Source organism: Peribacillus sp. NPDC096622 (genome assembly GCF_044762665.1).
In the GTDB taxonomy this organism is placed as follows: Bacteria; Bacillota; Bacilli; order Bacillales; family DSM-1321; genus Peribacillus; species Peribacillus frigoritolerans_B.
In genome coordinates, this window is the sequence record NZ_JBIWES010000002.1 from 115,344 (window position 1) to 173,014 (window position 57,671).

Genomic DNA, 57,671 nt, shown 5'->3' on the forward strand with positions numbered 1-57,671 from the left:
CCATATGCCCAGTATGCATCGAGGATCCTGCGCAGCCCGATTAAAACCAATAAATCGTTCGTGGATGATAGCAAGGTTTCTGATCACCATGCAATCATCCCCACTGAGCAAACGCCGCTGCCGGGAAAACTGAGCGACAAAGAATCGAAAATCTATGATTTGGTCGTTAAAAGGTTCCTTGCTGTATTGATGCCGCCTTTTGAATACGAACAAACGACCATCACCGCAAAAATGGGACAGGAGACGTTCATGGCAAAAGGGAAGGTCGTCCTGAAGTCAGGTTGGAAGGAAGTTTATGATCACCAATTCGATGAGGAAGAAGCTAAAGATGGCCTAGCTGAGCAGCTGCTTCCGAACGTTCAAAAAGGTGACAGTTTAACCGTTTCGGCTGTGAAACAAACAGAGGGTGAAACGAAACCGCCGGAACCATTCAATGAAGGGTCGCTTCTTTCGGCAATGGAGAATCCTGCCCGTTTCATGGCAGGGGAAAGCAAAGAGCTCATCAAGACTCTTGGTGAAACTGGCGGGATTGGAACGGTTGCAACACGTGCGGATGTTATAGAAAAACTGTTCAATAGCTTCCTGATCGAGAAGAGAGGAAAGGGCCTTCATGTTACCTCGAAAGGAAAACAACTTCTTCAATTGGCACCTGAAGACTTGCGTTCTCCAGCTTTAACAGCTCAATGGGAGCAAAAGTTAACTGCGATAGCAAAAGGAAAGCTGCCAAAACAGGCTTTCATCGGTGATATGCGCTCCTACGCCAAAAATATCGTCCATGAAATCAAAAATAGTGATCAAAAATTCAAGCATGATAACGTGTCAGGAACGAAATGTCCTGATTGCGGCAAGCTGATGCTTGAAGTGAATAGTAAAAAGGGAAAAATGCTTGTCTGCCAAGATCGTGAATGCGGCCATAAAAAAAGTGTTTCACGTGTAACAAATGCCAGATGCCCGCAATGTCATAAAAAGATGGAAATGCGCGGTCAAGGTGAAGCACAGACATTCACCTGTAAATGCGGTTTTCACGAAAAACTTTCTTCTTACAATAAACGAAGAGGGCAGAATAAAAATCAAAAAGTATCCAAAAATGAAGTATCCAATTATATGAAAAAGCAAAATAAAGAAGAGCCGATCAATACTGCATTGGCAGATGCCTTGGCGAAACTGAAATTCGATAAATAAAAGAAAAGCGCCCTTCACCTTTAACTCCATGGTGAAGGGCGCTTTTTTATGGGGTTATATGCATGGAACAGGTCTGGGCAAAGTCCTTGCCGGCAGGAACGTCTTTCCTGACAATAAGGTTGCCGCTTGATGAAGTCTAACAAGGCGGCAGAAAGGGATGGAGCGAGCGCTCCATCCCTTTCCCCATATATCGATGCTTCAGTTAAATTTCATTCAGTACGGTGCCATGTAATTCATATTCAAGTGTTTTGTCAGTGTGTGTGTGTTTATCCGAATCTACTCGTATGAGCGTACTGAATGGCTTTTGATCACCCGGACTGAAAATTGCTTCATCATTCTCTTGATTCCATAGGCTGTAAATACTCATGATCGTATCCTCCTTTGGATGAGAAGACTAGTAATTCCCATATTTGATTATCATCCAACTCTTCAATTGACTCTAACGCTGATCACCGGGACTAAACACCGCTGCGTCATTCTCTTTGTTCCATTGGCTTCTGATTGTACTCATCATGCACTATCATCTCCTTTGGTGAGAATGTCTTACAGTATTTGTATACCCGGATGGGACAAGTTAAAACATATATTTTTAAAAAAGACAGGATTATATCCTGAAATCCAGTATTTTTGGTATATATCAAAAAACGTAATAATTCAAACTTCTTATTACTATAACATGCATTGTATTATTCGGATTTTTTGATAGCTACATGGCTTGATAAATCAGTGGTTACTTTGTCCATAAAATAACTTGTTCTTATATTAACAGAAAAAAACCCTGCTACAACACGGAAGAACCGCATTATAACAGGGCTTATAAACTTTAGCGTCCCAGATAGGAATCGAACCTACGACCTACAGCTTAGGAGGCTGTCGCTCTATCCTGCTGAGCTACTGGGACATATATAAAAGTCGACGACTTATTTATTATATTTCTTATAGGCAAACTTTTCAAGCTAATAGCACATACTTATGAAAAAAAAAATCCTCAAAATGTTTAGCAGGCCGCTAAGTTCCCGAGTTTCCCTTTTCTTCATTAAATGGAATGCTTTATTATCCACTAGTTTAAAATCAGGAGAATGGATGGTTGCATTGTGGGGATTTGATTTTACCTGGATGTTCAAAAGGGATTTTAGAGGGGCTAGGCACAAAGACGGCTGCACTGATTGCTGAAGATGACATTGAAGTGGCCGAAGCAGCTGTGGATGTGACCGGGCAAGATCCGAGGGCCAAATCTTACGGGAGACTGGGTAACGGGCGAGTCCCCGGTCCAGCTCCCGATATTGATGTATCACAGTATTTCTGAAGGTAATGGCCTTCGGGTTCCAAGGGAGGAATTCCGATCACAGATGGCTTGGCTTCGGGAGAATGGTTACTATACATTATCCCCTGAAGAAGCATTCCTCTTCTTAACCGGGAATCGGATACCAAGTGAGAAGTGTGTCTGGCTTACTTTTGATGATGGCTATTCAGATAACTACACGGAGGCTTTCCCGATATTAAAAGAAAATGATATGAAAGCAAATGTCTTCATGATCGGGAAGTCCGTTGATAAAGGTCATCACCTGACTGAAAATCAAATGTTGGAGATGAGCAAGGCTGGGATTTCGATCGAAAGCCATACCATCAACCATTTGGAACTGAACCGCATGACGGCAGAGCAGCAAGAAGCGGAAATGGTTCAGTCGAAGGAGTTATTCAACCATATCCCCGACCAGGACACGACAGTGCTTTCCTATCCGGTTGCCCTGTATAACGAAGAGAGTCTCAGGCTGTCAGAAGAAGCTGATACAAGATGGCAGTCACTACCGAACCTGGGGGGCTTCAAGGGACCAAGGGATGCGTGCCCTGCATCGAGTTCGGATTTCACCCGGGTTATCAGTCGAAGGGTTTGCGTCACTGATTGAAAATGCTTCAAAGCATTGAAGGTGGAAGGGTCATTTCGTATTCGTTCAGAAAAATCATATAATAATCGATTCTTACATGGTGTATAATGAAGGCAGTGAAAATTATATACATATGAACGATTTTGGTGTCTTAATGACTTAAAAGGGAAGTTGGTGAAATGCCAGCGCGGTCCCGCCACTGTATATGGGAGCTGACGGCTGTGTACCACTGTATGAGATATGGGAAGGTACCGTTGACGATGACCATGAGCCAGGAGACCTGCCAGAATTCGTACACCTGTAACCTACGCGGATGGGAAGGTGTGTGGCAGACCCTAAGAAAGAGTCCGTATTGATTATTGTTGCCATGCAAGCATCTTCCGTTAACGGGAGGTGCTTTTCGTTTTGGGGCATCTTTCAGGATTGCGTTTTCTTTATTAGGTGGAAGAAATTAAATGAAAAGATTGTGGGGAATGAAAATGAAGAAGATTTTTGGTCTGATATTGTTGATGTTGCTTGTTGCAGGCATGGTGGTCGGCTGCAGTGGCGCTGCTGATGAAGGAAAAGAAAAGCAGCAAACGAACCATGCTCAACACAAAGCTTTCCCGATTACGATTAAAGATGCAACTGGGGAAAAAGTAACGATAGAACAAAAGCCGAAGAAAATCGTTTCGTTGATACCAAGTAATACGGAAGTGGTCTTTGCACTTGGTTTGGGAAAAAAGGTCGTTGGTGTTTCCGACAATGATAACTACCCGGAAGAAACGAAAGAAATTGAAAAAGTTGGCGGAATGGAAATGAACACGGAGCTGATTGTCTCGATGAAGCCTGACCTTGTTCTTGCGCATGCATCAAGTGCCCATAATTCAAATGAGGGTTTACAGCAGCTTAAGGATGCTGGAATAGATGTTCTCGTAGTCAATGATGCACAAAGCTTTGACCAAGTCTATGAGTCTATTGAAATGATTGGACAGGCAACGGGAGAACATGATAAGGCAAATGAAATCGTTGCGGATATGAAAACGAAGCTCAAGGATATCCAGGAAAAAGCCAAATCCGTAAAGGAAGAGGATAGGAAGACCGTTTTAGTGGAAGTTTCGCCTTCACCGGAAATATACACACCTGGAAAAAATACTTTCATGAATGAGATGCTTCATATTATTTCAGCGGATAATGCTGCTGCTGATTTGGACGGTTGGGCAAAAATTGATGAAGAGTCGATGATTGCTGCAAATCCTGATGTCATCATTACAACGTATGGTTATTATACGAAAGATTCAGTAAGTGAAGTGACGGGCCGAAAAGGATGGCAAGACGTAAATGCTGTTAAAAATGGCCAAGTTTTTGATGTCCATTCTGACTTGGTGACCCGTTCCGGTCCGCGCTTAATAGAGGGAGTAGAGGAACTTGCCAAATCAGTCTATCCGAACCAATTTGACAACTAAATGGACGTTGGCTTATTTGATTGCGTTGTTCATTTTGTTATTCGCAATGACGATAGGCATTTCCTTTGGTTCGGTGTCAGTACCGATTCCCGTACTTTTACAAATAATCGGCAAGGAGATTTTCCACTTGCCGATTTCTGCCGATCCGGATGTGATGCTGACGAATATCGTGATGAACATCCGCTTGCCGCGTGTATTGCTTGCGGGTTTGGTTGGGGCATCACTTGCGATTGCGGGTGCGGCTTTTCAAGGACTGCTCCGGAACCCGCTCGCTGATCCTTACACATTAGGTATTTCATCAGGAGCATCGGTCGGCGCCGTATTGACAATATTCTTGAATATATCACTGCCATTCATCGGTTTATATACTCTTCCGGCATTGAGCATCTTATGCTCAGTGCTCACGATGCTCTGCGTATTGACTTTTGCAAAAAAAATGGATCGATCGATGAAAGTGGAAACGATCATTTTAACGGGAATCATTTTCAGCTCGTTTTTAAGTGCCTTCATTTCATTGATGATTGCGCTGACGGGTGATGAATTAAGACAAATCATCGGCTGGCTGATGGGAAGCGTTTCTATGCGCGGATGGAATTATATCGCAATCATTATGCCGTTTTTTATCATTGGTTCGTTGACCTTGATCATGAATACAAGTGAATTGAATGCGATGACTTTCGGGGAAGACCGGGCAAAACACTTAGGTGTGAATGTCAAGCGGCGGAAAATGTGGATCCTGATAGCCGGTTCGACATTGACAGGGGCAGCCGTTGCCGTTTCAGGGGCGATTGGTTTTGTAGGATTGGTCATTCCTCATTTAGTCCGAAAGATTTGGGGACCTGACCATAAACATTTGCTTCCGTTGTCATTATTGATAGGAAGCGGATTCTTAATATTGGCGGATTTTGTAGCACGAACGATCATAGCCCCATCGGAACTGCCGATCGGGGTGATCACCTCACTTATCGGGGCACCTGCATTTGCGCTGATTTTATTAAAGAGACGGAGAGAAGGGTAAAAACGGATGCTTGAAGTAAAAGGGTTAACAGGCGGATATCACAACAAAGCTGTTTTGGACTCTGTCTCTTTTGATGTACATAAAGGGGAATTATTCGGGATTCTTGGTCCTAATGGCAGCGGGAAAACGACGCTTTTAAGTATGCTTAGCGGGGTGCTCGATTATAAAGGCGGAAGCGTACGGATTAGCGGTAGGGATTTGAAGGATTATTCGTCAAAACAACTTGCACAGGTCATTGCCGTGCTCCCTCAACATTCCTCATTAGCTTTCTCCTATACAGTAAAAGAGACGGTCTCACTTGGGCGATATGCCCATCAATCAGGATGGTTCCATAGTTGGTCCGCAGAAGATGAATCGACTGTCCAGCGGGTAATGGAACAAACGGGAGTAGCTGATTTTCAGGATCTTCATTTTGATCGATTATCAGGAGGGGAAAGACAAAGGGTCCTGCTGGCACAGGCCCTTGCCCAAGAGCCGGAAATCCTTTTTTTGGATGAACCTACGAACCATTTGGATCTTTCCTATCAAAAAGATCTTCTTGATTTAATGAGGAAAATGGCAAAAGAGCAGAAGTTGACCGTTATTTCAATTTTTCATGATTTGAATTTGGCTGGATTATATTGTGATCGGCTTATGCTGCTTGAGAAAGGGCAGATTCAGGTTGTTGATGTACCGAATGAAGTGCTCCAACAGGAACGGATTCAGGGTGTATATCATACGACGATCGAAAAACATCCACATCCCGCCCTTCCGAAACCGCAGATGTTCATCGTTCCGGAAAAGCATGGCCATGATACTATCCCGTTGGAAATTGATGATTCTTATTTGACAGTCGGATCTGAGATGATTCAATTGAATTCTCCAATCCCGCTTAGAACGATGTCTTCCGGAGTGACGGGTTCGGGGACGGGCTGGCATAAATATTTTGTGAATAGGCACGTCCATCATGGCTATGATTGCGAGGATCATCATGTTGAAATGGCCGACTATTTAACAACTCATGGTTTTGAACCTCAGGAAACGGTAGGGATGATGACAGCTGTCTTTCTCGATACGGTTGCTTTCAAGCTATTAAGAACTGAAGATTTCTCGGTTTTTATCATTGTGACGGCGGGTGTAGGGAATGCCATCGACGCTTCATTAGCTGACCGGCATTCTTGGAGTTCCGCTCCAGGAACGATAAATACATGGATATTCGTAAATGGGCATTTGGCAGAAGAGGCATATATCCACAGCATAGTGACTGCGACCGAGGCAAAAGTAAAAGCGCTTCATGATTTGCATGTCATGGATAAGGTGACAAATACTTGTGCAACAGGAACATCGACAGACAGCATTTTGATTGCGGCAACCCAAAGAGGAGCAAAGCTTCAATATGCAGGCACCATCACTCCGTTAGGGAAGCTGATCAGTCGCGGTGTATATGATTGTACTGTGGAAGCATTGACGAATAATTGGAAACGGATTGAGGAATTATGATTTATCATCATCTTTTTGCAGTTACGCTGGCATTTTTCCTTGATTTATTAATTGGAGATCCGCCAAATTGGCCGCATCCAGTCAAATGGATAGGAACGATGATCAGCAAGTTGGATCTGGCATTCAATAAAGGGGCATATAAGAAACGGAAAGGACTCTCCATGTTGATCATCGTCTTATCGGCGGTGTTATTGATTACAGGTCTTACCGTTTATTTGGCTTATCTCATCCATCCGCTTGCAGGTATCCTTTGGGAAGCTGTTGTCATTTCCACTACGATAGCTCAGAAGGGCTTGAAGCAAGCCGGGATGGATGTTTGCCTTCCGCTTAATGAACGGGATTTTCCTGAAGCGAGGCTAAAGCTTTCCTATATCGTTGGCCGTGATACTGCTGATCTTGATGAATCCGAAATCGTCAGGGGCACCGTGGAAACCGTAGCGGAAAATACCAGTGATGGGATTACAGCACCATTATTTTGGGCAGCCATTGGGGGAGCGCCGCTCGCGATGGTGTACAGGGCGATTAATACCTGCGATTCCATGGTAGGGTACAAAAATGATAAATATGGGCAATTCGGCTGGGCTTCAGCCAAGCTTGATGATATCGTCAATTGGATTCCCAGCCGCCTTACCGGATTCTTGATGTTGCTGAGCTCGAAATCCGGCCATCATGGATTCGGTGCCAGATGGAAGATATTATTCAATGACGCAAAAAAACATCCAAGCCCGAATAGCGGGTGGTGTGAAGCGGGCGTTGCTGCCATTTTGGGAATACAGCTTGGAGGCCGGAATATGTACAAAGGAATTGTTTCCGACCGTGCGAGGATGGGAGTTCCGCTTGTTCGGTTGGAAGCAAAACATATACCAAAAACGATTACCATCATGCATCGGTCATCTTTTCTATTTCTACTGATGCTATGGCTAGGGGGGCTTATTCTTGACATTACCTTCTCATGGCTCTAATCCTCATTATCTTTATGAAGCGCTGGAAATCGATATGCCTGAATCGGTTCTCGACTTCAGTGCTAACATCAACCCATTGGGTCCGCCTTTAGGCATAAAGGAACAGTGGTCTGGATTTTTCGAAGGAATCCTTCAATACCCAGATCCGCATGCCATTGAACTGACAAAATCAATTGCAGAAAAAGAAGCACTTCCTGAGCAATCCGTTTTGATGGGGAACGGTGGTGCTGAAATCATCATGCTGGTAGCGAACGGATTAGCCAATCAAAGGGTGCTAATCGTTCAGCCGGCATTTGCGGAATATGCTGAAGCTTGTTTGGCAGCAGGATGTAAGGTCGATTTCCACCAGCTTGATGCTCCTGAGTGGCAATTGGACTTGGAACGATTGATTCCCCGATTACCCGAATATGATGCAATTTTCTTATGTTCGCCTAATAATCCGACGGGTGTTTCATTTAAGCGGGATGCAGTTAGGGAATTGATCATTGAATGCCAGAAAGCGGATTGCCTGGTTGTCCTGGATGAGGCTTTTTATGATTTTACGGAAGATGCCTTTAGTTATGCTTCTTTAATCAATGTTTATCCACATTTACTCATACTGAGATCAATGACTAAGATCTTTGCAATTCCAGGTTTGAGACTAGGCTATTTGCTTACGTCACCTGACATCATAAAACGGGTAAGAAATTATAAACCGCATTGGAGCGTCAACCACGTGGCACTTGAAGTAGGGAAAATCTGTCTTGCAGAAGAAGCCTATATGAGAAAAACAAGAGACTATATTGCCTGGCAAAAGCAAAAACTATTCCGGTTTTATGAGGAGCAAGGGTTGGAAGTCTCCGATAGCACAGTTAATTTTTATTTGGTGAAAGATGAATCCTTATCCCTTTTCCCCTTTTTGCTGAAAAAAGGAATCGTACCGCGACATACCCATAATTTTCCGGGATTGGATGGAAGGTGGCTTCGGTTTGCAGTGAAGAGTGAACATGATAACGAAGCACTGATGGAGGGGGTAAGGCAGTGGAGAAAGCAAAGCTCTGTTTTATAACCGGAGGTGTCCGTTCCGGAAAAAGCAGCTTCGCAGAAAGAAAAGCCCTGGAGTATGCACTCCAGGTGGATGGGAACTTGCATTACCTTGCCTGTGGCCGAGTCAGTGATGTTGAGATGGGTGAACGCATCCTTAGGCACCGGAAAGATAGGGAAAGCAGCCCGATTGCGTGGAAGACTTCCGAATACGCAACGGATATTACAAGAATAGGGGCGGATATTGATCAGGATTCCATAATTCTGCTCGATTGTCTGACAACCCTGCTTGATAACGAACTATTTGGCCCTGGCATTCCGCTTGAAGAAGAATTTTTAGATAGCATTTTTTCAAAAATAATAACCGGAATCAATGAGATAAGGAAACAATCCAATTGTTTAATAGTCGTGAGCAATGAATTGGTACAGGAACCGATTTTCCAAGATGATTTTCTACATATATACGGAAAAACACTGGGCCTGCTTCATCAAACGATCGTCGGGCTGGCCGATGAAGCCTATCTTGTAGAAGCGGGAATTCCATTGCGGAAGAAAGGGTGCATGCAGGAATGAGCACAATGATCGGATTTTTAATTAACCTGCAGTTCTTTACGGTCTTTCCAATAAAGAAACAGCTTCCGATGGAGAAGAAATATATTCACCGTGCCATTCAAACCTTTCCATTAGTAGGTCTTGCGCTAGGCTTGATATTGGGCGGTGTTTTGTATGCACTTGTGGAATGGACCCCATTGTCATCGCTTTCGATTGCCTTTTTCCTTTGGTTTTTGACCATGGCATTAACGGGAGGTTTGCATCTCGATGGATGGATCGATGCAAGTGATGCTTTTTTTTCCTATCAGGATAAAGAGCGTCGATTGGAAATCATGAAGGATTCCAGGACAGGTGCATTCGGTGTCATCTCCGTCATAGTCCTATTGGCCGCCCGGTTCATATTTATCTATGAAATTGTCGAAAGGGTAAATGAATGGACATACTTCTTGATCATAGCCCTTCCGCTCTTAAGCAAATGTGTGATGGGGTATTTACTCATCCGGATGCCGCTGGCTAAAAAAGAGGGGCTCGGTGCCTTTTTCCAAAGTGCAGTGATGAAAAGCAGTTTGCCCATTTATTGGCTGTACCTCCTTGTAAGTCTGGCGTTTGCCTGGGTCATCGATTTTAAGCTTGTCACCTTATTTTTCATCATGTGTCTGGCTGCGGTGTTTTTCCTGGTTTATATAAAACGTAAAATCTTCAGTTGGTTCGGTGGGATAACGGGGGATGTACTGGGGGCATCCGTGGAAGGGGTTGAGCTTTGGTTATGGCTGATATTGTGGCTATTACACTACTTCGCCATGGGCTGACAGTAGCAAATGAAAGAAAGGCCTATTTAGGCTGGACGGACTCTCCATTAAGTACCGAAGGAGAAAAGGAAATAATGGACCTTAGGGGCTCTTACCCGCAGTATGAAAAAATTTACAGCAGTGATTTGCCCCGCTGTGTGGAAACTGCACGTCTACTGTTTCCAAATGCAGTTCCGATAAAAAACCCTTTGTTCCGTGAGATGAACTTCGGCAGTTGGGAAGGGCGGACGTATCATGAGCTGAAGACAGATGGAGATTATCTTAATTGGCTGGAACGTCCCATGGAGGCATTGGTGCCTGGGGGTGAAAGTTATCCGGCATTTTCCGAACGTGTGAATAATGGCTGGAAACAATTGATTGCCTGTAAGGAGAACCGAATTGCCCTAATGACGCATGGAGGGGTAATACGTGATTTATTGGTCCGCTATGCCCCGAAGGGAAAGTCTTTTTTTGATTGGGGAATTTCCCATGGCAGGGGATATGAGCTGGTATGGGAAGACCGGAACAGCTTAAGGAGGGGAGAACGCTGCACTTTGTTACAGGAGGCGCCTATAATGGGAAAACGAAATGGGTAAAGCAATTGTATGGTTTGGAAAATGATGTCCTTTGGTTATCCGGTTATCGAAAAGAACAGCCGGAATTGATTGATTTTCAAGGCAGGACGGTTGTATTGCAAGGGTTGGATGCATGGATTCAACAAGATGCAGAAAAGATGGATTCAGATTCGATTCGAAAAAGATGGAAGGAAATCATGGCTGATTGGCGAATATGGGAGAAAGAAAGGGATGAACACAACTGCATTGTGATCGGTTCTGATATTTCCAAGGGAATTGTCCCGATGGAAGCAAGGGACCGCAGATGGCGCGATGCCTGCGGATGGGTCTTTCAAGATGTAGCATCCATATCAAAGCGCGTTGATATCATCTGGTATGGAATTAACCAGCGAATAAAGTAGAGGAGGTAATTGGGATGAAAATCTATACACGTACAGGGGATAAGGGACAAACAAGCGTAATCGGAGGTCGGCTTGACAAGGATGACATTCGTGTTGAATCTTATGGAACGGTGGATGAAGTGAATAGCTATATCGGTCTTGCGGTGACAGAATTGGATCCTGAGATATTCACGGATATACTGGCCGATCTAGAGAAAATCCAGCATGAGTTATTTGACTGTGGAGGAGATTTGGCAACCGTTTCCGAGAAAGCCCCACAAAAGCTGACGGATGAGGCCATTACCTATTTGGAAGAACGAATAGATGCCTTCATACTTGAAGCGCCGGAACTGGAAAAGTTTATCCTGCCTGGCGGCTCAAAAGCGGCTGCAACGATTCACATTGCCCGAACCGTGACAAGAAGGGCAGAACGATTGGTCGTTTCATTGATCAAGTCGGGTGCGGCCGTTTCACCATTATCACTTCAATATTTAAATCGTTTGTCGGATTACTTCTTTGCTGTTGCACGTGTGATCAATTTCCGTCTTGGTGTGAAAGATGTGGAATATATCCGCAGCGCAAATGTCTTCCGGGGAGGGAAAAGAAAGGAAAAAGAGTAAACATGGACGTAAGAAAAATTAGTGCAATTGCTATATTCATCGCCTTATCGGCGGTAGGGGCAATGATTAAAATCCCTTCACCGATCGGAAGCATCGCTTTGGATAGTTTTCCGGCCCTTTTGGCGGCTGTCATACTTGGCCCGGTATCGGGGGCTATTGTTGCTGGGCTTGGTCATATCATTTCAGCGTTCATCGGCGGCATGACACTTGGGCCATTCCACTTTTTGATCATGGTCGAAATGGCTGTCCTGACATGGATGTTTAGCATTTTATATATAAACGGAAAAAAAGTAGGCGCATTTTTCCTCTTCTTTATCAGTAATGCCTTCGTTTTAGCCCTGCCTTTCGCATTTCTGATCAGCCCTGGTTTTTACACGTTATTGGTTCCGGGATTAACGGTGGCGACGGCGGTAAATGTAGTATTAGCAGTCCTTTTACTGCCGCGCTTGGAGCCTGTTTTGAAAAAAATGATTTTTAAAGATGGACTCGCAGAATGAGTGATTCATTGATTTTACCATTTTCCGAATCAGATTCATTGATTGTCTCAAGTGACAATAGCGGCGGGATCGGGCTGAAGGAAAAAGATCTTGTCCATGTCCCTTATGAGGTCGTTGGATATTATTCCTTTCGGGTTGCCGTCATGGAATGCCTAGGCGTTGGCGGAAGACCCGTATCCGTCGTTCTAAATAATTTCTGCGGTGATGAAGCCTGGGAGGACTTGACCAGGGGTGTCAGGAAGGGGCTGAATGAATTGGGAATGGACGATCTTCCCATCACTGGCAGCACAGAAAGTAACATGCCGCTCCTTCAATCAGCACTTGGTATTATGGTGATCGGTAAACGAGTGAATGAACGTGTTAAAGAGCAACAGCCCTTACGGAAAATCGCTCTGATCGGCAGGCCGCTCGTTGGAGAGGAAGTAATGGAACAGCAAGATTGGGTCGCGCCATTATCTTTATATAAAAGCTTATGTGAAATGGAAGGTGTTAAAGCACTTCCAGTCGGCTCAAAAGGGATTGCATATGAATGGGAGCATCTGGTTCAAAGTGGTGAAGGTGTTTCTGTGCTTATAAGTAATGAAGTCGATATTGAAAAATCATCAGGACCATCCACCTGCTTCCTCATTGCTTATCCTGAACAATTGGAGGAAGAAATCAAGCATAGATCCGGTCCTCTTTTTATTGGTGGATGATCATTTCATGACTGAATCAGGCATCGAGTTTAGTTCATAATGAACGGGTTCGATGCTTTTTTCATTGAGATCATACCTTCATGGATTTCCTATCCTGATTTAGAGTGGATTATTGAATGTATAGGCTTGCTGCCTCGCTATCATAGCCAAAGTAAAATGGAACCCGTTTATTGCGTTACTTCTCGCTTCTGTCATTTTAGGGACCATCGCAGGTATGGATATTCGGGATGTTGCAGATGCTGTTCAGACAGGGGTAGGTTAGAAAGCACTCATTGTCGGTATTAGGTACCACGCTTGGAAAGATGATGGCCGAGTCGGGTGGCGAATCCCTTTTGATAAGTTCAGTGAACAGAAAGTCCATTGGGCGATGATGATCGTTGCCCGTAATCTTCGATGTTGGGCTCGTGCTTCCAATCGTTTATACGATTGGAAAAAGAACGGTGTAATTTCTTTTGAAAATCGGAATTGCATGTTATGGTCGCATTTTTGGCTCCTGCATAGCTAAAAGAATGGATGTACAGGCACCCGGGGGCAGTGAAACAATTTTTCAATAAACATAACCGCTGGCTCCCAGGTTTCGGCATGACCTTTTCACGATTTTATTGCCGATCTTGTCTTTTTAATGTTGATTGGAGCTTTCGGTGCTGTGTTTGGTGAAGATTCAATATTGAATGATTGGATTGATTTCATTGGAAAACCGATCATCGCCCACATGGTTTCATTCTTTACATTAGGTTGCGCTAGAGGTTTTAATAAAGTAGAGCTAAACCAATTCATGTCTGTCCTGGTGTTATATGTGCAATCGGTTCAGGCTCATTAACTCCATCACACGTGAATGGTGCAGAGTTTTTTGGATGATCAGCAGTCGCACAGACGTTAAAGTCTTGAACGGCTATGGAAATGATTATATCAGTCGTTTCACTTATCCTAATCTTACTATTGAATTCAATTGTTTAAGAGAAAGGAGCATGATGTAAATATGGAACATTCAGGTTATATGATGGGGATCGATATTGGCACGACGAGTACGAAAGTTGTTCTTTTTTCAAAAGGGGGGGAGGTTATCCAATCTTGTTCAAGGGGATATCCTCTGCACAGTCCAACTCCTTCCGTTGCGGAACAAAATCCCGAAGAAATTTATAAAGCGGTCATCATTGCCATAGGCGAGGTCATGATTGCAAGCGGAATTGAAAAGCAAGAACTGGGCTTCATATCGTTCAGTTCGGCGATGCATAGCTTGATCGCAATGGGTAAAGACGGCAGCCCGCTGACGAATAGCATTACATGGGCAGATAATCGAAGTGTTGCCTATGCGGAGAAATTGAAGGCTTCGGAACAAGGGATGCAATTGTACCACAGGACGGGAACCCCCATTCACCCAATGTCGCCAATCACGAAAGTAATGTGGTTAAGAAATGAACATTCAGGGATTTTTAACGAAACGGACAAATTTATAGGAATAAAAGAATACATCATCTATAAATTCTTCAATGAGTATGTGATGGATTATTCGCTCGCTTCTGCAACGGGCATGTTCAACTTGAATGAACTGAAGTGGGATCAAGAGGCACTCACCATTGCTGGAATTGGGGCGGACAAGCTGCCGACGCTTGTCCCTACAACACATATCCTCTCAGGCTTAAGTGAGGAATTAGCTGCAAAAATGAACATTCATGCTGGGACCCCGTTTGTGATTGGCGCGAGTGATGGCGTGCTTGCCAACTTAGGTCAAAACGCAATCAAGCCAGGCGTTCTGGCAGTGACAATCGGAACGAGCGGTGCGGTAAGAACCGTCAGTGACAGGCCGCTTACCGATCCCAAAGGCAGGACATTCTGCTATGCCCTTACCGAGAATCATTGGGTAATCGGCGGACCGGTCAACAATGGGGGAATCACCTTCCGATGGGCACGCGATCAATTGGGCCGTGTGGAAATCGAAAAAGCGAAGGCTTCGGGACAGGACTCCTATGAGATTCTGACGGATATGGCTTCTAATATTGCACCTGGTTCTGATGGGTTGATATTCCATCCGTATATGGCTGGGGAACGGGCACCATTATGGAGTGCCGATGCAAGGGGCTCCTTCTTTGGACTGGCGCTTCATCACACCCGTGACCATATGGTCCGGGCAGTGCTGGAGGGTGTGATGTATAACTTGTACAGTGTCCTTATTGCTGTAAAGGAATTGACTGGTGCTCCCGAGAAGATTCATGCAAGCGGCGGATTTGTCCGTTCGAAGCTCTGGCGCCAAATCATGGCTGATATATTCAATCAAAATGTGACAATTCCCGAAAGCTTTGAGAGTTCGAGCTTAGGTGCCGCAGTTCTTGGATTATATGCTTTAGGTGAAATCGAAAGCCTTGATGAGGTTGAGGGTATGGTTGGTGAAACGAATGAACTTGTCCCGATCGAAGAGAACGTTAAAGTGTATGAAGAATTGATGTCGATTTATTTATCCGTGAGCAGGCAATTGGAAGGCGACTACAAGAGGATAGCCGATTTCCAAAGACGTCATTTAGAATGATTTTAGGGGAAGCAAGATGAATAAGCACTGTGTTTCTGGTTGTTTAAAAGAGAGCTGATTTCTGAAAACAACTGGAACTTTTTTTCAATAAAAACTGAGGCAAACAGGCTTTTCTTCGAAATTGTCTACAGTCTTAAAGCACAGATGCATAAGCGCTGTGCTTTTCTTTTGCCTGGTAATTAAAATGGTAAGATGGTAGAAAACGATAAGGGGAATTTTCTTATGGGAGCCAGTAAAACGAATGCAATGCGAATTCTTGATAACAAACGTATAGAGTATGGCATGATAAGCTATGATGCCCGCGATGGAAAAATTGACGGGATCACTGTTGCGGACAAGATTGGAAAGGCGCCAGAAACCGTTTTTAAAACGCTTGTTACCCATAACGGACCGAAGCAACTTTACGTATTTGTCATTCCTGTAGCCACCGAACTAGACTTGAAAAAAGCAGCGAAGGCCGCAGGTGCAAAAAAAATTGAAATGCTTGCGGTTAAAGATCTGCAAAAATACACAGGGTACATTCGGGGAGGCTGTTCCCCGATCGGAATGAAAAAGCAATACCCGACCTTTATCGATGAAAGTGCAGTAAACCTGACTGAAATCATCGTAAGTGGAGGGAAAATCGGTACACAAATCGTTTTAAAACCGTCAGAATTCCTGGAAGTCACACAAGCGGAATCTACAGCCCTAATAAAATAAATTGTTTACCTTTAGGTATTCACCTATTAGGCCCTTTTTTCATACGCTGTCTTGAAGATCACATCTTTATTGTGAGGGAGAGTGTGAAAGTGACAGGAAAAGTGATGAATTATTTTGCTGGAGGCAATACGGCTAAAGGTTTTTATAGTTTATATGATTCAAATTTAAAAGGTCTGGAAAGATTATTCATATTAAAAGGCGGACCTGGTTCCGGTAAATCGACCATTATGAAAAAAATCGGCCAAGAATGGCTGGATAAAGACTATGACATCGAGTATTTACATTGTTCGTCCGATAATGATTCCATTGATGGAGTAATCATACCGGCTTTGAAAATCGGTATCGTGGATGGGACTGCGCCGCATGTGATTGAGCCGAAGGCACCAGGGGCGATTGAGGAATATGTCAATCTTGGGGCTGCCTGGGATTCCCAGCAGCTGGCTTCCGAAAGAGCGGCCATCATAAAGTTGACGAATGCGAGAAGCAAGAGTTTCGAGAAAGCATATGCCCTATTCGCTGAAGCTTTAAAGATACATGATGAATGGGAAGACATTTATAAGTCAAATATTGATTTCGTAAAATTGAATGGGTTGACCAATAAATTGATAGAAGGCTTTTATAGGGATATTGTCCTTAATAAGAAGTCGGATGTTCGTCACCGATTCTTAGGTGCAGCTACACCAACGGGTGCAGTTGATTTCATCCCCAATATTACTGAGGGAATACAAAAACGGTACTTTTTAAAGGGTCGTCCAGGTTCCGGGAAATCAACGATGCTGAAGAAGATTGCAAAGGCTGCGGAGCAAAGGGGCTTTGATGTGGAAATATATCATTGTGGTTTCGATCCGCATAGCTTGGACATGGTAATCGTCCGGGAGGTGGGGATCGCCATTTTTGACAGCACATCGCCTCATGAATATTTCCCGAGTTGTGGGGGGGACGAAATCATTGATATATATAAAACGGCCATCCTGCCAGGAACAGATGAAATATATGCCGATCAGTTAAAGGATGTTTCCACCAGGTATCGGTCGAAAATGAATGAGGCTACAGCAAATCTGGCTAAGGCAAAAGAGCTGCATGACGAACTCGAAAAGATTTATGTAAAAGCAATGGATTTTACAGCCATCGATGATATTCAAAAAGACATCAATGAACAGATTACTGAACGGGCACAAGATGTCGATAGAAAAACGATTCTACATTAAGAAAACAAGCTGCACCTACCTTAATTAGGTGCAGCTTGTTTATATACATATAAGGATTGAAACCATACCAAGAATATATACGGGTTTGTTAAACGTGTTTATCCACGCTCTTTCGGTTAAAATAGGGATTATATTGAAAGGGGCCGATTGGATTGATAAAGACGATTGCGATTGATATGGACGGAACATTGCTAAACAAAATGCAAAAGGTCAGTGAGGAAAATAAACAAGCAATCCAGAGGGCGCAAAGCGAGGGAGTGGATGTGATCATTGCTACTGGAAGATCTTATGTGGAAGCGAGGTTCGCTTTAGCTGAAGCAGGCATCGTTTGCCCTGTCATCTGTGTAAATGGTGCTGCCCTCTTTACGGAGGAAGGGAAGGTTGCCGCCTCCAATCCAATGTCAGCTGCCACTGCTAAAATGGTCGCTGAATTCCTCGAAGAACAAGAGATTTATTTCGAAATATATACGAGTCAGGGAATTTATTCTAAAGACTATGAAAACGCAATATCTGTTTTGGTTGATGTATTCGTTACAGCCAATTCGGACATTGACCCTGAGAGTATGCGAAAATATGCGGAGCAGCGTTTACAGCTTGGACAGGTAACTTCCATTTCCGATTATTCCGAGTTATTCAGCCGTTCGAATGAGGAATATTATAAAATTCTCAGCTTTTCAAAGGATTTAACTTTATTAAATCAAATTGCTTCCAAATTGGAAGGACAGGGAGTTACAGTCACTTCATCGGGACGTGAAAATGTGGAAATCATGAGTGAAACAGCTCAAAAAGGTACGGCACTTGAAACATATGTGAAAGGAAAATTCGGCTCGATGCAGGAAACGATGGCTATTGGGGATAATTATAATGATGTATCCATGTTTGAACGGGTAGGTTTGTCTGTCGCAATGGGAAATGCCCCTCTCGAAATTAAAAAGCTGTGTGATGAAGTAACAGGCAAGAATGATGAATCCGGTGTCGCGGAGGCCATTTTAAAGGTACTTAAACAGTCAGCCTATTAAACTGATGAATCGAAGGGGGAAAAGACTTTGAAAAAATTGCTCTTGTTTTTCCTTATGGCTACATTATTTTTAACTGGTTGCAACATGAATAATGACGATAGCAAAAACCAGCCGAATCCTGACAAAGAAGTGACGGGCACTTTAGGGGAAGATCCAGATGTGTTGGTAACGAACCTGCAGGCCCCGTGGTCGATTCAGAAGAATGGGGACACAATGTATGTGTCAGAGCGGACAGGAACCATCGTCGAATGGGACAAGGATAGGATGACACGGCAAAAGGTCAACCTTAAAAGGACATTGTCAGCTAAAGCGGAAGCTGGGTTGCTTGGATTTTTACTAGCGCCCGATTTCTCTAAGAGCGGGCAAGCTTTCGCTTATTATACTTATGAAGAGGGCGGGGAATCCATCAATCGCATCGTCGTTTTAGAAAAAAGTGATGATAAATGGCAGGAGATGGAGACCTTAATCGACGGAATACCAAGCGGGGACTTCCACCATGGCGGCAGGATCAAGATTGGACCGGATGATAAGCTATATGCAACGACAGGTGATGCCCGAAAGTCCGAGATCGCACAGGACATAGATTCTTTAGGCGGGAAAATTCTGCGCTTGAACCTGGATGGCACCATTCCGAAAGATAATCCTTTCGGGAATTCGTACGTCTATTCATACGGTCACCGTAATCCACAAGGTCTGGCTTGGGATGAAGCAGGACAGTTGTATGAAAGTGAGCACGGAGATTCGGCTCACGATGAATTAAATAAAATTGACCCGGGTAAGAACTATGGCTGGCCAGAGATACAGGGCGATGAGCAAAAACCTGATATGGTAAAACCATTGATTCATTCCGGTGAAAATACATGGGCTCCTTCAGGCATGGCCTATTTTGACGGAAAGCTCTATTTTGCAGCCTTAAGGGGCGAAGCGCTTAAGAGTTATGATGTAAAGAGCGGAAAACTGACTAATATCATCACGGGCTCAGGAAGGATACGTGATGTATTCGTTGATGAAGAATCCCTTTATTTCATAAGCAACAATACGGACGGCCGAGGAAATCCTGATGAAAAGGATGATAAGCTATATCGTTTGCCGCTATCTCGGTTAAATATGCCTTGATGTTATCAATGAGAAGAAAAGAAGCATATATTCGGACCTCGCTAATAGCGGGGTTTACTTTTTGTGTTTGGCCCCAAACTCACGAGTAAAAGCGCGAAACTCACGAGTAAAAGCGTGAAACTCACGAGTAAAAGCGTGAAACTCACGAGTAAAAGCGTGAAACTCACGAGTAAAAGCGCGAAATTCACGAGTAAAAGCGTGAAACTCACGAGTAACGTCCAAATTCACGAGTATTTGCTCGAAACTCACAGAAAAGCTTGAATCTCCTGAAAGGGGGATTTTTTTGTCCCGGAAGTGATGGAGAAGCTGAGGATACAGTGTGCATACGACTTTTTTCGTTATCTTGAGGGCTAGACTTTTTTAATGAGTAGGTGTATAGTTACCTAGGTAACTACTTTACAGGAGGAATATCTTTGTCCTTTCAAAATGGTTTTTTTCATCATAACTTACAATTTTCAAGGTCTTTTACGAAAAAGTTAAATGAACAATTGGCCAAGGTTGATCTTTATCATTCCCAATGGTCGATTGTATATTATCTAAGTCAGTTTGGCTGTTCTACGCTTGTTGAAATAAGCACTTATTTAGATGTGGAGAAACCGACGGTAACAAGGACGGTAAACCGGTTGGAAGAACTTGAGTTGATTGAACAAGTCCCAGGAAAAGATAAACGGGAACGGAGAATACAGTTAACGGAGTCAGGTTTAAGGACTTATCAAGAGGCCAAAAAGGTAGTTGAAGAATTTGAACTTCAATTAATGAGCGGTTTGGCTGAAGAAGACCGGGAGGCAACATTGCGAACGTTGATTTTCCTAAAGGAAAAATTAAAACAATAGTAAGGAAGAAGGATTGAAATGAATCACAAACCGAAATTGTGGACGAAAGACTTTCTGATTGTTTCGTCTGCGAACTTTTTTCTATTTTTAACTTTTTATGTCTTGATGGTGACATTGACCATTTATACGATGGATAATTTTCATGCGTCGCAAGCAGAAGCAGGGCTTGCTTCAAGTATTTTTGTTCTGGGGGCTGTGCTTGTCAGACCGATTGCAGGGAAAAAAATTGACAAGATCGGCCGCAGAAAGATGTTGCTTGGCTCGTTGGTTCTATTCCTGATTGCATCCATTGGCTATTTCTTGGTGAATAGTTTATCCCTCTTATTGATCGATCGGCTTATTCACGGTTTTGCGTTTGGCCTTGCCACTACGGCAACTGGAACGATTGCTGCAGATATCATTCCGAATGAAAGACGCGGGGAAGGTACAGGTTACTTTGCCATGAGCACAAACTTGGCAATGGCATTCGGTCCGTTCATTGGATTGCTGATAACACAGCATTTCAGTTATTCCATCATTTTCTATGCAGCCTCCTTATTTGCCGCATTTTCTTTAGTTGCATCATTATTCATGAATGTGCCTGAAGGGGAAAAGGGCGGATCTTCACCACAAAAAGGATTTAAGATCAGCGATTACTTTGAAAAAAGGGCACTGCCCATTTCCATTTTTATCGGATTTGCCGGATTTACCTATTCGAGCATCTTGTCCTATTTAACGTCTTTTGCAAAGGAAATGGATTTAATGGATGCGGCAAGCTTTTTCTTTGTCGTTTTTGCTGTTTTCCTTTTGGCATCCCGTCCGTTTACAGGTCGGATGTTTGATGTGAAGGGGGAAAATGCAGTTATTTACCCATCGCTCTTACTATTTGCCGTCGGTATGGTCATCCTGAGTCAATCCCATCATGGTATCACGCTTCTGATTGCCGGCGCCTTGATCGGAGTGGGGTACGGTACATTCCAATCAAGCTGTCAAGCGATTTCCATCAAGGAAGCCCCATCAAATCGGATGGGATTAGCTACATCCACCTTTTATACAATGTATGACTTCGGTATTGGTGTTGGCCCATTCCTATTGGGATTCCTTATTCCATTTACAGGGTTCAAAGGGTTATTCATGGGAATGTCGATCTTGGCATTTGTGCTTATTGGCATTTATTTCTTGGCACATGGAAAAAAAGCCTCGGCAAGAACGAAAATGCAGCATGAGGAACGCTTGTCTGCCTAACTTTTTTAAATATGATTGTATAAAATGAAGAATTTTGGGGATGCTTATATTATGATTGATTTTCCAAAGTATCCCCCTTTTCTCCGCCTGTAATCCACAGGCGTTTTTTTATGCCATAAACAAAGAAAACCGCCTTATTGGCGGTTTTCTTGGAATTTATAGGTCCATAATCTTTCTTTGCGGATCCAGTCTAGGAAATCTGCATCCTGATTTTCGAATTTCTCTTTCCAATCGATCACCATTGCCTGCGTTTGCGAACGGTGGGCAGTGAATGCAGCTACCTTTTTTTCTTCGACGGCAGAGATATCATGAATGATGTCAGGCTGTCCCAATTCGTCAATGCAGTTATTCGAGAAGGCGACACAATGAAGTTTAGGTCTCTCTTTCTCTTCCATTCTTTCCACGGCCCGAACTACAGCCCGTGCTGTCGCTTCATGGTCTGGATGGACACTGTATCCTGGGTAAAACGTAATGATCAATGAAGGATTCAATTCATTGATGGCATCGGTAAATAATGAAGTCAGCTTTTCATCATCTTCGAATTCAATTGTCTTATCACGCAATCCAAGCATGCGTAAATCTTGGATGCCAATCGCATTTGCTGCATCGATTAATTCCTTTTTCCGAATTTTAGGGAGCGATTCCCTTGTTGCGAATGGAGGGTTTCCTAAATTACGTCCCATTTCTCCTAAAGTTAAGCATAAATAGGTGACAGGAGTGCCCGCTTCTCTATGAAGGGCAAGCGTTCCGGAGACCGAGAAGGCTTCATCATCGGGATGTGGGAATATAACTAATACATGGCGTTCTTTTTCCAAGGTATATTTCTCCTTCCGTTCTACTTACAGTGAGTATGGTTATCGGTGAATGGGAGTTATCATCGGAATTATATGATATATATCAAGAAAGTTGTCATCATTCAAAGGGAGTGGGACTGAGCTGCATGGAGACAGCAAGCTTTCCGGAAAAATCAAGGCCTGCCAATAGCAACCTCCCCTGTTCATCCATTTCGAAATGGTTAACGCCTTCTGCATATACCCAGCCAATATTAAGCTTCAAGCCGACGCGGTAGGGTCCATCCCCAACTATCTTGCCATGTTCATACTGTATAAAAGCGTTACGAATATAAGCACCTGCCGAAAAGAAAGCTTCATCTACATGAGTGGCATAGGCACCATTTGTCGTTTCAAGGTGAAGATATACATCTTGTCCGGCGAAAGAATCAATGGCATTTTGCACCTCTGTACGGTCTATTGGTTTCATTCGATAATTTCCTCCTTAACTGGGCGGCTAGATAAGCTTTTCCTTCTTTCTATTTTACTAAATAAAAACAAAAAAAGCGAAAAAGGCCGCTCGATGAATTTGAGCGGCCTTTAAACTTGATGTTTTATTTTTGTGTTTTTTCAGCAATTCCATATTTATGGTATGCACCATGATTGACCGGACCGACATAGTCATTCATCTTCCAAGAATGGCGAACCGCCTCGGTGATGAAGTCTTTAGAAATGAGGATAGCCTCACGAGGGCTTTTCCCTTCAGCCAGCTGAGCTGCGATGGCTGCAGAAGATGAACAGCCGGCACCATGTGTATTGGTCGTTTCGATTTTTTCCGATTCAAGGATTTCAAATTCTTGTCCATCAAATAAAAGGTCTATGGCTTTATCATGATCCAGCTTATTACCGCCTTTGATCAAGACATATTTTGCACCAAGCGCATGAATCTTTTCAGCTGCAGCCCTCATATCATCAATCGTCTTGATAGGCGCAGTTCCCGCTAACTGAGCGGCCTCGAACAGGTTAGGCGTGACTACAGTTGCACGTGGAACAAGCAGTTCTCGCAGAGCTACAGCCGTTTCAGGGTGCAATACTTCATCTTCGCCTTTACATACCATAACTGGATCGATTACGACTTTGTCCAGCTTCAACTCATCTATTTTACGGGCAACAAGTTCAATGATTTCCACTGATCCAAGCATTCCCGTTTTCATGGCATCAATGCCGATTGATAGAATCGTTTCGATTTGGGCTTCCAAAACTTCGACCGGTGTAGGGAATACATTATGGGCCCAGCCATTCTTCGGATCCATCGTCACGATTGTCGTTAAAGCGGACATGCCGTAAACGCCGAATTCTTGGAATGTCTTTAAATCTGCTTGAAGTCCCGCGCCGCCGCTCGAATCAGACCCGGCAACTGTCATAGCTCTTTTCATAGTCATTATGTGACCTCCTCAGGAGAATTAGATATCGATATTATCAGCATACCAGTTAATATCCTATTTTTAGAATATACCAAAATTTCTTTTATGTAAAACTTAGTTTTCAGCCTAATATGAGTGTCTTGGAGAAGGAAGTGCAATCGCCTCGCATAAGTCATTTTTCGGACCTCGAATTAAGGGAATTGAATGGATGGGCAGCCAGCATTTTTAGCCTCGGATCCTACTTCTACCTTTTGGTAGGAAAAGCGAAGTTTGTGGAAGTGTCATTATTTTCAAAGTTGATTTAAAATATTTAGTATAGTGGAGATACATTTAGTATAGCTTTACCGTTCGATCCTGGATTAAACCCAAAAAAGGGAGGTTGATTCTTATGGAATGGACAATGTTGCTTTTAGCTGGTGGGAAATCAAGCCGTATGGGAGTGAATAAGGCACTTTTGACCATAGGCGGCGTTGTGAACATTTCAAGAGTGGCATCCGAATTGAAAAAGGTGTCAGGAAACATTATGGTCATTACGAATACATTTGAAGAATATCATTTTCTGCAACTTCCGCTAATTCAGGATTTACATAAAGATCAAGGACCTCTTGGCGGATTGCATGCAGGGTTGACCTCATCGAAAACGGAACTTCAGTTCCTTGCGGCGTGTGATATGCCGTTTGTGAGTGCAGATGCCATAAAGGATATCATTTCCCATTATGAACCTGAATTCGATGCTGTCATTCCAGAAATAAATGGAAGGCTCCAACCGCTTTTTGCTGTTTACCATAAAAGGTGTCTTCCTGTACTGACGGAGTGTTTATTAAAACATGAAGTAAAAATGAGTCTATTCTTGGAAAAGATTTCGGTGAAAATCATGAAAGAAACCGACTTTAAGTTATATCGCGAGAATCCTGAACATTTTCACTACATTTTTTTCAATATGAATACGAAGGAAGATTATCAAGAGGCAGGTTATATTGATCAAACGGAATTATATATAAAGGATGGTAGACATGAATTATAATATTTCAAAAGAACCGATTGTCATCCAGGAAGTGATTGATAAAGTAGTCAGTCGAAATGCAGGTGCCGTCACGACCTTTATTGGTACAGTGAGGGAAATGACGAAAGGAAAAAAGACTCTCTTCTTAATTTACGAAGCGTATGTACCGATGGCCATCAAGAAATTGGAGCAAATCGGATCTGAGATCAAGGAGCGTTGGCCTGATGCAGAAACGGCGATCACCCATCGTGTAGGTAAACTTGAAATCACGGATATCGCAGTGGTTATTGCCGTTAGTACGCCACATCGAAATGATGCATATGAGGCGAACAGGTATGCGATTGAAAGAATTAAAGAAATCGTCCCGATTTGGAAAAAAGAACACTGGGAAGATGGGGAGACATGGGTAGGAAACCAGTTGGAAACCGTTCCATATCCATCAGGGAAACCGGAAGAGGGGGATATTGATGATTAATGTACTTTTATTTGCCCAACTGAAAGATGAGCTAGGCAAAGAGACTCTTACTATAGAAGGAAATGGAATGAGTGTTGCCCAGCTAAAAGGAAAGATGAAGGTGGATTTTCAATTGGAGGGTCTTGAAACCGTGATGACAGCGGTCAATGAAGAATTTGCCGATGATGACACGATTTTATCTGATGGAGATACAGTTGCATTCATTCCGCCAGTAAGTGGTGGCTAAAAGCGTCCGGAAGGGAGGATTCACGGTGAAAGAGCGATATTCAAGGCAGACTTTATTCGCCCCCGTTGGTGAAGGGGGACAATTGAAGATTATGAAGAAGCATGTCTTGCTTCTTGGTGCAGGGGCTTTGGGATCTGCTAATGCCGAGGCCCTTACTCGTGCAGGAGTAGGGAAGCTTACCATTGTCGACAGGGATTATGTGGAGACCAGTAATTTACAGCGCCAGCAAATGTATACGGAACGGGATGTCGCGGAGAAACTGCCAAAAGCAGAAGCGGCAAAGCGTCATTTATTTGATATCAACCATGAAGTTGAAGTGAATGCCATCATCATGGACGCAACTGCCCAGAACCTCGAACAGCTGGTTGGTGATGTTGATTTGATATTGGATGCAACCGATAATTTTGAGACACGGATGATTATTAATGATTTATCACAAAAGCTTCATATACCGTGGATTTATGGGGCATGTGTTGGGAGCGTAGGGATGACTTTGACGATCCTTCCCGGGCAGACTCCATGTTTGCACTGTTTGCTTAAAGCGATCCCGATTCAAGGAATGACCTGTGACACAGGAGGGATCATATCACCAGCTGTAACGATGGTAGTGGCACACCAAACTGCCGAAGCTTTGAAAATCCTTGTTGAAGATTGGGAATCGGTACGGCCTGCACTTGTTTCTTTTGATCTGTGGAGAAATCAATACCAAACCGTTAAATTGACAAAAGCGAAAAAGAAAGATTGTCTCTCATGCGGAGAGCAGAGGACATACCCCTTTTTAACAATGGAAAATGCAACGAAAACGGCTGTTCTTTGCGGGAGGGATACTGTACAGGTTAGACCGCCAAAACCTTTGGAACTGCAACTCGAGAAATTAGCCAAAGATCTGGACGGCAGCGGTTATTTGGTGAAATTCAATCCATTTCTTCTTTCCTGTGAAAAAGCTGGGGAACGTATCGTCATTTTCAAGGATGGCCGGGCGTTGATTCACGGTACGAAGGACATGGTCCATGCAAAGGCTGCGTACCAAAGCATCCTGGGATAATGATTATAAAAAACGAGGCAGCCGGTTAAGGAGCCTCGTTTTTTATAATCCATATAGGGTAATGGTATCGGGTTTTAGTGTGTAACCCCGTCTTTATTATCTGGTTTGGAAGCAACGATGACTACTTTTCCTTCGTCAAGCACTTCCTCGTAACGTTCTGCCTCCATATCACTAAGGCCAAGGTTGCTCATTCGATTACGAAGTTCATCTCCGCGTGATTTAAAGAGATTTCCGACGGTATCAAGGAAACCTTGTTCCTTCATGCCTACACCTTCTGTATTTGTATTCTCGGTAAGGTGTTTAGAACGGGTTTTATCATGGGCAAATAAATATACATCGTCTTTCGTATAACCTGATGTAACTAATTCATCGATTTTTTCCTTTGCTTGTAAACCGTTTTCCACTACATGTACTTGATACATATAAACTCCTCCTTGAATTTTATTAAGATTCTCTTGAATATAGGTAAATGGAATCTTGCTTATTACAGTTATTTGTTGGCTATAGTATTATATAACCTCATTTGGGCACTGATAAACATTTATATCGAAGAATATTTAGTAAGTGGTGAAGCGGAATACCTTCTGTATGCGGTAGGTCAAGTATTTGAAGACAGGCAGTTTCTTTTGGTATTCACTGTAATCCACCGTGTATGTTCCGTTTTGATTTGTCCAGAGTCTATGGAAGTAGCTATCGACATCCTTGGAAACGTCCGCATCATTTGGAGCATGGATTTCAACATTCGCTTCAAGATTATAGTCATCTAGATTGCGTGAAGTATAATTAGCCGATCCTCCAAGAATAACGGTTTCATTAGCCCTTTGGATCATCATCAATTTTGTATGGAACTGTTCTTTATCTGTTTTGTACCAGCGGATCGAGATGTTTTCATCCCCCAGTTTTTCGAATTCGGCGGCAACCGGAAGATTGGGCAGCCCGATTTTTTCACTTCCGAATGCGTTTTGATTCGGATCCAATATCATTTCAATCTTCACACCCCGTTTAGCTGCATCCGTTAATGCCTCGACAACCTCGCGATCGGCAATGTAGAACATGGCAAGATGGATCTTGTCACCATTTTCAGCATCCTTAATTGCCGTTAGGACATGTTTATTGATTTTTCCTTCCGTTAGCAGTTGTACCGATATCGGTCCTTTATCTGCTGATGTCTCCTTGAACTCAGGAAATGGCTTTGGTCCTCCCGAGAATTTCGAAGCGGCTTCTTCGGCTTTAACAAAATCGCCGATGATATTCCCGTCCATCTGGAAAGCAATATTGGAATGGAATCCACTTGCGTCATGAGGATTGGCGGATGAGATGATGGCCGTTTTTTCAGTCGCGACCACTTTTCTGTGATTGGCTTTGATATTCATCAGTCTAAGATAGGAACGCAAGGTGACCTTTGGTGCGCTTTTAGCCATTGGATTGACAATCCAGCCTTTCCCGCTTTCACCGAACCATTGGAAAAAGGTCCGATACACACCTGAATAGAGAGGATTCGGATCCCGGAGGCGGTCTAAGTTGGTAACAATGACATCAATTCCATTTTTCTTCATCGTTTCCAATGCCTCTAAATGGTAGGCATTATAGGAAGTATTCACTTCATCAGTAATGAATATAACCTGGAGGTCAGGTTTCTTTTTCTTCTGTTCAACCAGATTATCCTTCAGTGTCTCGGTTAATTTCGGGAAGTTTATCTTTTCATCATAAAAAGCATTAAACAAAAACATATCGATTACGATATAAGAATCAGCCTCCTCTATGGCTTGATTTATGGTTTGGAAAATTCGCTGCTCATGTTGCAGATTCCCTTGTTCATCGTGATAGGAAAGGTCATAGATGAAATCGATATCCTCGACATGATGAACCTTCCCTTCATAAGAAATGCCATCGGGGAGTGGCTTGTAGCTGTTATAGGCAATGACGATTGCAAGGACGATCAAAATGCTGACAAGCAGATAAAATCGTTTTCTTTTGTACCATTTTTTCATAGGGAAGCCTCCAACATGGTTAAATTGCTTGCTAACTTTCTATTTTCCCACTTTTGGGGTATATAGAAACATAAATCGTAATCTATGGAAAAAGGCAAGGCGATGAAGTTTGATATAATATAGTAGTTTCAAAAAGTGGAAAGGGGCTGTGGCAGATGGCAAAGCAGTTTTTAACAAATGATTGGTGGCCTCTATTGAAAGAGGAATTCAATAAAGAATATTACCAGGAGCTATGGGGATTTATAAAGCAAGAGTACAGTCAGCAAGTCATTCATCCGGATCAGGACGATATTTTCAATGCACTTCACTATACCCCTTTTGAAGATGTAAAGGTCGTCATCCTTGGACAGGACCCTTACCATGGCCAGGGTCAGGCGCATGGCCTTAGTTTTTCAGTTAAGCCGGAGGTTCGCATCCCACCTTCTTTAAGAAATATCTTTAAAGAGTTACACACTGATCTTGGCTATGAGGTTCCGGATAATGGTTACCTGGTCGAGTGGGCAAAACAGGGAGTGCTTCTATTGAATACCGTCTTGACTGTCCGTGAGGGAGAGGCGCACTCACACCGCGGAAAAGGGTGGGAAATCTTTACGAATCAAGTTATTCGCCTATTGAATGACCGTCCGAAACCGGTTGTATTCATCCTGTGGGGGAAACCAGCTCAAACCAAAATGCCTTTGATTGATGAAACCCGCCATAAAATCATTAAGTCCGTACATCCGAGTCCGCTGTCGGCTTCCCGTGGTTTCTTTGGCACCAGACCTTTTTCCAAAACAAATCAATTGCTGATGGAAATGGGGGAATCCCCAATTGATTGGAAAATCCCGAACCGATAATATCGGCAAGAAAACGAAACGGGTGAATTGTAGGGCGTGCCGCCATTTCTATATAACTTGGGATCCCAGTTTTCCAAAGGGCTGCCGTGCTTTTCAATTCAAAACATCAAACCAGCCTTCTCTTGATGTTTTCCATTCTTCAGGACAGCCATGCTTGAAATTTAAAGACAAGCCAATGAAAAGGTAGGAAATATGCAAGGTGTATTCTTCTCTGATTTTTGCTATGCTAGTTATGATAGTTTTGACCTGTATATAGACGAGGTGGTAAAGTTGGATATTTCATCAAGACAAATGTTAGATAAAATCGAAGAGCTTGCTATAAAAGCGAAACAGGCTAATTCAGAGGATAAGGTGCAGGGGTATGTAATTGCCATTAAGTCCCTTTGTGAAGTGATGGTTGATGAAAAGGCTGCGAACATCAGCATACCGAAGCAAATCACATTGACCCAGCCCGTCATGTCGGCTACACCGAATGTAGAGCCGGTTAAAATGGATGAGGCCAATGGGGAGTCCTTGTTCGATTTTTAAGTTAGGGAAGGGGAGCGAAATCATTGAAACTGTTCATCATTTTAGGTGCATTGAATGGGTTTATTGCTGTGGCACTAGGTGCATTCGGTGCACACGGACTGGAAGGGAAAATTCCTGATAAATATTTGGAAACTTGGCAAACCGCTGTTCAATATCAAATGTTCCATGCGGTGGGTTTATTGGTACTCGGTTTATTGGCTGGGAAGATTTCTAGTCCGCTGATCAACTGGTCCGGCTGGCTTATGCTAATAGGAATTATCCTGTTTTCCGGAAGCCTATTCGTTCTAAGCGTTACGCAAATCAAAGTCCTTGGTGCCATCACACCGCTTGGCGGGGTTTCATTCTTGGTCGCTTGGGTCTTAATGATCATTGCTGCATATAAATACTTGTAATGGAATTAGCTGATTGTCTTAGATCAGCTGAGACTGTAGACAAATTCGAAGAAATCAAGAGTTTGTCTACAGTTTTTTTATGGCTTGTACAATATGGACGTTGATTTCCTCTACAGGCACTCGCTTTCCGCGGGCGTTCATGGAGCCTCCTAGGCTTGCGCCTGTGGGGTCTTCTCCCTAGACTCGCTTTTCTAAGCAGGAGTCTCGCGCCTTTCTCTCCAATCAACTTTGTTATAACATATAGATAGAAACCATACCTGATGAGTTGAAGGTGTTGGTTTGGGAACATCATTTGATGAAAAAATGTTTTCCGAACCTCTTTTGTCTACAAACTGAGCTGATCTTCTTAGGTCAGCCTTTTTTGGAAAAAGTCATTCCAATTTAAAAAGAGCCTCAGAATCAAATAGATTCTGAGGCTCTTCTTTAGTGGATTTTCTTCACCTTGGCGAATAGGTGGCAAGCCCAGCGCCTCCAAATGGATATTCATATTCGATTTCTTCATCAAACGTTATATAATCTAAGTATACCATCGGGATTAAGTATCGTTTTCCCGTTTGAGGGTCGCTTATGATTAAATGATCGCGTCCTGCAGCCTCAATGATTCCTTTGAAGATCTTGGCATTCCATTCCTTGTTGTTTTCAAACGTTGTATAAACAGTGACCAATTTCCCTTTATTCAAACGCAAGATGTTCTCGATGTATGATTGTTCGACCGGAAGCATGCCAGGTATCTGCGGTCCGGTAGTGGCTGGACTCACCTGCATCGGCATTTGTTGTGGCGTGCCTGCCATAGTGGGCTGTTGTGGCTGGTATGGTGGTTGTTGGAAACCTTGCTGCGGGAAACCTTGCTGCGGGAATCCTTGCTGCTGGTTAGGATTCTGCTGCCTTAGTTCAGGCTCATTATTTTCATAGGGGTAATAAGGGCTTCCTCCGTACGGGTAATTACCATAAGGATTATTTTGTGACATTGCATTCCCTCCTGAATTCAAGGTTTAGTTGATGCTGTGGAATTTGGACAATCCGAGAGTATGGACTGGGAGAAACAGTGCGATTTATAGCGACCGGTAGTATTGTATATGTTTTCTGGACAATCCCCGGGTGGCTTAAAAAACCACAATGAATGTTAAGCGATACATAACGGCTGCCGTTCATGATATAAGCCATATCCTCTTGCCGGCTAATGAATAGAAGTAACGTTCCTTCACCTCGCTGGAGTCAGGACTTGCCTTGATCGATTTTCCTGAAGCTGAATGGGACTGTGAAAAAATAAATTCATCACTATTGAAAATGTATGGGATGAGGATTGGAATTATTCCACAGCAGGGGAAAATAAAAAGGAGCGGACGCAAAAAAAGCTTCCGGAAAACCGGAAGCCCACAGCCTTATACGTATAGGAATGAAGATACATTTTCTTCAGGCAGGATATTGCCGACAAAGAAAGAACCAAATGCAGCGTAACGTGCACTCACTTCATCAAAACGCATTTCATAGATTAATTTTTTAAATTGAAGGACATCATCTGCGAACAGAGTCACGCCCCATTCATAATCGTCAAAACCGACAGAACCCGAAATGATTTGTTTTACTTTACCGGCATAACTGCGGCCAATCAAGCCGTGGGAACGCATTAAGCCTTTGCGCTCTTCCATGGAAAGCATATACCAGTTATCATCGCCATCACGACGCTTGTCCATTGGATAGAAGCATACATGTTTCGCTTTTGGTAGTATCGGATAAAGTCTGGAACGAACATGGGGGTTCTGGTAAGGGTCCTCACCATCTCCGCCAGCTAAGTAATTGCTTAATTCCACGACAGAAACGTATGAATAAGCGGGAATTGTATATTCGGCAAGCTTCGTTTTGTTGAATTCGTTTTCGATTGCATTCAATTCTTCCATGGTTGGGCGGGCAAACATAAGCATGAAGTCCGCTTTTTGACCAACGATGGAATATAGGGCATGGCTGCCTTCATTGTCGCTTTGTGTCATATTCCATTTATCCAGTAAACCTTGGAATTCTGAGATGGCCAATTGGCGTTCGTCACTTGATAACGTTTTCCAAGAAGCCCAGTCGATCAGACGGAAATCATGTAAACAATACCAGCCGTCCAGTGTTTGTGCTGCTTCACTCATTACGATCACTCCTAAGTCTTATTATAACTTTAATATAACATAGTTTCAGTATAAGGAAATTTATATCAACCCGCAAACACCACTACTGTTTTTCGGTGTTTCTGCATTTTTCAAATTTGCGGATGGCTGGAATTTACCTGGCTGCTGGAGTATTCTTAAAAGAAGACGACAATGGATTTTAACGGATGGTTAAATATAGAAAAAATGGGGGAAACGTATCTAAAAGGAGGAAGAGCCAATGAGCGATTTATTTGAAATATTGGAATCGAAAATTATGGGGCATAATTTAAAGATCGTTTTTCCAGAAGGGTTGGATGAACGGATTTTGGGAGCGGCAGGCAGGCTTGCCAAGGCTAAACTGGTGACACCGGTATTGATCGGGGATATCGGGTTGATTCAAGAGAAGGCAAAAGATCTAAAAATCTCCCTTGATGCAATCGAAATATATGATCCGAAGAATTATATCATGATGGATGAAATGGTTGATGCGTTCGTGAAGGTCCGTGATGGTAAAGCGACCGATGTACAAGCACGCGAAATCTTAATGGATGAGAACTATTTTGGAACCATGCTCGTCCATATGAAACTGGCACATGGAATGGTTAGTGGCGCAACGCATTCGACTGCCGATACGGTTCGTCCAGCCTTAAAGATCATTAAAACAAAACCAGGCGTCCAAAAAACCTCGGGAGTGTTCATCATGGTACGGGATGAAGAAAAATATGTATTCGCGGATTGTGCGATCAATATAAACCCCGATTCCCAGGACCTGGCTGAAATTGCTATAGAAAGTGCGAAGACTGCACAAATGTTCGATATCGAACCGCGTGTGGCGATGCTGAGCTTTTCGACAAAGGGATCGGCAACATCCCCCGAGACCTTAAAAGTGGTTGATGCCGTCGATTTGGCAAAAGAAATGGACCCTGAAGTCATTCTTGATGGGGAATTTCAGTTTGACGCGGCCTTCGTTCCTTCGGTAGCAAGGAAAAAAGCACCGGATTCCCTTATTCAGGGGGATGCAAATGTTTTTATTTTCCCAAGTCTCGAAGCAGGGAACATTAGCTATAAGATGGTCCAGCGCTTGGGTGGCTTCGAAGCGGTCGGCCCGATCCTTCAGGGGCTGAATCGTCCGGTGAATGACCTTTCGAGGGGATGCAGTGAAGAGGATGTATATAAACTGGCTGTCATTACAGCGGCACAGGGATTTGTGGCGCAGTATCAATAGGCAGCTTGAGGATTAAATGTAGAGGGAGATTCATATGGGTGAAACAGATTCATTATTAATGCAGCAAGAGTGGAGGATTATTGATCAATCTTCCGTTGGACCTCAGTTTCCTGCTCTGGAGTCCTTTGCGATGGATGATACATTTTGCGCCTCCGTAGGGTCAGGTAAATCAGCGGCCGTAGCCAGGGCGTGGGTACACCACCGAACCATAGTCATGGGTATACAGGATACGAAGTTGCCTTTTCTTAAAAAGGGTTTGGAACATTTGGAAGGACATGGTTTTCAGGCCATCGTGAGGAATTCCGGAGGGCTAGCAGTCGTTCTGGATGAGGGGGTCCTTAACTTTTCGCTCATTTTTCCTGAAAACGAGCAGAAAATTGAAATCAATCGTGGATATGATGCGATGTGGAAGCTTGTCCAATTGATGTTTTCCGATTTTCCAGTCAAGATGGAGGCGAGGGAAATCGTCGGTTCCTATTGTCCTGGCAGTTATGATTTAAGTATAAATGGGCAAAAGTTTGCCGGTATATCCCAACGCAGGATCCGCAATGGCGTAGCGGTGCAAATCTATTTGTGTGTCAATGGAAGCGGGGCTGAGCGTGCCAGTCTCGTGAAGGGTTTTTATGATGCAGCTAAAGGAAATGCAGAAACCAAATTCACTTATCCTGATATCGTCCCCTCGGTAATGGCTTCCCTAACCGAATTGTTGGGTGTGCAATTGAGTGTTCAAGACGTGATGCTCAGATTCCTTCAAGTATTGAAGGAACATAGCGAAAGGATATTCTCTGACACACTTTCCGTTCAGGAATGGCCGTTGTATGAGGCGTACTTGACGAGAGTGGTGGAACGCAATGATAAAGTATTCGATGCATTAAAGGATTGAAATGAAAAAAGCCGTTCCATTAAGTCAGGAACGGCTTTTTTCAGTAAATACGACTTTAGCATTCACTGAAACTGTAAAAGGACTGTATGATAGGAGATATTATTCCATGTTTCTTGAAACAATGAAAAAAAGAGCCTTGTTGGCTCCCTTTTTCGGATAAACATGGGGGAAATGGCCTCTGGCATGTGGTTGATCTATATAACAGAACCCCACATTATCTTATTACTCGGCCATTTTTTCCAAGTTGCCATTCCGGTCCATCTTGAACTTAGTGGCCGGACGTTCCTCTTCCTCTAACAAGACCAGCTTTCTTGCTCGATTCATGATATTCATCAAAGTTTCATAATCTTCCTGCATTAAGCCGCTGTTTTGTTCCAGGTGGCTGATTTTATTCTCCAAATCTTCGTTTCGTTTTTTCAGCCCTTTAATTTCAAGCTTCAATCTTTCATTTTCGGTTTTTAATACTTCAGCTTGAAGCATGCGCCCGTTCATGGATTCCAAATAGGCGATGACGGTATCAAGGCTGATGGCCGTTTCCAAAGATACTGGTGTGTGCTGTGTCTTAGGAGCGAGGGCTTCTGCCACAACGAATTCCTCTGCTGCTTCATAATTGGTAGTATCTACTTCGGATTTCAACTCTAGTTCCTCTTCTTGTACATGGGGAACCATTATGTCGGAAATCGTTGGGGACGGCGGTGTATAAAGAAGCCGTTTTTTCCCTCCTTGATCTTTTCCAAGAATCCTTTGCCGCTGCTTACGCTGTTTCTTGGCGAGTGATAGCGCTTTATCATAATTATGGCGGACAACTGCATTCCAGCGGAATCCGCATGCTGCAGAGGTGCGATTCAACTTATCCCCTACCTCTTCAAAAGCATTAAGCTGAGTGCTGCCTTCCCGCACATGGCGTAATACCGTTTCTGCCAAAAGCAAATCATCTTCTTCTGTCCAGGCATCTTGACGAACCTTCATTTCTACATACTCCCTTTCTGGTAACTTTTAAAATAAATAACTATATAAAATATCGTGTGGCAGTGATTTATGGAGTGTTCTACTAGCATTTTGGACAAAATCTGGATTTTTTATACAAAAAGGTTAAAAGGATACTAGTTTTTTGATTAATTACATCCTTTTCACATCATCCAGCCCTCTTGATATTCATAAGTAGAAACGGTAAAATACCCTTTAGTCATATAAATGGATGAAATATAGTTTGTCATGGAAAGGATGGTGACCGGAGGATGTCCAATGAATTCAGAGTGTGCGATGACTGCTTGGCGGTAAACATAAAAACATTGATCCCGCGCCTTGAAAAGCTTGATCCCGACGCGAAAATTGAAGTGGGCTGCCAATCCTATTGCGGTCCTGGCAGAAAGAAGTCTTTTGCCTTTGTCAATAACCGTCCGGTTGCTGCACCGACAGAAGATGAGTTACTAGATAAAATCAATAAAAAACTAAAGTAGGATCCATGATATATAGTTAGAGTGGATTGTTTCTTATGATATATGGAACAAGTAATCATCACCCAGGTTCGACACACTGCGGTGATTTTTTATTTCCTTATTTTCGAGACAAAACCAGACTGGAACTTCCGTTTTCTTACAAAATGACCCCTCTTTCTAGCAAGGTGGAAGTTAGGGTTTTTTGTCAAAACACGCTATAATGAGTGCATCGAGATTATGAAAAAGAGGGTAGTTCATGGAATATTCCGGCGAAAAATTACAAGAAGAAAAAGTATTCAAGGATCCGGTGCACCGATATATACATGTTCGTGACCGGGTTATATGGGATTTAATAGGGACGAAGGAATTCCAGCGGCTTCGAAGGATTAAACAGCTGGGAACGACTTATTTAACCTTTCATGGTGCGGAACATAGTCGGCTTAGCCATTCGCTTGGAGTATATGAGATTGTCCGGAGAATCGTGGATGATGTTTTCGAGGGCAGGGAGGAATGGAAACCAGAGGAACGGTTACTATCCTTGTGCGCAGCCCTCCTGCATGATTTGGGTCATGGTCCTTTCTCTCATTCTTTTGAAAAAGTGTTTGATCTGGATCATGAGCAATTCACACAGCAGATAATCGTCGGCGATACGGAAGTGAATAAGATCCTCCTTAGAGTTGGGCGTGATTTTCCAAAAAAAGTGGCAGAAGTCATTGCGAAAACCTATAAAGGGAAATTAGTAGTCAGCCTGATTTCAAGTCAGATCGATGCTGATAGAATGGACTATTTACAGCGTGATGCTTATTTCACTGGCGTGAGTTATGGTCATTTCGATATGGAAAGGCTTTTGCGTGTGATGAGGCCAAGGGAAGAACATGCCGTCATAAAGCAAAGCGGGATGCATGCGGTTGAGGATTATATCATGAGTCGCTACCAAATGTATTGGCAGGTTTATTTCCATCCAGTTACGAGAAGTGCGGAAGTCATACTTACCAAGATTCTACATAGAGCGAAACATTTATATGAATCCGGTTATGAGTTTGCTCAAGAACCGCACCATTTTTATTCATTGTTCAAGGGAGAAGTGACTTTAACGGACTATTTGAAAATGGATGAATCGGTGATGCTCTATTATTTCGAAGCATGGGAAGGGGAAAACGATTCGATTTTAAAAGATTTATGCACTCGCTTCGTTAACCGTAAACTATTTAAATATGTGGAATTCCATCCATCGAATAGTCAAATGAACAGATTGATGGAATTAAGGACGCTATTCAAGAAGGCAGGCATCGATCCGGATTATTATCTTGTCGTCGATTCCTCATCAGATCTGCCGTATGATTTTTACCGGCCAGGTGAGGAAGAGGAGAGACTTCCGATTCACTTGCTTAAAAATAATGGCGAAATTCGTGAATTATCACGTGAATCCGAAATTGTCGATGCAATTTCAGGGAAAAGAAGAACGGATCATAAGTTGTATTATCCAGCGGATTTATTGCGTGATGAATCTACGAAGAAAAATATAAAAAAACAGATTCGTAAGCTTTTGGAGCTATCGGATTGAAGTGGTACATTTTTGGTGAGGAGTGACGAGCCTTGTTTAAGGATCATGCAAACATAATCAATGCAATTTCTACTGCCGGTGAAATCTCGGGTCGGAAAAAATTACAAAAAATCGTTTATATTGCGAAGAAGCTTTCCTTCCCATTTCATGAAAAGTTTCAGTTTCATTTTTATGGACCGTACTCGGAGGAATTGACCTTACGGATTGAAGAGCTCTGCGAAATGGGCTACTTGAATGAAGTAAGGGAAAAAAAAGCAGGCTATTATCAATATTGTTATTCGATAACGGATGCCGGCCAGGATTTCCTATCCATACAGGAAGTGGAGATGCCGGCACTTGAGGCATGCTTACAGGATATGAACGAACAGAATGCCAGGTTTTTGGAACTGGTTTCAACGGTATTATACTTCGACACGCTTGAAAAAGAAGAAGTCACCGAGAAAATTTTTACGCTGAAAAGCAAACAAAAATATACGCTTGAAGAAATTGATGAGGCATATGAATATATTGAGCAGTTAAAAACAAAAGCTAAGCCGAATTGATGGCTTAGCTTTTCCCAATTATGTAAATCTTATAAATCGCTTTTACGGACACCGGCTACTGCTAAATGATTTTTTGACATTTCTTCAATGAAAATCGTCACGGCTTCAGCTGGTGCTCCAGTTGTTTCCGTCACGGCTGCAGTCACCTTTTCGACTAAAGCCTTTTTTTGTTCGTCTGTACGGCCTTCAAGCATTTTGACTGTTACATATGGCATATCTTTTCCCCCCTTCCTCTCTTATCTTGTAGTGTTTCACAATGGAAAAAGAATTGCAAGACACGGAAGTCAGAGTTTTTTCACTTCTTGAACTTTTGATGTATACTAACGGTAATAAACATTGGGGGAGAAGCTATCGATGGAATTCTTTGAACAAATAGGACGGTTTTTGGCTTATCCTTTGGAACAGCTTCCGTATGTCATTGTTTCACTGTTAATCGCATTTACGGTCCATGAATTTTCCCATGCTTATGTGGCCTATAAGTTCGGTGACCCTACTGCCAAGAATGAAGGAAGAGTCACATTAAATCCGATTTCCCATTTGGATCCGATCGGGACGTTACTGATATTAATAGCCGGATTTGGTTGGGCGAGACCTGTACCGGTCAATCGTTTTCATTTCAAGAACCCTAAATTGGCAGGAGTGCTCGTCTCTTTTGCCGGTCCGTTCAGTAATTTGATTGTTGCAATGCTAGGGTTTTTAATTTTTTACGGGTTGATTGCCGCAGGCGTTGGACCTGATTTACCGTTTTTCGTCGAGCCTTTCTTAAATATACTCATAAATTTAAATGTCCTTTTATTTGTATTTAATCTGTTACCGCTTCCGCCGCTCGATGGCTATAGGATCATTCAGGATCTTGTTTCAGCAGACTTGCGGGCAAAAATGACCCAGTATGAACAATACGGCTCGCTTATTTTTTTGATCCTGATCATCACACCGTTGAGCCAATTTACAATAAGCCCGATTTTGAATACTGGTAGAGAATTTGTAGGAGGCATCTTGAGTCAATTTTTTTCACTTTTGTTTTTTTAACCAATAATAAGGAATGACAAACAATAAAGGGGGATACGAACATGGAAGAACAACCAAAGAAAAAGGTAGGCTTCAATATTATAAAAAACGACCCAACAGAAGGTCATGGCGGATATGGAGCAGGGGTATTAACGCTCGATAATATTTCCCCGGTCATCATCGATGTGGATGCAGGTGAAGCAGAGGTCGATATCGGTGCGATGCATGCAAGAAGTGCAGTGGAAAAAGGGATCAAGTTTTTAAAGACTAAAGAGGAAGTCCCGAATGCCAAACCTTATTGGCTTGTTTGGGTGACCATTGAAGCCACTCAAAACGGTCCGCACTATGCAGGTGTGACAGCATGTGAAATGACGGTCGACAGGTCAATTAGACGCGGTTACAAATCGCTCCCGGAGCATGTTAACCGGATGGATAAATCGCTAAAACGAAAAATCATCGTTGAGGACATGGACGATAAATCAAAACGTGTGCTTGCAGATTTCCTGAGAAACCATGATGCGGGAATGTGGGAGCGTTCTTCAGATCAGCTGAAGGAGTCATTGACGGTTTGAATCTCGTTTAATGGATGAAATGTTAAGTTTAGTGAAAAATGCACTTGTAGGAAAGCGATAAAATCAGTAAACTTAAAGACAGCAGTTTAGTCACTGTGAAACTAGGACAGAAAAACCCCCGAAGCCGCTGCAGGCTTCGGGGGTTTTTCGTTATCCCCAAGGTTTTAAGACTTTCTTATACCACGGGGCCTTTTTATGTTCTTCTTCTTTTGGGGCATGTTTCGGATTCTCACCCTTAAAGTGCTCGGCACAGTATTCGACAGGTTCGGTCCCTTTAACATAATAAGTCATTCTTGAGACAGGACAATCCTTTGTGGCCAATTTTCCGCTTACGGGATTCACGTTCACCCCGATTACGTTTTCGGTTTCCTTAAACGATTTTGCCGGTTTCCCTTGCAGGCCCTTTTCCATATAGGAAGCCCAGATTTTCTTTGCATAGCCTTTTTCAGCAGGGATCTCGATCTTTTTGCCTTGATCATATCCAGTCCATACTCCTGCTACAAGCTCCGGCGTGTAACCGATCATCCAACTATCCGTCGGGGTGGAGCCTGATTTGCCCGCATATGGGCGGGTCAGCTGGGAACTGATGGTGCTGCCGGTCACTTTCGTATAGCCATTTAACGTTTCATCGAAAACACCTGTAAGCATCTGGGTCATGACAAATGCCTTGTCCTCATCCAGAATCTGTTCCGGTTTCTCATTTTCATCAAAAATCACTTCACCTTTTTGATTTTCAACTTTTTTGATAAACACGGGTTCAACCTTCTTGCCGCCGTTAGCCAGAATGCTGTAGGCGTTCACCATTTCAATCGCCCTAACACCTGACGTACCGAGTGCCAGGGAAGGGACCGCATCCATCTTTGCCGTGATTCCGAATCGACGCGCCGTATCGACCAATGACTGTTCCCCAAGGAACAAGTGCGTTTTTACGGCGAAGATATTATCGGAAAGAGCAATGGCCTGGGCCATCGTGATTTCGCCTTCCGCATATTGATGGTTGTAATTATGCGGTGTGTAAGATGAGTGACCATCATCGAAAGAAAATGTAGTTGTCTCGCTTTTTAAGGTGGTGGATGGTGTGAAACCATTCTCCAGCGCTGAATAATATAGCAATGGCTTCATGGTTGAACCAGGCTGGCGAACGGCCTGTGTAGCCCGATTGAATGGCGACTCGGAGTAATCCTTCCCTCCAACCAGTGCACGGACCTCCCCGGTATCCGGATCCATTGCCACTATCGAGGCTTGAATGCCTGAAGATTTGGGTATGGTATTGGAAAGGACCTCTTCGGCAGCATCCTGCTGGGTTTCGTCCAGTGTAGTATAGACCTTAAGCCCGCCAAGCTCGATCGTCCGGTCATCTAAATGAAGCTGGGATTTTAAAGCCTGCTTGACGGCATCCTGGAAATAGGGAGCGGTCTTCTTGGTGACCGTTCCATGTTCTCCTTTCAATGTAAGGGATGTTCGCAGCGCTTCCGCGATATCCTTTCCTGAAACGTAGTTTTTGCTTTTCATGGCTTGAAGGACGACTTTCTGCCTTGATTTCGCTTTTTCAAAGTTATCCAATGGAGAATAGTTTGACGGCCCTTTTGGTATTCCGGCCAGCATGCTCGCTTCAGGAAGAGTCAAATCCTTGGCATCCTTGCCAAAGTAATACTGACTTGCAGCTTGGGCTCCATATGCGCCATGGCCATAGTAAATCGTATTTAAATAGCCTTCTAGAATTTCCTTTTTGGAGTAGTTCATTTCTAAACGTATCGTATAAAAGGCCTCATTAAGTTTACGCGACCACGTTTTGTCATGCCCAAGAAACAGGTTCCTGGCATACTGCTGGGTAATGGTGCTTGCACCCTGGACCTTGGACATTGCCTTGATATCAGCAAGGATGGCACCGCCGATCCGCTTTATATCAAATCCATAATGCGTGTAAAATTGGCGGTCCTCGACGGCGACAGTCGCTTTGATGAGCTGTGGTGAAATCGACTCCATTCCGGCCCAATAACGTTTCTGGCCATTATCTGTTTCACCGATCACATTTCCATTATCACTATAATAGAGAGTGGACTGCGGCACGACCAAAGGTGGCGGACCTAATATTTTTGCATAAATCAGTAAAGAGAGAAGCAATACAAAGAGTATTGTCAGCCCGATTGTGGCAAGGATAATGAAGGCCCGTACATATTTAGTTGTCCTTTTAAATCGTTCGCTTGGGATCAATTCCATTGCTTTCACCTCTCTTATCAGGTAAGAATCTATTATCTATTACTATTATGGAAAAAAAAGAAAATTTTAAACATGAGAACTGCATTTAAGAAATTTATCTTGCAATTCTGCTAGATTCGTCTATAATTTTTCTAGCTAATGACTATACCGATTTTGGGGAACCTATAAGGTGACTGACAATATGAAATGGAAAAGGAGCGTTAATAAATGAGCATTTGGTTTACTGAAAAACAAACAGAGAACTTTGGTATTACGATGAAAGTGAATCGTACTTTACATACGGAGCAAACTGAGTTTCAAAAGCTTGATATGATTGAAACGGAAGAGTGGGGCAATATGCTATTGCTGGATGACATGGTAATGACTTCACAGCGCGATGAATTCGTTTACCATGAAATGGTAGCCCATGTTCCTTTATTTACCCATCCTAATCCAGAAAACGTTTTGGTTGTAGGAGGAGGGGACGGAGGAGTTATCCGTGAAATCCTTAAACACCCAAGCGTAAAAAAAGCTACATTGGTGGATATCGATGGGAAAGTTATCGAATACTCAAAGAAATACCTGCCGGAAATTGCAGGCATGCTTGAAGATCCGCGTGTAGACGTACAAGTTGGGGATGGCTTCATGCACATCGCCAAAAGTGAAAATGAATATGACGTGATCATGGTTGACTCAACTGAACCTGTAGGACCTGCAGTCAATTTATTCACAAAAGGTTTTTATGCAGGGATTTCCAAAGCTTTGAAAGAAGACGGGATTTTTGTGGCGCAATCCGACAATCCTTGGTTTAAAGCGGACTTAATTCGCGATGTACAACGTGATGTGAAAGAAATATTCCCAATCACGAGCCTGTATTTAGCGAATATCCCGACGTATCCAAGCGGCCTTTGGGCGTTCACGATCGGATCGAAGAAATATAATCCATTAGAAGTGACTGAAGACCGTTTCCATGAAATAGAAACGAAATATTATACAAAAGAACTTCATAAAGCAGCTTTCGTTCTGCCTAAATTCGTTCAAGATTTAGTGAAATAAGGGAGGCATGGACAATGAAATTCGATGAAGCCTATTCAGGAAATGTATTCATTAAAAGCCACCCTGTTTTTGAGGAATCAGAAGCTGTGCTATACGGCATGCCGATGGACTGGACGGTAAGTTTCCGTCCGGGTTCTCGCTTCGGCCCTACCCGGATCCGTGAAGTTTCGATTGGTTTGGAAGAGTACAGCCCGTATTTAGATCGTGAATTAGAGGAAGTTAAATTCTTTGATGCCGGAGATATTCCATTACCATTCGGCAATCCGCAGCGCAGTATCGATATGATTGAAAAATTCGTCGACAGCTTGTTGGATGCAGGTAAGTTCCCAATAGGTATGGGAGGGGAACACCTTGTCACATGGCCTGTCATCAAAGCCATGTTCAAAAAGTATCCCGATATGGCCATCATCCATATGGATGCCCATACAGATTTACGTGAGGATTATGAGGGAGAGCCGCTTTCCCATGCGTCCATCATCCGTAAATCCGCAGAACTTATCGGCCCGAAAAATGTATACTCTTTCGGCATTCGTTCCGGTTTGAAGGAAGAATTCCAATGGGCAAAAGAAAATGGCATGCACATCTCTAAATTTGAAGTTCTTGAACCTCTCAAAGAAGTATTGCCGCAGTTAGCTGGCCGTCCTGTATATGTGACGATCGACATCGATGTTCTTGATCCTGCGCACGCGCCGGGAACAGGCACCGTAGATTGTGGAGGCATCACTTCCAAAGAGCTTTTAGCTTCGATTCATGAGATAGCACGGTCTGAAATTAATGTGGTCGGCTGCGATTTAGTAGAAGTGGCACCGATTTATGATCCATCCGAGCAAACTGCGAACACGGCGAGCAAGCTGATTCGTGAAATGATTCTAGGCTGGGTTCAAAAAGGTTAATGATAGAAGACTTGGACTGTTCCTGTTTTTTAGCGGGAATGGTCTTTTTTTATCCATTCAGGAAAAGGATTTTACATCTAAGGACTCTTTTTGAACATTCCGCCCCAATGAGTCATTATTGCGTTAAAATCAAATGAATTGCAACAACAGGATTTCGACAGTTTATCCTCACATTTTTGGATTTACACTTTATTTTCCGCTCCAAGTTGAAACTTCCTTGAAGAATATTTATACTTATAAAGTTAAGAACGACATGATGAAGGAAGTGTAGCTTTGACTCTTCATGATATAGATAAGCATGCTATTAAAGTGACTTTACAGACAAAAATCAAGCACGGCTCAGAAACGGAAACGTATGAGCTGGTCACATTTGGTACAAAAATGTATAAAGGTGCAGATTTATATTTGCAATATAAAGAGGAAAATGAAGTCGGTCAAACACAAACTACCATCAAGCACAAACCGGATGAAACGATCCTGCTTAGGAATGGTGCCATTAAAATGAGGCAGCTTTTCCGCCTGCAGGAAGCGACAAATGGACATTATGAAAGTATATATGGCAGGTTAGGATTACGGACGACCGCGAAGAAGATACATCATCAATGGGATGAGCAGGCCAAACAAGGGAAACTAGTCCTTAAATATACGTTACATATGCAGGGAAGCGAACCCGGTCAATATGAGATGACGATTTCCTACAAGGAGGAAGCATAACGCATGAATATAGTAAAAGAGGTACAGGAAAAACTGAAAGAAGAGATTAAAGCGGCAGTCATTAAAGCTGGTTTAGCAACGGAAGGGCAGATTCCAAATGTTGTATTGGAACTTCCAAGAGATAAGTCACACGGGGATTATTCCACGAATATGGCCATGCAATTAACCAAGATTGCAAAGAAAGCGCCAAAGATGATAGCAGAGGCAATCATTGAAAACTTCGATAACTCAAAAGCATCCATCGAAAAAATTGAAATAGCAGGACCTGGTTTCATCAACTTCTACATGAATAATTCCTATTTGACAGAATTGGTTCCTGTCATTTTGAAAGTGGATGAAGCATATGGGGAAAGTGACTTTGGTAAAGGCGAAAAAATCCAAGTGGAGTTCGTTTCCGCGAACCCGACAGGTGATCTCCATCTTGGTCATGCCCGTGGTGCAGCAGTAGGTGATACGTTATGTAATATCCTCGCTAAAGCAGGATATGATGTTTCACGTGAATACTATATCAATGATGCAGGAAACCAAATCAATAATTTGGCCATCTCCATAGAAGCTCGCTATTTCCAGGCACTTGGTCTTGAAAAAGATATGCCGGAGGGCGGTTACCATGGCGAAGATATCATTGGCATCGGTAAGACGCTTGCCAGTGAATATGGGGATGAATATGTAAATGCAGATGAAAAGGAACGTTTTGAATTTTTCCGTGAGTACGGCTTGAAATATGAAATGGAAAAACTGAAAACGGACTTGGGTAATTTCCGTGTCGGATTCGATGTATGGTACTCCGAAACATCTCTTTATCAAGATGGTAAAATTGATGAGGCACTCAAAGTGTTGAGGGACAGGGGCCATGTTTACGAGGAAGATGGGGCTACATGGTTCCGCTCTACGGAATTAGGCGATGATAAAGACCGGGTGCTTATTAAGCAGGATGGGTCTTACACATATTTGACACCGGATATTGCCTATCACCGTAATAAATTGGAGCGAGGCTTTGAAACGCTGATCAATATCTGGGGTGCAGACCACCACGGCTATATACCGCGTATGAAAGCAGCGATCGAAGCATTAGGGTACAACCGCGAGCAGCTTGAAGTGGAGATCATCCAGCTTGTTCATCTGTACAAGGATGGCGAGAAAATGAAGATGAGTAAGCGTACCGGTAAAGCAGTTACGATGCGTGACCTTATTGATGAAGTGGGTCTGGATGCAACACGTTATTTCTTTGCGATGAGGAGTGCGGATACCCATATGGATTTCGATTTGGATCTTGCGGTATCACAGTCCAATGAAAACCCGGTTTATTATGCACAGTATGCCCACGCCCGTATTTCCAGCATTTTACGCCAAGGTGTTGAACAAGGGGTCAGCTATGAAGGAGTCACTGATTTCTCAGCCCTAACTACTGAAAAAGAAGTGGAGCTTTTGAAGAAATTAGGTGAATTCCCGCAGGCAATAGCGGAAGCAGCCGAAAAACGGATGCCACACCGTATGACTAATTATATATTCGACCTGGCTTCTACATTCCACAGTTTCTACAATGCAGATAAGGTTCTGGATGTTGAAGAAATGGAAAGAAGTAAGGCGCGTCTAGGACTGGTTAAATCCGTCCAAATTACCTTAAAGAATGCATTAGCCATCATCGGGGTTTCGGCACCGGAAAAAATGTAATGGAAAAAAGCGGCTGTTTCTAGCGAAACAGCCGCTTTTTTTGGTCAATTAGCACTCGACGGCTCCGCCGCTCACCCTTTTTACACCACGAATCTTAGCCATATCTTCAATCAGCTGCAACATTGCCCGATCCTTCATCTTGGCCTCGATCATGAAGTCCACGTCCTGGCCAAGATCCTTAAGCACTTTAAAAAGGGGCATGATGAAGTCCAAATCGATATAATCTGCATGCGAGCGGAATTCACCTGCCGATTTTGGGGATGAAATATGAATCTTTGGTACCGTCCCTGCTTGATTCCAAGTGGTGAACACCTCGGTGAGAAGCTCGTTAAGCGGCTCATCTGAAAGGTTTGCGAGATGATGGTGATAATCGAATACAAGCGGGATGCCTTCCCTCTTACATACGCCCAGGGTTTCAGATGCTGTATAGGTTTTATCATCATTCTCCAAAGTCATTCTTTCCTTGACGTGCAGAGGCAGCGATTTAAGGTTGTCATGAACCCTTACAAGTGCGGACTCTTTATCACCATAGGCTCCACCGACATGGATATTGATGAAAGAGGTGTCCGCAATGCCCATTGCATCAAGCATTTTATAATGAAACTCCATATCTCTCACGGCATTTTGTGTAATCTCCGGCTTAGGGCTGGTGAACAGCGTAAACTGATTGGGATGAAAGCTGATCCTCATCTTGTGTGCAGTAGCCCAATCGCCAAGCTGTTTCCACTCTTTTTTAAAAGGAGTAACGAAATCCCATTCTATTTCGGGATGTGTGGCTAAAGGAACAATGGAACTGGACATCCGGTATATTTCTATTTGGTGTGCCGTGTTATATTGAAGGACCCTTAAGGTATTTTCAATGTTCTGCCTTGTCACATCAAGGAGTTTTTCCATTCCTTTCTCTGTGCCAAGTGTGTTATATCGCTTGAAAGTAATTGTCTTAGCCGGAGAAGCTTCCCATAAACAAGTGGCATTGGATACGAATCCAAATCTTATTTTCATTTTATTTTTCTCCTTGAGCAAACGGATGTCAAAGAAAAGGAGAAAGGATGGAAGCCAGCGATTCCTTTGCTGAACGGACTACATCCATGTTGGAAAGAGCGTCCCCATTTAGCGGCTTGGATTCGGCCAGGTCCACTGCCAATTCCTTTTCTACATCTTTTATAAATGTCCGGTCATAAACGATGCAGTTCATTTCACTATTTAAAAAACAACTGCGTTTATCAAAATTAGCCGTACCGATATCACACATTATATCATCGATCAGTATCACCTTAGAATGGTAGAACCCTCTTTGAAATTGCATGATTTCAGCCCCGTCTTTTATAAGTACCCGAAAGTAGGGAAAAGAAGCTTCCTTGACAAGGGGATGGTCTGAAATTTCAGGTACGATGACCGTAACGGAAACATTGCGTGCAAGGGCTTCCCTTAATTCTTGAAATAAAGTTTCACTGGGAATGAAGTATGGAGTCCCGATAATGATTTTTTTAGTGGCTTGCCGAATCATGCGTGTCAGTGCCTGTTCAAGATCACTGCCATTCGTGACGACAAACTGATGTGCCTGCGTACCGGGAGTCAATGTCGGGAAATAGGCAGGTGTTCCTCTGTAATCCTCGTTTGTATCATGGAACCAATCCGTGAGGAAGACTTCCTGAAGGTCCTTTACACCTTCCCCGGTCATTTTTAAATGGTAATCTCTCCATGGGTTCAGCTTCTCCCCTTGGTTTATATACTCCTTACCGATATTAAAGCCGCCAAGATAGCCGATTTTTCCGTCTATCACCGTGATCTTACGGTGATTTCTTTTTTGTATGGTATAGAAAAGGAAGGGGAGTTTCGGTTTAAAGCTAAAAGAAAAATGAACGCCGCTTTTAGTCAGCTCCTGAATGGTTTCACGGGGCATTTTTTTACTTCCTATCCAATCGACTAAAAGCCGCACTTCCACACCCTCTTCCGCTTTTGACTGCAGTAATTTCAAAAAGTCCTTGCTGAATTTATCATTTTTTACAATATAAAAAAGGATATGGATGGAATCCTGAGCTTGCCTGACTTCCTTCATAAAATCTGCAAACAGGATTTTCCCTGATGTGAATACAGTCATTTCGCTGTTCCGAGGCGGATATTTAATGTTGGTTGCCTGCTTCAAATAACGCTTATGCCCTACCTTAAGATCAACCCAGCACCAAGAGAAGATCAATAAAAATATAGAGGCAATCGTAGTGATTATCTTCAAAAAAAATCCCCCCTAAATGATTATATTTAGTTTGGCTCTAATTCCCTGTCAGTAATCATTAAAAAGCGGGGAAAGGGTCCTCATTTTTTAAGAATGCAGAAGGGTAATGCATGGAATTGTCGAATTATATAATTAAGGGGAAGAAAATTTAAACAGTTTTTAAAAGAAAAAAGTTGACTGAATGCTCATTCATTATATAATGGAATTAATCAAATTTCAGAAAAATGCCAAATTTCCCAAAATGGTACCTGGCATTTTGCAATTTACTAAAGAGGGGGAAAGACTGCATGAATGGTTTACTGTGGATCAACTTAGTTGCATTCTTGATTGTAACCGCTTACGCCGCCGGTTTGTTTGTCTATTTGATAAAGACTCGTATTGCTTATATAAAACTTGGCAAAAAAGTGGAATTCGATAACCGTGTGAAAGATCGTCTTGTCAAAATAGGGGTTTATGTATTTGGACAGAAGAAGCTCTTTAAAGATAAAAAGAGCGGGATCATTCATGCCTTGTTATTTTATGGTTTCATCTTAGTGCAATTTGGCGCACTTGACTTTTTCGTTAAAGGCTTAAGGCCGGGGTGGCATTTACCGTTTGGCCCTGTTTATCCGGCCTTTACTTTCTTCCAGGAAATTGTGACGCTTACCGTTCTTGTTGCAATCCTATGGGCGGCATACCGCCGTTATGTCGAAAAGCTCGTTCGCTTGAAAAGGGATTTCAAAGCAGGTTTGGTTGTCATCTTCATTACAGGTATCATGATCACCGTATTACTGGGGAATGGAATGGGAATGATCTGGCATGGACACGATGCAACCTGGTCAGAGCCAGTCGCATCGAGCATCGCATATCTATTCAGCTGGATGGGAACAACAGCGGCAACCGTCGTTTTTTATGTAGCTTGGTGGCTGCATTTACTGATCATATTATCTTTCCTTGTTTATATCCCGCAATCTAAGCATGCTCACTTGATTGCCGGTCCGATAAATGTATTCCTTAATCGCCTGGACAATCCGGGGAAATTGAAACCGGTTGATCTGGAAGAAGAGATTCTCGACAAAGAAGGCAATCAATATTACGGTGCCAAATATATCGAGGACTTGACGCAATATCAAATGGTGGACCTCTATGCCTGTGTGGAGTGCGGTCGCTGTACGAATATGTGCCCGGCTACAGGTACCGGTAAAATGCTGTCCCCGATGGATATCATTATCAAGATGCGTGACCATTTAACAAATACGGGGGCTGCCGTTACAACGAAGCAGCCATGGGTGCCATCTTTTGTTTTTGGAAATACGAAGGGAAATAAGATTGCTTTGGCTGGTGCCGCGCAGGGGGCGCAGGAGTCAGCTGCAGCAACAGAAGCTTACAGTCCGAGCCTGATTGGCGAAGTCATTACGGAAGAAGAACTTTGGGCTTGCACCACATGCCGGAACTGTGAAGATCAATGCCCGGTAATGAATGAACATGTCGACAAAATCATCGATATGCGACGTTATCTAGTGCTGACAGAGGGCAGACTTGATCCCGATGCGCAGCGTGCCATGACGAATATTGAGCGTCAAGGGAACCCTTGGGGATTGAACCGTAAAGAGAGAGAAGATTGGCGAAGCCTTCGGGAAGATGTCAGCGTCCCAACCGTGAAGGAATTAAAAAAGGCAGACGAAGAATTCGAGTATTTATTCTGGGTAGGTTCAATGGGGTCGTACGATAACCGTAGCCAGAAGATTGCCCTTTCCTTTGCTAAATTATTGAATGAAGCGGGCGTCACATTTGCAATTCTCGGAAATAAGGAGAAAAACTCAGGGGATACTCCCCGTCGATTGGGTAATGAGTTTGTTTTTCAGGAACTTGCAATGAAAAATATAGAAGAATTCCAAAAGAATGAAATAAAGAAAATCGTGACGATCGATCCGCATGCATACAATATCTTTAAGAATGAGTATCCGGATTTCGGCTTGGAAGCGGAAGTGTATCACCATACTGAATTGTTGGCGAAGCTTGTCAGTGAAGGCAGGTTGGTGCCTCAGTATCCGGTGAATGAGACGATTACATTCCACGATTCCTGTTACTTGGGAAGGTACAATGAAGTTTACAGCCCGCCGCGTGAAATCCTGCAATCCATTGAAGGTGTGAAACTTATTGAGATGGAGCGTAACCGTGAGAAGGGTATGTGCTGTGGAGCCGGAGGCGGTTTGATGTGGATGGAAGAAGAAACAGGAAACCGCATTAATGTGGCCCGTACCGAACAAGCGCTGGCCGTCAGTCCAACAGTGATCAGTTCAGGATGTCCTTATTGCCTGACCATGCTATCTGATGGGACGAAAGCAAAAGAAGTTGAGGAAAATGTTAAAACGTATGATGTAGCTGAACTACTCGAAAAAGCGGTCATTGGTGAAAATAAATCGATTGCCTCTTAATTTTAAATGGAATTGCCTGCTTCTTCTAAATGAGATGGATCAACTGGAAGCAGGCAATATTTTCAATATTTACAAACTAAATATTTTCATTTTTGAGAAAAATGTGTAATATAATATAATATTAAGCGCTTACAACACTATTTTTTTAACTCCAAATTGAGCGAGCGTTCAATCAATGTTACTTATAGGGGGAAATAATGATGGCGAAAACAGTGATTATTAGCGGTGTGAGAACACCTTTTGGTAAATTCGGCGGTGGTCTTAGCAGTTTGACTGCATCACAACTTGGTGGAATAGCAATCAAAGAGGCACTTGTTCGGGCAGGGATTGAAGGCAGCCAAGTAGACGAGGTCATCATGGGGAATGTGCTTCAAGCAGGCCAAGGCCAAATACCGTCCCGCCAGGCAGCACGTCATGCTGGATTGCCTTGGGAAGTGAAAACGGAAACCATTAATAAAGTATGCGCATCAGGACTTCGCAGTGTCACATTGGCTGATCAGATCATTCGCTTAGGTGAAGAAGAAATCATTGTTGCCGGCGGAATGGAATCGATGAGCAATGCTCCTTATATCCTCCCGAAAGCAAGGTGGGGCCTAAGGATGGGTGATGGAGAACTGAAGGATACGATGATATCGGATGGTCTTAGCTGCAGTTTTACGGGCGTCCATATGGGGACTTACGGAAACAGTACTGCCACGGATCTTGAAATCACCCGTGAGGAACAAGATGGCTGGGCTTACGAGAGTCATCAAAAAGCGATAAAAGCAATCGATGGCGGCATTCTTGCAGAAGAAATCATTTCCGTACAGGTGCCGGTCCGAAAAGGCGAACCAATTACCATCGAACATGATGAAGCCCCAAGAAAAGATACATCTGCCGGGAAGCTGGCTAAACTAGGTCCAGCTTTCAATAATGAGGGGACCATTACGGCAGGTAATGCACCGGGTGTAAATGACGGGGCAGGTGCACTCGTATTGATGAGTGAGGAACGTGCGGAAAAAGAAGGGAAAACGCCTTTTGCCTATATTTTAGCTCATGCAGAAGTGGCAGTGGAAGCAAAGGACTTCCCTAAAACGCCAGGTCTGGTCATAAATGAACTTCTGAAGAAGACAGGTAAATCGATAGAGGAAATTGATTTGTTTGAAGTGAACGAAGCATTTGCAGCGGTTGCACTGGCCAGTGGGAAAATTGCCAACATCGAGCCGGGGAAAGTGAATGTAAACGGAGGGGCTGTAGCGTTAGGCCACCCAATCGGGGCGAGTGGTGCCCGCATCATCATTACGCTGATGCATGAACTGAAACGCCGCGGAGGGGGATTGGGCATCGCAGCGATCTGTAGTGGCGGCGGTCAGGGAGATGCCGTTTTAATAGAAGTGCCTAAACAAGGATGATAGTTTCATAGATAAATGAGGAGGGATATTCATGGGCATTCAAAAAGTGATGGTCATTGGTGCGGGACAGATGGGATCTGGCATTGCCCAGGTCTGTGCAATGAGCGGTTATGAAGTTCTTTTACACGATTTAAAAGATGAGTATGTAGAAAAGGGGTTAGGGACTATTGCGAAAAACCTATCCCGGCAGGTAGAAAAAGGGAAACTGGCATCCGAAGAGAAAGATGCAATCCTTTCCCGGTTAACTTCTTCAACGAATTTGAAAAATGCAGCTGCGGCAGATTTAGTGATTGAAGCGGCAGTGGAAAACATGGAAATAAAAACAAGAATATTCGCCGAGTTGGATGAAATCACGCCCCGGCACGTCATTCTTGCATCCAATACTTCTTCGCTTCCGATTACCGAGATAGCCGCTGCCACGAAAAGGCCGGAAAAGGTAATTGGCATGCACTTTATGAACCCAGTTCCAGTCATGAAGCTGGTTGAGATCATCCGCGGCCTTGCAACATCGGATGAAGTTTATAAAGAAGTTGAAAAGATGGCTGAATCCTTGAATAAGGTGCCGGTGGAAGTCAATGATTTTCCAGGTTTTGTAGCGAATCGGATTTTAATGCCGATGATCAATGAGGCCATCTATACACTTTATGAGGGCGTCGCTACTAAAGAGGCGATCGATGACGTAATGAAACTGGGAATGAACCATCCGATGGGCCCGCTTACGCTAGCTGACTTCATCGGGCTGGATACATGCTTGTATATAATGGAAACCCTTCACCAAGGACTGGGAGACGATAAATACCGACCGTGTCCGCTGTTAAGGAAATATGTAAAAGCTGGGTGGCTAGGCAAGAAATCAGGACGCGGCTTTTATGAATATAACTAATCATAGAAAGATGTGCATCTAGGGAGGGATGAAGGATGGAGTTCAAGTTTACCGAAGAACATGAAATGATGCGGAAAATGGTAAGCGCTTTTGCGGAGAATGAGATCACTCCTCATATCGAGGCAATGGAAACAGGCGTGTTTCCAAAAACGGTTCTGCAAAAAATGGGTGAGCTTGGTTTGATGGGAATTCCGATTTCAGAAGAATACGGTGGCGCGGGTATGGACTTCATGTCTTACATCATTGCCATCAATGAGATTTCCAAAGTCAGTCCCACTCTCGGTGTCATACTATCCGTTCATACTTCTGTTGGCACAAATCCAATCGTTTATTTTGGAACGGAAGAGCAGAAGCGAAAGTATGTGCCTAAGTTAGCCGCTGGTAAAAATCTAGGAGCCTTTTGCTTGACCGAGCAAAGCTCAGGTTCCGATGCTGCGAGTTTGAAATCGAAGGCAGTGGCAGTAAAGGAAGGCGGAGAATATCGAATAAATGGGTCCAAGGTTTTTATCACCAATGGCGGGGAAGCGGATGTGTTTATTGTTTTTGCTTCAACCGATCCTCAAAAGGGAAGTAAGGGAATCTCTGCTTTTGTTGTAGAAAAAGGGACGCCAGGCTTAATCATCGGTAAAGATGAACGTAAAATGGGCCTTCATGGCTCGAGCACCGTGCAAGTAACGTTCGAGGATATGAAAGTCCCTACAGCCAATCTCCTTGGCAAAGAAGGTGAAGGCTTTAAGATCGCCATGGCCAACTTGGATGCTGGAAGGATCGGGATTGCCGCTCAAGCGCTGGGAATTGCTGAGGGTGCCATGAAACATGCTGTCCAATATGCAAAAGGCAGGGAACAATTCGGCAAACCTATTGCAGAACAGCAAGGAATTGGTTTCAAACTGGCCGAAATGGCAACGAGCATAGAAGCTTCAAGGCTATTGGTCTATCGTGCGGCGTATTTACGCTCGCAGGGATTGAATTGCGGTAAAGAGGCTGCCATGGCTAAGCTATTCGCTTCGAGGACGGCCGTCGAGGTGGCCATAGAAGCAGTCCAAGTGTTCGGAGGCTATGGATATACAACGGAATATCCGGTCGAACGCTATTTCAGGGATGCAAAGGTAACTGAAATTTATGAGGGTACCAGCGAAATACAGAGGATGGTCATCAGTAAAAATCTTTAATTACGAGAAATTTAGGAGGCATTGCCATGCAATTTAAACTAACGGAAGAACATGAAATGATCAGGAAAATGGTGCGCGACTTTGCCCAGAATGAAGTGGCTCCGACTGCTGCCGAGAGGGATGAAGAAGAACGATTCGACCGTGAGATCTTCGATAAAATGGCTGAACTTGGATTGACTGGGATTCCGTGGCCTGAGGAATACGGCGGAATTGGAAGTGATTACTTAGCGTATTGCATAGCGATTGAAGAACTTTCCCGCGTTTGCGCTTCAACTGGGGTGACTTTATCAGCCCATACTTCGCTTGCAGGATGGCCAATATATAAGTTTGGCACTGAAGAACAAAAACAAAAATACCTTCGCCCGATGGCACAGGGTGAAAAAATCGGTGCATATGGCCTGACTGAGCCTAGCTCAGGTTCAGACGCCGGCGGTATGAGAACGACTGCAAAGCTTGTGGGTGATGAATATGTTATCAGCGGTTCAAAAATCTTCATTACGAACGGCGGGATTGCAGATACATATGTCGTCTTTGCATTAACAGATCCTGAATCGAAACAAAAAGGAACGAGTGCTTTTATCATTGAAAAGGACTTCCCAGGCTTCAGTGTTGGTAAAAAAGAGAAGAAGCTTGGAATCCGTTCATCACCGACTACGGAAATCATCTTTGATGAGTGCCGTGTTCCTAAAGAAAATCTCCTTGGAAAAGAAGGAGAAGGCTTTAAAATCGCGATGATGACGCTTGATGGCGGCCGTAATGGAATTGCTGCCCAGGCTGTAGGCATAGCCCAAGGTGCATTGGATGCTGCGGTTGATTATGCAAAAGAGCGCGTCCAATTCGGCAAGCCAATTTCTGCACAGCAAGGAATCGGTTTTAAATTGGCGGATATGGCAACGGGTGTTGAGGCTTCAAGGCTATTAACCTATCAGGCTGCCTGGTTGGAATCAGTGGGCCTTCCTTATGGGAAAGAGTCGGCCATGTCCAAACTTTTTGCTGGAGATACAGCAATGAAAGTGACGACGGAGGCAGTGCAGGTTTTCGGGGGTTATGGATATACAAAAGATTATCCAGTGGAGCGGTATATGCGCGATGCAAAAATAACCCAGATTTACGAAGGTACACAGGAAATTCAAAAGCTGGTCATCTCACGGATGGTTACTAAATAGGGTTGAAAATGTGGTTTTCCGATGAGGCACTGCCTTTACCGGAATTCCCTTTTCAATTTCTTCAGAATGTCTTTGAAAAATGATTGATGGGCTTTAAAAAGGAGTTTGAAAATGGAAAAAAGAGAGGTTCTTGCATCTGTAAAGGATGAGCGGCTGGTTGAAAAAAGGCGTACACAAATGATTAAAGGGGCGGTGACCCTTTTTAAGGAAAAGGGATTTCATCGAACGACTACCAGGGAAATTGCCAAAGCGGCAGGCTTTAGCATTGGCACGTTATACGAGTATATCCGGACCAAGGAAGATATATTATATCTCGTTTGTGACTTTATCTATGATGAAGTCCAGGAAAAGCTTCAGAAGGAAATAGAACAGAGTGATGGGACACTTGAAAGTTTGAAGCTGACGATCGCCTATTTTTATAAAGTGATGGATGATATGCAGGACGAAGTGCTTGTCATGTACCAGGAAGTGAAAGCCTTGACGAAAGATGCTTTACCATATGTTCTGAACAAAGAACTTCGGATGGTGGGCATGTTCGAAAAAGTGATAACGAAATGTGTCGAAAATGGGGAGCTATCATTAACGGAAAAACAAATAAGCCTTGTTTCACATAACATTTTCGTACAGGGACAGATGTGGAGTTTTAGAAGATGGGCTTTGCATAAACAGTATACGCTTCAAGAGTATGTTGAACTGCAGACGCAATTATTGATTCAAAATGTATCGGGTTCCAAATAGCACTGATATAAATAAGTTTCAATAAGGAGGAGCTAAATGAGTACAGTTGAGGTGTATAAACCGAAGAACCATATTAGATTCGTAACAGCTTCGAGTTTATTTGATGGACATGATGCATCCATCAATATAATGAGGAGAATCCTACAGTCCAGCGGGGCGGAAGTTATCCACCTAGGTCATAATCGTTCGGTGGAAGAAATCGTGAATGCGGCCATCCAGGAAGATGTCCAAGGCATAGCCATGTCATCTTACCAAGGCGGACATGTGGAATATTTTAAATATATGTATGACCTGCTGAAGGAAAAGGGAGCCGGGCACATTCGGATTTTTGCCGGCGGTGGCGGGGTTATCATCCCAAGGGAAATTAAAGAACTCCATGATTATGGGATTGCCCGTATCTTTTCACCTGATGAAGGGCGGGAATATGGGCTTCAAGGAATGATAAACGTTTTGATGGAGGAGTGTGATTTCTCGACAGTCAAACCATCTTTACAGGAACGTTTTGATGAATTGATTGCTGGGGGAACGAATGCCATTGCCCAATTTATTACCTTTGCCGAAAATAGACTCGATGTTTCACAGGAATCGGCGGCAGCTGTGGAGAGTCTTTTTGAGCAGATCAAGACTTCCGAAAAGAAGGTTCCTGTTCTGGGAATCACGGGGACTGGAGGCGCTGGAAAGAGTTCATTGACTGATGAATTGATACGAAGGTTCATTAACGAAATTCCGGATGAGAGAGTTGCCATTCTATCTGTAGACCCGACCAAACAGAAAACGGGCGGTGCCCTGCTTGGTGACAGGATCAGAATGAACTCGATCTTTTCGGAGCGTGTTTATATGCGGAGCCTAGCCACCCGCCATTCAAAAAGTGAGTTGTCTTTGGCGATAAAAGATGCCATTTCCGTCGTGAAGGCAGCTGGCTTCGATTTAATCATCGTTGAAACGAGCGGAATTGGTCAGGGAGATGCAGAAATTGCCGAAATATGCGATGTATCCATGTATGTAATGACGAGTGAATTCGGTGCACCTTCGCAACTTGAAAAAATCGATATGATTGATTATGCAGACTTGATAGTCATTAACAAATACGAGCGCAAAGGTTCCGAGGATGCAAAAAACCAAGTTCAAAAGCAATATCAAAGAAGCCGTACGCTTTTTGATCAAGATCCATCTGAAATGCCAGTGTACGGTACAATCGCTTCCCAATTCAATGACCCAGGCACCAATGCATTATTCGCTGCACTGATTGAAAAGCTTAATGAAAAATCAGGGACGGCTTGGAGTACGGCCTTTTCCAAAGAAGCTGATGTTTATAAGCAAAATGTCATCATTCCCACTGACCGTCGGTATTATTT

The 57,671-nt window shown here is 43.3% G+C and carries 61 protein-coding genes, 1 tRNA gene, 2 pseudogenes and 1 riboswitch (2 of these 65 cut by a window edge); of the genes and pseudogenes, 50 read left to right on the top strand and 14 right to left on the bottom strand.

Annotation, left to right across the window (positions count from 1 at the left end; genetic code table 11):
- A protein-coding gene (locus ACIQYG_RS03930) for a DNA topoisomerase III (RefSeq protein WP_402835588.1) crosses the window boundary here: on the top strand, nt 1-1,182 show its 3' portion. The gene continues 1,011 nt to the left of window position 1, outside the view; 1,182 of the gene's 2,193 nt are visible here — the last part of the coding sequence; the start codon falls outside the window, past its left edge; the stop codon is at nt 1,180-1,182.
- A 202-nt stretch (nt 1,183-1,384) separates the two neighbouring features.
- Here ACIQYG_RS03930 and ACIQYG_RS03935 read toward each other — a convergent pair whose 3' ends face one another.
- Nucleotides 1,385-1,549, bottom strand: a complete 165-nt coding sequence (locus ACIQYG_RS03935; RefSeq protein ID WP_158226120.1) for a hypothetical protein — start codon at nt 1,547-1,549, stop codon at nt 1,385-1,387.
- 460 nt (nt 1,550-2,009) lie between these two features.
- A tRNA-Arg gene (locus tag ACIQYG_RS03940) sits at nt 2,010-2,083 on the bottom strand.
- Between the two features lie 186 nt (nt 2,084-2,269).
- On the opposite strand from ACIQYG_RS03940, the gene ACIQYG_RS03945 reads away from it, so the two are divergent.
- From ACIQYG_RS03945 to ACIQYG_RS04055, 24 genes and pseudogenes are all read left to right on the top strand, one after another.
- Nucleotides 2,270-2,488, top strand: coding sequence for a hypothetical protein (locus ACIQYG_RS03945; RefSeq protein ID WP_402835591.1), 219 nt, complete (start codon nt 2,270-2,272; stop codon nt 2,486-2,488).
- Nucleotides 2,421-3,108, top strand: a pseudogene (locus ACIQYG_RS03950) (polysaccharide deacetylase family protein); the annotation flags it as partial. The gene ACIQYG_RS03945 and the pseudogene ACIQYG_RS03950, both read left to right, overlap by 68 nt.
- Before the next feature lie 87 nt (nt 3,109-3,195).
- A riboswitch (cobalamin riboswitch) is annotated at nt 3,196-3,370 on the top strand.
- Nucleotides 3,371-3,547: 177 nt separating this feature from the next.
- Nucleotides 3,548-4,513 carry an ABC transporter substrate-binding protein gene (locus tag ACIQYG_RS03955; RefSeq protein WP_483878382.1) on the top strand — a complete coding sequence of 322 codons (966 nt, stop codon included), beginning with the start codon at nt 3,548-3,550 and terminating at the stop codon, nt 4,511-4,513.
- Nucleotides 4,476-5,531 (top strand): FecCD family ABC transporter permease, encoded by a 1,056-nt coding sequence (locus ACIQYG_RS03960; protein WP_402835593.1) that lies wholly within the window; start codon nt 4,476-4,478, stop codon nt 5,529-5,531. The genes ACIQYG_RS03955 and ACIQYG_RS03960 overlap by 38 nt, the downstream gene beginning before the upstream one ends.
- A gap of 6 nt (nt 5,532-5,537) precedes the next feature.
- Nucleotides 5,538-6,287, top strand: a pseudogene (locus ACIQYG_RS26930) (heme ABC transporter ATP-binding protein); the annotation flags it as partial.
- A gap of 87 nt (nt 6,288-6,374) precedes the next feature.
- A complete protein-coding gene (locus ACIQYG_RS26935; RefSeq protein WP_483878383.1) occupies nt 6,375-7,010 on the top strand; it encodes an adenosylcobinamide amidohydrolase in 636 nt (211 codons plus the stop codon).
- Nucleotides 7,007-7,972, top strand: a complete 966-nt coding sequence (gene cbiB / locus ACIQYG_RS03970) for an adenosylcobinamide-phosphate synthase CbiB (RefSeq protein ID WP_402835597.1) — start codon at nt 7,007-7,009, stop codon at nt 7,970-7,972. The genes ACIQYG_RS26935 and cbiB overlap by 4 nt, the downstream gene beginning before the upstream one ends.
- The gene (gene cobD / locus ACIQYG_RS03975; protein ID WP_402835600.1) at nt 7,947-9,020 is read left to right on the top strand and encodes a threonine-phosphate decarboxylase CobD; all 1,074 of its coding nucleotides are present in this window, start codon (nt 7,947-7,949) and stop codon (nt 9,018-9,020) included. The genes cbiB and cobD overlap by 26 nt, the downstream gene beginning before the upstream one ends.
- Nucleotides 8,993-9,568, top strand: a complete 576-nt coding sequence (locus ACIQYG_RS03980) for a bifunctional adenosylcobinamide kinase/adenosylcobinamide-phosphate guanylyltransferase (protein WP_402835602.1) — start codon at nt 8,993-8,995, stop codon at nt 9,566-9,568. The genes cobD and ACIQYG_RS03980 overlap by 28 nt, the downstream gene beginning before the upstream one ends.
- Nucleotides 9,565-10,356, top strand: a complete 792-nt coding sequence (gene cobS, locus ACIQYG_RS03985) for an adenosylcobinamide-GDP ribazoletransferase (protein ID WP_402835603.1) — start codon at nt 9,565-9,567, stop codon at nt 10,354-10,356. The genes ACIQYG_RS03980 and cobS overlap by 4 nt, the downstream gene beginning before the upstream one ends.
- Nucleotides 10,314-10,931 carry a histidine phosphatase family protein gene (locus ACIQYG_RS03990; protein ID WP_402835605.1) on the top strand — a complete coding sequence of 206 codons (618 nt, stop codon included), beginning with the start codon at nt 10,314-10,316 and terminating at the stop codon, nt 10,929-10,931. The genes cobS and ACIQYG_RS03990 overlap by 43 nt, the downstream gene beginning before the upstream one ends.
- Nucleotides 10,932-10,936: 5 nt before the next feature.
- Nucleotides 10,937-11,311: a bifunctional adenosylcobinamide kinase/adenosylcobinamide-phosphate guanylyltransferase gene (locus ACIQYG_RS03995; protein WP_402835607.1), complete on the top strand. Its 375-nt coding sequence runs from the start codon at nt 10,937-10,939 to the stop codon at nt 11,309-11,311.
- Between the two features lie 14 nt (nt 11,312-11,325).
- Nucleotides 11,326-11,910 carry a cob(I)yrinic acid a,c-diamide adenosyltransferase gene (locus ACIQYG_RS04000; protein WP_402835609.1) on the top strand — a complete coding sequence of 195 codons (585 nt, stop codon included), beginning with the start codon at nt 11,326-11,328 and terminating at the stop codon, nt 11,908-11,910.
- A gap of 2 nt (nt 11,911-11,912) precedes the next feature.
- On the top strand, nt 11,913-12,407 hold the full coding sequence (locus ACIQYG_RS04005) for an ECF transporter S component (protein WP_402835611.1): 495 nt from the start codon (nt 11,913-11,915) through the stop codon (nt 12,405-12,407).
- The gene (locus ACIQYG_RS04010) at nt 12,404-13,102 is read left to right on the top strand and encodes an ATP-binding protein (RefSeq protein WP_402835612.1); all 699 of its coding nucleotides are present in this window, start codon (nt 12,404-12,406) and stop codon (nt 13,100-13,102) included. Before ACIQYG_RS04005 ends, ACIQYG_RS04010 begins: the two co-directional genes overlap by 4 nt.
- Nucleotides 13,103-13,244: 142 nt before the next feature.
- Nucleotides 13,245-13,364: a GntT/GntP/DsdX family permease gene (locus ACIQYG_RS04015; protein WP_402836343.1), complete on the top strand. Its 120-nt coding sequence runs from the start codon at nt 13,245-13,247 to the stop codon at nt 13,362-13,364.
- Between the two features lie 384 nt (nt 13,365-13,748).
- A complete protein-coding gene (locus ACIQYG_RS04020) occupies nt 13,749-13,922 on the top strand; it encodes a hypothetical protein (RefSeq protein ID WP_402835614.1) in 174 nt (57 codons plus the stop codon).
- Nucleotides 13,923-14,081: 159 nt separating this feature from the next.
- Nucleotides 14,082-15,626, top strand: a complete 1,545-nt coding sequence (gene gntK, locus ACIQYG_RS04025; protein ID WP_402835615.1) for a gluconokinase — start codon at nt 14,082-14,084, stop codon at nt 15,624-15,626.
- Nucleotides 15,627-15,848: 222 nt separating this feature from the next.
- Nucleotides 15,849-16,325 carry a Cys-tRNA(Pro) deacylase gene (ybaK, locus tag ACIQYG_RS04030; RefSeq protein WP_402835617.1) on the top strand — a complete coding sequence of 159 codons (477 nt, stop codon included), beginning with the start codon at nt 15,849-15,851 and terminating at the stop codon, nt 16,323-16,325.
- An 89-nt stretch (nt 16,326-16,414) separates the two neighbouring features.
- Complete coding sequence (locus ACIQYG_RS04035) at nt 16,415-17,533, top strand: PRK06851 family protein (protein ID WP_402835618.1); 1,119 nt, start codon at nt 16,415-16,417, stop codon at nt 17,531-17,533.
- Between the two features lie 152 nt (nt 17,534-17,685).
- Nucleotides 17,686-18,552: a Cof-type HAD-IIB family hydrolase gene (locus ACIQYG_RS04040; protein ID WP_402835620.1), complete on the top strand. Its 867-nt coding sequence runs from the start codon at nt 17,686-17,688 to the stop codon at nt 18,550-18,552.
- Nucleotides 18,553-18,579: 27 nt separating this feature from the next.
- A complete protein-coding gene (locus ACIQYG_RS04045; protein WP_402835621.1) occupies nt 18,580-19,668 on the top strand; it encodes a PQQ-dependent sugar dehydrogenase in 1,089 nt (362 codons plus the stop codon).
- 413 nt (nt 19,669-20,081) lie between these two features.
- The gene (locus ACIQYG_RS04050; RefSeq protein ID WP_053536927.1) at nt 20,082-20,501 is read left to right on the top strand and encodes a MarR family winged helix-turn-helix transcriptional regulator; all 420 of its coding nucleotides are present in this window, start codon (nt 20,082-20,084) and stop codon (nt 20,499-20,501) included.
- A gap of 18 nt (nt 20,502-20,519) precedes the next feature.
- On the top strand, nt 20,520-21,725 hold the full coding sequence (locus ACIQYG_RS04055) for an MFS transporter (RefSeq protein ID WP_402835623.1): 1,206 nt from the start codon (nt 20,520-20,522) through the stop codon (nt 21,723-21,725).
- A gap of 134 nt (nt 21,726-21,859) precedes the next feature.
- Here the strand turns inward: ACIQYG_RS04055 and bshB2 are convergent, their stop codons facing one another.
- The 3 genes from bshB2 to pdxK form a co-directional block, all read right to left on the bottom strand.
- The gene (bshB2, locus tag ACIQYG_RS04060; protein ID WP_402835625.1) at nt 21,860-22,540 is read right to left on the bottom strand and encodes a bacillithiol biosynthesis deacetylase BshB2; all 681 of its coding nucleotides are present in this window, start codon (nt 22,538-22,540) and stop codon (nt 21,860-21,862) included.
- 97 nt (nt 22,541-22,637) lie between these two features.
- Nucleotides 22,638-22,985, bottom strand: a complete 348-nt coding sequence (locus ACIQYG_RS04065; protein WP_048683611.1) for a YojF family protein — start codon at nt 22,983-22,985, stop codon at nt 22,638-22,640.
- 124 nt (nt 22,986-23,109) lie between these two features.
- A complete protein-coding gene (gene pdxK, locus ACIQYG_RS04070) occupies nt 23,110-23,937 on the bottom strand; it encodes a pyridoxine/pyridoxal/pyridoxamine kinase (protein ID WP_402835628.1) in 828 nt (275 codons plus the stop codon).
- Nucleotides 23,938-24,307: 370 nt separating this feature from the next.
- Between pdxK and mobA the strand changes: the two genes are divergently transcribed.
- From mobA to ACIQYG_RS04090, 4 genes are read left to right on the top strand one after another with little or no spacing between them, the layout of a single operon-like run.
- Nucleotides 24,308-24,943: a molybdenum cofactor guanylyltransferase gene (mobA, locus tag ACIQYG_RS04075; protein ID WP_402835630.1), complete on the top strand. Its 636-nt coding sequence runs from the start codon at nt 24,308-24,310 to the stop codon at nt 24,941-24,943.
- Nucleotides 24,933-25,397, top strand: coding sequence for a molybdenum cofactor biosynthesis protein MoaE (locus ACIQYG_RS04080; protein WP_053536924.1), 465 nt, complete (start codon nt 24,933-24,935; stop codon nt 25,395-25,397). The genes mobA and ACIQYG_RS04080 overlap by 11 nt, the downstream gene beginning before the upstream one ends.
- Nucleotides 25,390-25,623 (top strand): molybdopterin converting factor subunit 1, encoded by a 234-nt coding sequence (gene moaD / locus ACIQYG_RS04085; protein ID WP_402835632.1) that lies wholly within the window; start codon nt 25,390-25,392, stop codon nt 25,621-25,623. Before ACIQYG_RS04080 ends, moaD begins: the two co-directional genes overlap by 8 nt.
- A 25-nt stretch (nt 25,624-25,648) precedes the next feature.
- Nucleotides 25,649-26,668 (top strand): MoeB/ThiF family adenylyltransferase, encoded by a 1,020-nt coding sequence (locus ACIQYG_RS04090; protein WP_402835634.1) that lies wholly within the window; start codon nt 25,649-25,651, stop codon nt 26,666-26,668.
- 74 nt (nt 26,669-26,742) lie between these two features.
- On the opposite strand, the gene ACIQYG_RS04095 is transcribed toward ACIQYG_RS04090, so the two are convergent.
- On the bottom strand, nt 26,743-27,090 hold the full coding sequence (locus ACIQYG_RS04095) for a YflT domain-containing protein (protein ID WP_402835636.1): 348 nt from the start codon (nt 27,088-27,090) through the stop codon (nt 26,743-26,745).
- Between the two features lie 135 nt (nt 27,091-27,225).
- Nucleotides 27,226-28,659 (bottom strand): phospholipase D family protein, encoded by a 1,434-nt coding sequence (locus ACIQYG_RS04100; protein WP_402835638.1) that lies wholly within the window; start codon nt 28,657-28,659, stop codon nt 27,226-27,228.
- Between the two features lie 155 nt (nt 28,660-28,814).
- Here ACIQYG_RS04100 and ACIQYG_RS04105 point away from each other — a divergent pair, with 155 nt between their 5' ends.
- The 3 genes from ACIQYG_RS04105 (at nt 28,815) to ACIQYG_RS04115 (ending at nt 30,415) form a co-directional block, all read left to right on the top strand.
- Entirely contained in the window at nt 28,815-29,495 is a 681-nt protein-coding gene (locus ACIQYG_RS04105) for a uracil-DNA glycosylase (protein ID WP_402835640.1), read from the top strand.
- Between the two features lie 270 nt (nt 29,496-29,765).
- The gene (locus ACIQYG_RS04110) at nt 29,766-30,023 is read left to right on the top strand and encodes a YwdI family protein (RefSeq protein ID WP_402835642.1); all 258 of its coding nucleotides are present in this window, start codon (nt 29,766-29,768) and stop codon (nt 30,021-30,023) included.
- A gap of 23 nt (nt 30,024-30,046) precedes the next feature.
- Nucleotides 30,047-30,415 carry a DUF423 domain-containing protein gene (locus ACIQYG_RS04115; protein ID WP_054398573.1) on the top strand — a complete coding sequence of 123 codons (369 nt, stop codon included), beginning with the start codon at nt 30,047-30,049 and terminating at the stop codon, nt 30,413-30,415.
- 437 nt (nt 30,416-30,852) lie between these two features.
- Here ACIQYG_RS04115 and gerQ read toward each other — a convergent pair whose 3' ends face one another.
- Nucleotides 30,853-31,383, bottom strand: coding sequence for a spore coat protein GerQ (gerQ, locus tag ACIQYG_RS04120; RefSeq protein ID WP_402835645.1), 531 nt, complete (start codon nt 31,381-31,383; stop codon nt 30,853-30,855).
- A gap of 414 nt (nt 31,384-31,797) precedes the next feature.
- Nucleotides 31,798-32,547 carry a hydrogen peroxide-dependent heme synthase gene (gene hemQ, locus ACIQYG_RS04125; RefSeq protein ID WP_053536913.1) on the bottom strand — a complete coding sequence of 250 codons (750 nt, stop codon included), beginning with the start codon at nt 32,545-32,547 and terminating at the stop codon, nt 31,798-31,800.
- 238 nt (nt 32,548-32,785) lie between these two features.
- Between hemQ and pta the strand changes: the two genes are divergently transcribed.
- Both pta and lipL read left to right on the top strand, forming a co-directional pair.
- Nucleotides 32,786-33,772 (top strand): phosphate acetyltransferase, encoded by a 987-nt coding sequence (gene pta / locus ACIQYG_RS04130; RefSeq protein WP_402835648.1) that lies wholly within the window; start codon nt 32,786-32,788, stop codon nt 33,770-33,772.
- Between the two features lie 34 nt (nt 33,773-33,806).
- A complete protein-coding gene (gene lipL, locus ACIQYG_RS04135; RefSeq protein WP_402835650.1) occupies nt 33,807-34,655 on the top strand; it encodes an octanoyl-[GcvH]:protein N-octanoyltransferase in 849 nt (282 codons plus the stop codon).
- 222 nt (nt 34,656-34,877) lie between these two features.
- On the opposite strand, the gene ACIQYG_RS04140 is transcribed toward lipL, so the two are convergent.
- On the bottom strand, nt 34,878-35,624 hold the full coding sequence (locus ACIQYG_RS04140) for an RsfA family transcriptional regulator (protein WP_402835652.1): 747 nt from the start codon (nt 35,622-35,624) through the stop codon (nt 34,878-34,880).
- Nucleotides 35,625-35,893: 269 nt separating this feature from the next.
- Between ACIQYG_RS04140 and ACIQYG_RS04145 the strand changes: the two genes are divergently transcribed.
- The 3 genes from ACIQYG_RS04145 to ACIQYG_RS04155 all read left to right on the top strand — a co-directional run bounded on the left by ACIQYG_RS04145 (nt 35,894) and on the right by ACIQYG_RS04155 (nt 38,200).
- Nucleotides 35,894-36,115: a YuzB family protein gene (locus ACIQYG_RS04145; protein ID WP_048683566.1), complete on the top strand. Its 222-nt coding sequence runs from the start codon at nt 35,894-35,896 to the stop codon at nt 36,113-36,115.
- Nucleotides 36,116-36,350: 235 nt separating this feature from the next.
- Entirely contained in the window at nt 36,351-37,658 is a 1,308-nt protein-coding gene (locus ACIQYG_RS04150; RefSeq protein WP_402835655.1) for an HD domain-containing protein, read from the top strand.
- A gap of 32 nt (nt 37,659-37,690) precedes the next feature.
- Nucleotides 37,691-38,200: a YwgA family protein gene (locus ACIQYG_RS04155; RefSeq protein WP_034315899.1), complete on the top strand. Its 510-nt coding sequence runs from the start codon at nt 37,691-37,693 to the stop codon at nt 38,198-38,200.
- 29 nt (nt 38,201-38,229) lie between these two features.
- Here the strand turns inward: ACIQYG_RS04155 and ACIQYG_RS04160 are convergent, their stop codons facing one another.
- Entirely contained in the window at nt 38,230-38,415 is a 186-nt protein-coding gene (locus ACIQYG_RS04160) for a 2-hydroxymuconate tautomerase (protein ID WP_034315897.1), read from the bottom strand.
- Nucleotides 38,416-38,554: 139 nt separating this feature from the next.
- Here ACIQYG_RS04160 and ACIQYG_RS04165 point away from each other — a divergent pair, with 139 nt between their 5' ends.
- Nucleotides 38,555-39,229 carry a site-2 protease family protein gene (locus ACIQYG_RS04165; protein ID WP_402835656.1) on the top strand — a complete coding sequence of 225 codons (675 nt, stop codon included), beginning with the start codon at nt 38,555-38,557 and terminating at the stop codon, nt 39,227-39,229.
- A 41-nt stretch (nt 39,230-39,270) separates the two neighbouring features.
- Nucleotides 39,271-39,780 (top strand): YwhD family protein, encoded by a 510-nt coding sequence (locus tag ACIQYG_RS04170; protein ID WP_402835658.1) that lies wholly within the window; start codon nt 39,271-39,273, stop codon nt 39,778-39,780.
- Between the two features lie 150 nt (nt 39,781-39,930).
- On the opposite strand, the gene ACIQYG_RS04175 is transcribed toward ACIQYG_RS04170, so the two are convergent.
- Complete coding sequence (locus ACIQYG_RS04175) at nt 39,931-42,000, bottom strand: transglycosylase domain-containing protein (protein WP_402835660.1); 2,070 nt, start codon at nt 41,998-42,000, stop codon at nt 39,931-39,933.
- A gap of 207 nt (nt 42,001-42,207) precedes the next feature.
- On the opposite strand from ACIQYG_RS04175, the gene speE reads away from it, so the two are divergent.
- The 4 genes from speE to argS all read left to right on the top strand — a co-directional run bounded on the left by speE (nt 42,208) and on the right by argS (nt 46,316).
- Nucleotides 42,208-43,035, top strand: coding sequence for a spermidine synthase (gene speE / locus ACIQYG_RS04180; protein WP_252279226.1), 828 nt, complete (start codon nt 42,208-42,210; stop codon nt 43,033-43,035).
- Between the two features lie 14 nt (nt 43,036-43,049).
- Nucleotides 43,050-43,928, top strand: a complete 879-nt coding sequence (speB, locus tag ACIQYG_RS04185; RefSeq protein ID WP_106027204.1) for an agmatinase — start codon at nt 43,050-43,052, stop codon at nt 43,926-43,928.
- A gap of 273 nt (nt 43,929-44,201) precedes the next feature.
- Nucleotides 44,202-44,642, top strand: coding sequence for a YwiB family protein (locus tag ACIQYG_RS04190; RefSeq protein WP_402835664.1), 441 nt, complete (start codon nt 44,202-44,204; stop codon nt 44,640-44,642).
- Between the two features lie 3 nt (nt 44,643-44,645).
- On the top strand, nt 44,646-46,316 hold the full coding sequence (argS, locus tag ACIQYG_RS04195; RefSeq protein WP_402835666.1) for an arginine--tRNA ligase: 1,671 nt from the start codon (nt 44,646-44,648) through the stop codon (nt 46,314-46,316).
- A 48-nt stretch (nt 46,317-46,364) separates the two neighbouring features.
- On the opposite strand, the gene uvsE is transcribed toward argS, so the two are convergent.
- Nucleotides 46,365-47,318: a UV DNA damage repair endonuclease UvsE gene (uvsE, locus tag ACIQYG_RS04200; protein WP_402835668.1), complete on the bottom strand. Its 954-nt coding sequence runs from the start codon at nt 47,316-47,318 to the stop codon at nt 46,365-46,367.
- Nucleotides 47,319-47,346: 28 nt separating this feature from the next.
- Nucleotides 47,347-48,549 (bottom strand): cardiolipin synthase, encoded by a 1,203-nt coding sequence (gene cls, locus ACIQYG_RS04205; RefSeq protein WP_402835670.1) that lies wholly within the window; start codon nt 48,547-48,549, stop codon nt 47,347-47,349.
- Between the two features lie 287 nt (nt 48,550-48,836).
- Here cls and ACIQYG_RS04210 point away from each other — a divergent pair, with 287 nt between their 5' ends.
- From ACIQYG_RS04210 to icmF, 7 genes are all read left to right on the top strand, one after another.
- Nucleotides 48,837-50,966 (top strand): (Fe-S)-binding protein, encoded by a 2,130-nt coding sequence (locus ACIQYG_RS04210; RefSeq protein WP_402835672.1) that lies wholly within the window; start codon nt 48,837-48,839, stop codon nt 50,964-50,966.
- A gap of 200 nt (nt 50,967-51,166) precedes the next feature.
- Nucleotides 51,167-52,357 carry an acetyl-CoA C-acetyltransferase gene (locus ACIQYG_RS04215; RefSeq protein WP_402836344.1) on the top strand — a complete coding sequence of 397 codons (1,191 nt, stop codon included), beginning with the start codon at nt 51,167-51,169 and terminating at the stop codon, nt 52,355-52,357.
- 31 nt (nt 52,358-52,388) lie between these two features.
- Entirely contained in the window at nt 52,389-53,240 is an 852-nt protein-coding gene (locus tag ACIQYG_RS04220) for a 3-hydroxybutyryl-CoA dehydrogenase (protein ID WP_402835674.1), read from the top strand.
- A 35-nt stretch (nt 53,241-53,275) separates the two neighbouring features.
- Entirely contained in the window at nt 53,276-54,412 is a 1,137-nt protein-coding gene (locus ACIQYG_RS04225; protein ID WP_402835677.1) for an acyl-CoA dehydrogenase, read from the top strand.
- 26 nt (nt 54,413-54,438) lie between these two features.
- A complete protein-coding gene (locus ACIQYG_RS04230) occupies nt 54,439-55,578 on the top strand; it encodes an acyl-CoA dehydrogenase (protein ID WP_048683536.1) in 1,140 nt (379 codons plus the stop codon).
- Between the two features lie 111 nt (nt 55,579-55,689).
- Complete coding sequence (locus ACIQYG_RS04235; protein WP_402835679.1) at nt 55,690-56,316, top strand: TetR/AcrR family transcriptional regulator; 627 nt, start codon at nt 55,690-55,692, stop codon at nt 56,314-56,316.
- A gap of 36 nt (nt 56,317-56,352) precedes the next feature.
- Nucleotides 56,353-57,671: the 5' portion of a fused isobutyryl-CoA mutase/GTPase IcmF gene (icmF, locus tag ACIQYG_RS04240; RefSeq protein WP_402835681.1), read on the top strand. The gene runs 1,948 nt beyond the window's last position; the window shows 1,319 of its 3,267 coding nt (coding positions 1-1,319); its start codon is at nt 56,353-56,355; its stop codon lies off the right edge, out of view.

Bases quoted from the DNA above. Each gene is read 5' to 3' on its own strand.
- ACIQYG_RS03935 (WP_158226120.1), bottom strand. From the start codon at position 1,549: ATGAGTATTTACAGCCTATGGAATCAAGAGAATGATGAAGCAATTTTC.
- ACIQYG_RS03955 (WP_483878382.1), top strand. From the start codon at position 3,548: ATGAAGAAGATTTTTGGTCTGATATTGTTGATGTTGCTTGTTGCAGGC.
- ACIQYG_RS26935 (WP_483878383.1), top strand. From the start codon at position 6,375: ATGATTCAATTGAATTCTCCAATCCCGCTTAGAACGATGTCTTCCGGA.
- cbiB (WP_402835597.1), top strand. From the start codon at position 7,007: ATGATTTATCATCATCTTTTTGCAGTTACGCTGGCATTTTTCCTTGAT.
- cobS (WP_402835603.1), top strand. From the start codon at position 9,565: ATGAGCACAATGATCGGATTTTTAATTAACCTGCAGTTCTTTACGGTC.
- ACIQYG_RS03990 (WP_402835605.1), top strand. From the start codon at position 10,314: ATGGCTGATATTGTGGCTATTACACTACTTCGCCATGGGCTGACAGTA.
- ACIQYG_RS04000 (WP_402835609.1), top strand. From the start codon at position 11,326: ATGAAAATCTATACACGTACAGGGGATAAGGGACAAACAAGCGTAATC.
- ACIQYG_RS04005 (WP_402835611.1), top strand. From the start codon at position 11,913: ATGGACGTAAGAAAAATTAGTGCAATTGCTATATTCATCGCCTTATCG.
- ACIQYG_RS04010 (WP_402835612.1), top strand. From the start codon at position 12,404: ATGAGTGATTCATTGATTTTACCATTTTCCGAATCAGATTCATTGATT.
- gntK (WP_402835615.1), top strand. From the start codon at position 14,082: ATGGAACATTCAGGTTATATGATGGGGATCGATATTGGCACGACGAGT.
- ybaK (WP_402835617.1), top strand. From the start codon at position 15,849: ATGGGAGCCAGTAAAACGAATGCAATGCGAATTCTTGATAACAAACGT.
- ACIQYG_RS04055 (WP_402835623.1), top strand. From the start codon at position 20,520: ATGAATCACAAACCGAAATTGTGGACGAAAGACTTTCTGATTGTTTCG.
- ACIQYG_RS04065 (WP_048683611.1), bottom strand. From the start codon at position 22,985: ATGAAACCAATAGACCGTACAGAGGTGCAAAATGCCATTGATTCTTTC.
- pdxK (WP_402835628.1), bottom strand. From the start codon at position 23,937: ATGACTATGAAAAGAGCTATGACAGTTGCCGGGTCTGATTCGAGCGGC.
- mobA (WP_402835630.1), top strand. From the start codon at position 24,308: ATGGAATGGACAATGTTGCTTTTAGCTGGTGGGAAATCAAGCCGTATG.
- ACIQYG_RS04080 (WP_053536924.1), top strand. From the start codon at position 24,933: ATGAATTATAATATTTCAAAAGAACCGATTGTCATCCAGGAAGTGATT.
- moaD (WP_402835632.1), top strand. From the start codon at position 25,390: ATGATTAATGTACTTTTATTTGCCCAACTGAAAGATGAGCTAGGCAAA.
- ACIQYG_RS04095 (WP_402835636.1), bottom strand. From the start codon at position 27,090: ATGTATCAAGTACATGTAGTGGAAAACGGTTTACAAGCAAAGGAAAAA.
- ACIQYG_RS04100 (WP_402835638.1), bottom strand. From the start codon at position 28,659: ATGAAAAAATGGTACAAAAGAAAACGATTTTATCTGCTTGTCAGCATT.
- ACIQYG_RS04105 (WP_402835640.1), top strand. From the start codon at position 28,815: ATGGCAAAGCAGTTTTTAACAAATGATTGGTGGCCTCTATTGAAAGAG.
- gerQ (WP_402835645.1), bottom strand. From the start codon at position 31,383: ATGTCACAAAATAATCCTTATGGTAATTACCCGTACGGAGGAAGCCCT.
- hemQ (WP_053536913.1), bottom strand. From the start codon at position 32,547: ATGAGTGAAGCAGCACAAACACTGGACGGCTGGTATTGTTTACATGAT.
- pta (WP_402835648.1), top strand. From the start codon at position 32,786: ATGAGCGATTTATTTGAAATATTGGAATCGAAAATTATGGGGCATAAT.
- lipL (WP_402835650.1), top strand. From the start codon at position 33,807: ATGGGTGAAACAGATTCATTATTAATGCAGCAAGAGTGGAGGATTATT.
- ACIQYG_RS04140 (WP_402835652.1), bottom strand. From the start codon at position 35,624: ATGAAGGTTCGTCAAGATGCCTGGACAGAAGAAGATGATTTGCTTTTG.
- ACIQYG_RS04145 (WP_048683566.1), top strand. From the start codon at position 35,894: ATGTCCAATGAATTCAGAGTGTGCGATGACTGCTTGGCGGTAAACATA.
- ACIQYG_RS04150 (WP_402835655.1), top strand. From the start codon at position 36,351: ATGGAATATTCCGGCGAAAAATTACAAGAAGAAAAAGTATTCAAGGAT.
- ACIQYG_RS04160 (WP_034315897.1), bottom strand. From the start codon at position 38,415: ATGCCATATGTAACAGTCAAAATGCTTGAAGGCCGTACAGACGAACAA.
- ACIQYG_RS04165 (WP_402835656.1), top strand. From the start codon at position 38,555: ATGGAATTCTTTGAACAAATAGGACGGTTTTTGGCTTATCCTTTGGAA.
- ACIQYG_RS04170 (WP_402835658.1), top strand. From the start codon at position 39,271: ATGGAAGAACAACCAAAGAAAAAGGTAGGCTTCAATATTATAAAAAAC.
- ACIQYG_RS04175 (WP_402835660.1), bottom strand. From the start codon at position 42,000: ATGGAATTGATCCCAAGCGAACGATTTAAAAGGACAACTAAATATGTA.
- speE (WP_252279226.1), top strand. From the start codon at position 42,208: ATGAGCATTTGGTTTACTGAAAAACAAACAGAGAACTTTGGTATTACG.
- speB (WP_106027204.1), top strand. From the start codon at position 43,050: ATGAAATTCGATGAAGCCTATTCAGGAAATGTATTCATTAAAAGCCAC.
- argS (WP_402835666.1), top strand. From the start codon at position 44,646: ATGAATATAGTAAAAGAGGTACAGGAAAAACTGAAAGAAGAGATTAAA.
- uvsE (WP_402835668.1), bottom strand. From the start codon at position 47,318: ATGAAAATAAGATTTGGATTCGTATCCAATGCCACTTGTTTATGGGAA.
- ACIQYG_RS04210 (WP_402835672.1), top strand. From the start codon at position 48,837: ATGAATGGTTTACTGTGGATCAACTTAGTTGCATTCTTGATTGTAACC.
- ACIQYG_RS04215 (WP_402836344.1), top strand. From the start codon at position 51,167: ATGGCGAAAACAGTGATTATTAGCGGTGTGAGAACACCTTTTGGTAAA.
- ACIQYG_RS04220 (WP_402835674.1), top strand. From the start codon at position 52,389: ATGGGCATTCAAAAAGTGATGGTCATTGGTGCGGGACAGATGGGATCT.
- ACIQYG_RS04225 (WP_402835677.1), top strand. From the start codon at position 53,276: ATGGAGTTCAAGTTTACCGAAGAACATGAAATGATGCGGAAAATGGTA.
- ACIQYG_RS04230 (WP_048683536.1), top strand. From the start codon at position 54,439: ATGCAATTTAAACTAACGGAAGAACATGAAATGATCAGGAAAATGGTG.
- ACIQYG_RS04235 (WP_402835679.1), top strand. From the start codon at position 55,690: ATGGAAAAAAGAGAGGTTCTTGCATCTGTAAAGGATGAGCGGCTGGTT.